Origin of the sequence: Butyrivibrio sp. AE3009, assembly GCF_000420845.1 — a bacterium.
GTDB lineage: Bacteria > Bacillota > Clostridia > Lachnospirales > Lachnospiraceae > Butyrivibrio.
Map to the genome: position 1 here is coordinate 1 of NZ_ATVS01000021.1, position 57,671 is coordinate 57,671.

Here is a 57,671-nt window from a genome sequence, read left to right on the forward strand (position 1 = left end):
CCGCTGGTGTATCAGCTGCATCGCCAGATGCATAAGGCTGGGTAGCCACGTCCGGAAGGGATAAACGCTGAAGGCATCTAAGCGTGAAGCCCCCCTCAAGATGAGATATCCCATGCGCAAGCAGTAAGACCCCTTAGAGAGTATGAGGTTAGATAGGCACAAGGTGTAAGCACGGTAACGTGTTCAGCTGATGTGTACTAATAGGTCGAGGGCTTATCCAACGAATAGTTGGTATAGGAACAAAGGGAAAATGGATTTAAGATAGTTCAGTGTTCGGTTTTGAAGGTACAAAACCACATAAACAAGCAAAATTAAACGAAATACTAAATATATAAAAAACTTATAAATGAAATCTTAAAAGACGGTCAAATGCCCGTCTTTTTTGTTTTTTTATATTTATTTTGACTAAAACGTGCTATACTTAAAAAGGAAATTTAAACAATTTTCAATCGGTTTTATGTTAATAATTTTTTCTTTTTAAGGCGCGAGGTGAACGAATGGAATCAAAAATCCTGCTTGAAAGTGGTAATAACGAACTTGAAGTCCTTGAATTTAAAATCGATGACCATTGCTATGGAATTAACGTAGCAAAGATTAAGGAAATTATTGTGTATCAGGAAGTAACACCGGTACCTAATGCTCATCCCAGCATAGAGGGAATATTTATGCCCCGTGATACGATGATCACAGCCATTGACCTTAGAAACTGCCTGCAGCGAGGCGCATCCAAGGCCGGTGGACTATTCATTATCACCAATTTCAATAAGCTTGATATTGCATTCCACGTTGACTCTGTTGTAGGTATTCACAGAGTATCCTGGGCAGATATCATCAAGCCCAATGCAACGATTTCCAAGGCTGAGGAGAGTATCTCAACAGGTATCATCAAGTTTGAGAATCAGCTGATCATCATTCTCGACTTTGAGAAAATCGTATCTGATATTAATCCCAATACGGGTCTTAATATGGATGCTCTTTCCGACATCGGACCCAGACCTCGTAATGAGGTTCCGATTGTTCTTGCAGAGGATTCACAGCTGCTTAATAAGCTCATTGTAGATTCTCTTAACAAGGCGGGCTATAATAATGTGAGACATTTTGAAAACGGTAAGCTTGCATACGATTACATCAAGGCTTGCAAGGACAGAAACGAGCTTGGCAATATCAAATGTATTATCACTGATATCGAGATGCCTATTATGGACGGCCACAGACTTACCAAACTGGTAAAGAGTGACGATGCCACCAAGGATATTCCTCTTATCATATTCTCATCACTTGTTAATGAGGAAATGAGAAGAAAAGGAGAATCTCTTGGAGCCGACAGACAGTTGTCCAAGCCGGAAATCGGAAATCTCGTATCTGTAATTGATGAACTTGTAAATGCTTCAAGTGCAGGCTAATACTAACTGACTGAAACTCCCTTTGTTGGCTCAGTTATGAAACGTGTTTTCAGTGACTGTCTCAATGAAGGGAGATTTTTAAATTAAGGAGTAGTGACAGCTATGGCACAGGCGCTTAAGGAAATGTTACAGGACTCAGACCTTTGCATTATAGGCATAGGTGATGAGTGGAATTGGGTAAAAAAGGGGATGAGATCCGATTCCAGATACAAAAAGATCTTAGAGTATTGTGATAATGAGGGTAATCAGTGGCTTCTACCTATCGTAGAATATGAATACGCCTATTACAATATCGATAATAAGGTAGCAGATGCTTACAGGGGACTTCGTAAGCTTGTTGGAGATAAGAAGCATTTTATCGTAAGCGACATTTTTCTTCAGGATGCACTTTTATTTGGTTTTGACTATGAAAGAGCAGTTTATCCTTGCGGTAATTTTATGTTCCTTCAGACCAATGATGAATCCGATGGACTTTTAAATGCAGAGAAGACTGAGGAATTCAGAGAAGTGGTAGATAAGATACATTCGATCATCACTGAGCATGACGGTTACTGGCAGGAAGGAATTACTTTTGCCAAAACTTTCAGAGATGGGAAAGAATGGTATCTTAATCAGAAAAGACCTGAATATAAAAAGATAAAATATAATGAAGCTCCCTATAAAGACGGCTGGGATAAGTATCTGAAGTATCTTACAGGAACCGTTAATGCAAAACTTCTTTTACTGGAATTGGGAGTAGGTCTTGATTATCCAACTGTTGTACGATGGCCCTTTGAAAAGGTCGTTTTTATGAATGAAAAAGCACATCTTGTGAGAGTTCACGAGAGGCTCTATCATCATACTCCGGAAATTGCAGACAGAACAGATTCGATAAAGATGAATTCGGTTGATTATATTTTGCAGGAGTGTAATGGACTATGACTAACGAAGAGTATCTTGATAGTCTGTTGAACAACGTGCAATCGAATAATAAAGATCCCAAATCTGCCCTTAATAGGATGTCTACTAAGGGGTCTTCTGATGCGCCGTCACAGGCTGCAGATGAGGAAATGGCAAGTCTGGTGCAAAACTCCAATGGCAATGAGGATCTGAATGAGATAGGAAGCCTTCTTAACAAGCTTGAAGATGGAGAGTTTGTTGATGGAAAGATGGCTGACCTTCTTGATGAGATTGAATCGCTGACAGATGTGGGTATTCCTAAATTTACTGTGGGCAACGAGCCTTCACACCTGGATGTAAGGGATCCCGAAGAGATAGCTCTTGATGAAGCAATAGCTGATGCTGAAAGAATGGACGCTGAGATACAGAGTGGCAAATTCGCAGATCAGTCTTTTTCTGATGCCGCTGAGAATGCTCCATCTGAGGGTGGAGAGACATCAATGGAGGATATTATACCTCCGGCGGCTAAACCTCTGGTTGATATTGAAGATGGCGACGACGCCCTTATGGAAATGGCTCCGGAAGTTATTATACCGGAAGATAACGCAGCATCCATAAGTAAAGATATTGATTCTGACGCCGGACAGACGCCGGAAGAGATCTTGACGGATCTTTTGGACGATATGCCGGGAGATAATCTCTCTGACCCTGAAATGGGACAGGCGCAGGATAGTTTAAGTGATGTTCTTGACAATATTCAGGACGAAGAGCCTATGTCGGGAGAGGAATCACTTGGAGATCTGGCTTCATTGGCGGATCTTGATATTAATGAATTAAGTCCCGAGTCTCTTGAACAGGCAATGGATGAAGGTATTATTCCTGAAGAAGAGGCTCCTGAGGCAGAGGTTCAAGAAGCACCGGCTGAGAGCATACCTGACGCGGATATGTCTATTACTGAGGAAGTTCCTGCTGAGGATACTCCTGTGCCCGATACGGTCGCTGATGATCAGGTAGAAAGCCTGGATGATATTATGGCGGGAATGGCTGAGCTTGGACTTGATATGGGAGAAGATGCTGCAAACGAGGCCGCTCCTGACGGAACAAGCGCTGAGGAAGGAGCTGTCCCTGATGCGGGAGAAGTATCCGATGAAGCTATTCTTGATGATATGGCGCTTGATGAGCTAACACTTGATGACATGTCAATGGATGATTTGGCTGAGGAACCTGCTGCTGATGCCGCGGGTGAAGAGGCACAGATTCCTTCTGAGGGAACTGAGGATGCCGGTCTTGGCGATGATATAGGATTTACCTTTGATGGCGGCGATCCTACTACTGAAAACGGCGGAGAGGCTGCGGAGGAAGATGATTTCAACCTGGAATCCATGGAGAAAGAGCTTAACGAGCTGGATGCAGGTACTTCCAAAGCAACAGATCCACCTGATGAAGGTTTGTCTTTGGATGATGTGTCAGCCGACTTTAATTTAAATGACCTGGAAGCAAGTCTCGATGATCTCCTTAGCGGAGAGGAAGGCAGCGGTTCTGCTGAAGGAGAAGTTGCTGAGGTTCAGGACGGAGAAACAGATAATACGCAGGCAGCCGAGGAGGGCTCCGGAGATACAGCAATGCCTGATCTGGACGCTCTTATGAACAGCCTTGCGAGCGATGATATTGAGGATCTTGAGAATGAAGCTGCGCGTGAGGGAGCATCTGACGCCGGGGATGGCCAGGAAGAAGATGTGCCCAAAGAAGATATTCTGGATGCACTGACAGAGGATGGCTTCGGAGATCTTGGAACCGAACCTTCCCTTGAGGATCTTGCAGCTATACCGGAATCGGCCGGAGGTACAGGCAAAGATGCTCCGGAAGATAAAAAAGGAAAGAAAAAGAAAAAAGGCGGTTTAAAAGCGCTTCTTGCAAGCATATTCACCGCTCTTACAAGAGAAGACGAGGAGATAGCTCCTAATGGAGAACTGGCCAGTCTTACCGATGAAAACCAGCAGGTTCTGAATGAACTTGGTGATGAGAAGCCTAAGAAAGAAAAAAAGAAAAAAGAAAAGAAGCCAAAGAAAGAAAAGCCAAAGAAGGAGCCAAAGCCCAAGAAGGAAAAGCCACCGAAGCCGAAGAAGGAGAAAAAGCCTAAACCTCCGAAGGATCCCAGCATTCCGGAAAAGGCAATATCTCCCAGAAAGGTTGCAATCTCATTCATTTTTGCAGCGAGTCTTGGAATACTGGTACTTATTCCTTCATTGGTTCTTCCCGAGAGGCTTGCTAAAGAGAGAGCTGAAAGTGCATATATTCATCAGGACTATGTAACAACCTACAAGGTTCTTCATGGAAAGGAACTGGATGAGAGGCAGACTCTTATGTATGAGCAGTCAAGGGTCCTGGCCTGGGGAGACAGATATCTGACGGCTCATGAAAACTTTGAAGCCATGAACATGAAGGAAGAGGCTCTTGATATTCTTCTTACGGCCATGAGAAACAAAGAGGATATTTTAGAAGAGGCGGCACAATTCAATGTTGAAATTCAGATTGAGAGTGTGTATTCTAAAATAGAATCGTTGCTTTTAGAGGAGTATGGCCTTACAGAAGAGGATGTGAAGTCTATCAATTCCATCAAGAAGGACTGGGATTATACGATCAAAGTTATGGAGATTGTCGGTACATTGAAACCGGTTCAGTAAAGGCGTCGATTACTAAATCAAGGGGGCCTTTGCCGAATGGTTGCAATTATCGATTATGATGCAGGCAATATTAAAAGCGTCGAAAAAGCATTTGAATATCTTGGCGCGTCTACAATAGTTACCAGAGACCCGAAGGAGATTTTTTCTGCCGACAGAGTGGTACTTCCCGGGGTTGGTGCTTTTGGCGATGCCATGAGAAGATTATCGGAATATGATCTGATACCTACAATTAAAGAGGTGGTATCCAAGGAACTTCCATTTATGGGAATATGCCTGGGCCAGCAGCTTTTATTCGATTCCAGCGAGGAGGCGGATGGAGTAAGCGGCCTGGGCATTTTGCGTGGTAAACTCTGCAGGATTCCTGAGACGGATTCTCAGGGTAATTCCTACAAGATTCCGCAGATAGGCTGGAATAGTCTTAAGTTCCCCAGACAGGGACGTCTGTTCAAGGGAATCGATCAGGATTCATATGTATATTTTGTTCATTCCTATTATCTACATGCAGAGGATAGGAATATCGTGACAGCTACCTGTGATTACAATGTTCAGGTAGATGCTTCCGTAGAGTCAGGCAATGTCTTTGCCTGTCAGTTCCATCCGGAAAAAAGCGCAGATGTTGGAATGCAGATACTTAAAAACTTCCTTGAAATCTAAGGACTACACCAGATATCGGAGAAAATTATGCTTACTAAGAGAATTATTCCCTGCCTTGATGTGAATAACGGCAGAGTAGTTAAGGGTATAAATTTTGTTAATCTTGTTGATGCCGGGGATCCGGTGCTTGTAGGTGAGGCCTATTCCAAGGCCGGAGCAGACGAGCTTGTGTTTCTGGATATTACAGCATCCAACGAGAGACGTGCAACCGTTGCCGACATGGTAAGGGAGGTTGCCAGAAAAGTGTTTATTCCTTTCACTGTTGGCGGCGGTATAAGAACCGTCGATGATGTGAGGGCTATTTTGAGAGAAGGGGCAGACAAGGTTGCTGTTAATTCAGCGGCTATTGAGAGACCGGAGCTAATTGCCGAAGCTGCAGACAAATTCGGAAGCCAGTGCGTTGTTCTTGCCATTGACGCCAAGAGGAGAGAGGATGGAAGCGGCTGGAATATCTTTAAGTTCGGCGGAAGAATAGATATGGGTATTGATGCAGTCAAGTGGGCCAAAACGGCTGTGGATCTTGGAGCGGGAGAAATACTTCTCACCAGCATGGACTGCGACGGGACCAAGGCAGGCTATGATATTGAGCTTACAAGAACCATCGCAGAGGCAGTTCCTGTGCCTGTTATTGCTTCAGGCGGAGCAGGAACCAAGGAGCATTTTTATGAGGCTCTTACTGATGGTAAGGCAGATGCGGCACTGGCTGCTTCACTTTTCCACTTCAAGGAACTTGAAATCTCAGAGGTCAAGGAGTATCTCAGAGACAGAAATGTTCCTGTCAGACTATAAACGAAGAAGGTAATTCAGTATGTCAATGATAACAGGAGACTGGTACGAGGCAGTAGGGGGAGAGTTCAAGAAACCCTATTATGCCCGGTTATATAAATTTGTGAAGGAGGAATACAGCAAAAACGTAATCTATCCCCCTTCAGATGATATTTTCAATGCACTTCACCTTACACCACTTAAGGATGTGAAGGTTCTTATCCTGGGACAGGATCCATACCATGAACCCGGACAGGCCCATGGCCTGTCTTTTTCAGTATTGCCCGGCAAGGCAGATACGCCTCCTTCTCTGGTAAATATTTATAAGGAGCTTCAGGAGGACCTTGGATGTAAGGTTCCCAACAACGGATATCTTAAAAAGTGGGCAGATCAGGGAGTACTTCTTTTGAATACAGTGCTCACAGTAAGGGCTCATGCTGCCAATTCTCACAAGGGAAAAGGATGGGAGCAGTTTACCGATGCAATTATCAGGGCTGTCAATGAACAGGACAGACCGGTGGTATATATGCTCTGGGGAAAGCCTGCTCAGATGAAAAAGAGCATGCTAAATAACCCCAAACATCTAATCCTGGAGGCACCTCATCCCAGTCCGTTGTCGGCTTACAGAGGCTTTTTTGGATGTAAACATTTCAGCAAGTGCAATGAGTTTCTTAAGGCTAACGGATTGGAGCCCATAGATTGGCAGATTGAGGATATTTGAGGATTTATACAATTTACACTAATAATTTCGGGACATTTGTGTTAGCATAGGCATATTGTCACTTGCGGTGTACCGCATTAACATGTTAAAGTGTATATTATTTATGTATAAGTATGCATTCAGGAGGCTATTATGAAGAAACCGTTTGTAACCAAGTCTCAGATAGAAGAGATTGTTAAGAAGTACCCCACACCCTTTCATATTTATGATGAGAAGGGGATTTTAGATAATGCCAAGGCAGTATATGATGCATTTTCCTGGAACAAGGGCTTTAGAGAGTATTTCGCTGTTAAGGCTACTCCCAATCCTATTCTTATGGAGCTGCTTAAGAATGCCGGCTGCGGTTTCGACTGCTCATCCAAGACAGAGCTTATGCTCAGTAGCGCAGTTGGAGCTTCCGGAGCGGACATAATGTTTTCTTCGAATGATACACCGGCAGAGGAGTTTGCTTATGCAGACAAACTTGGCGCCATTATCAATCTTGACGACTTTACACATATTGAATTCCTGGAGGAAACTATTGGCAAGATTCCCGAGACAATTTCCTGCCGTTACAATCCGGGCGGAGTCTTCAAGATGAGTAACGGAATCATGGATAATCCGGGCGATTCCAAGTACGGAATGACAAGGGATCAGCTCTTTGAGGCTTTCAAGATTCTTAAATCCAAGGGAGCCAAGCACTTCGGTATTCATGCTTTCCTTGCCAGCAATACCGTTACCAACGAGTATTATCCTACGCTTGCAGGTCAGCTCTTTGAACTTGCTGTTGAACTTGAGAAGGAAACGGGTGCGGATGTGGCCTTCATCAATCTTTCAGGCGGAGTTGGAATTCCTTATACACCTGATGCTGAGGGCAATGACATTGCTGCGATCGGTGCAGGAGTTAAGGAGCAGTATGAGAAAATCCTTGTTCCTGCAGGAATGGGAGATGTTGCCATTTATACCGAAATGGGCAGATTCATGATGGCACCTTATGGCGCACTTGTTACCAAGGCTATTCATGAGAAGCACATTTACAAGGAGTATATCGGTGTGGATGCCTGCGCTGTCAACCTTATGAGACCTGCAATGTATGGCGCATACCACCATATTACAGTTCTGGGCAAGGAGGATGCTCCTCTTGACCATGTATATGATGTAACCGGATCTCTTTGCGAGAACAACGACAAGTTTGCTATTGAGAGACAGCTTCCCAAGATTGATATGGGAGATTACCTCTTTATCCACGATACAGGTGCTCACGGCTTTGCTATGGGATATAACTATAACGGTAAGCTTAAGAGCGCAGAGCTGCTTCTTAAGGCTGACGGAAGCGTTGAACTTATAAGAAGAGCAGAGACTCCAAGGGATTATTTTTCTACCTTTGATTGCCTCTCTGTTTTTACCAAACTGTCCAAGATTATGGATGAAGAGCGTACATCGTAATGAAGGAATTTGCTAAAGAGAAGATAATTTACGGCCTGGCAGCATTTCTTAGCTGCTGGGCAATACAGCTGCTATCCGGGATTACTGTCAGAAACCCTCTGACAGTAGTCTTTTTTGTGCTGATTCTGTCGGAGTGGAAGAGGCTAAGTGAGAGGGACGCAGATATCTTTTCGGCGAAAAAGAGTGCTATTGCTGTTGGCGCAGGTGTTTCATTTCTTGCAGCCGGCGCAGCGCTTTATGTAAAAGGAGTCCGGTTGATCTCAAATTTTGACAGCGGATTGTTCAAGCTTCTTACACTGGCAATCGTATTTTGCGGTGTTTTCTGTATAGGTCTTCTGCTGGTCATGGAGATCAGATATAGGTGGAGCAAGTATTTTATAGGAGCTGTGGGAGCAGGGAAGAGTAAGGGGTATTTCTTAGATAAGTCTAAGGATATTCCGATTTCAGGCAGCATACATGGCGCTAAGCTGTTTATATTATCTGCGTTTCTTTGTTTAATCTGTTATTTTCCATATTTCCTGTATGAGTTTCCGGGAATTATGACTGCAGATTCATTGGTTCAGTATGAGCAGATCGTGGGAGTAAGACCCTGGTTCAATCATCATCCGGTGGTGCATACGTTTCTTATCAAGATATTCTATTCAATTGGAATGGCGATCACAGGTGATGCTGTAAGTGCGATTAGCTTCTATACACTGTTTCAGATGATATTTCTTGCACTTTGTTGTGCAAGAGGTGTGTGTCTTGTGGACAGGCTGGCGAGGCAATGCGCCAGATGGTGCAAATGGCTTGCTTTGGCCTTTTTTGCACTGATGCCCTTTAACTGTGTGTTCGCTGTTACGCTTTGGAAAGACATTCCTTTTGCAGGAATAGCGCTTCTTCTAATCTGCAGGTTTATAAGCATGACGCAGAAGAAGGAACTTACTTGGAAGGATTATGTCAGCTTTTCGGTTCTTGGCATACTTTTTTGTCTATTAAGATCCAATGCCTGGTATGCGTTCATTGTATGGGGGATTCTGGTAGTGGTCAGATTCAGGAAGAATCTGATGGGAATTCTGGTATCAGTGCTTGCTGTTTTTGCTGTGGTTATTATTGCAAAAGGTCCTGTATTTGGCAGGCTGGGTATTGATAGTCCTGATTTTACAGAGAATCTATCTGTCCCGCTTCAGCAGGTTGCGGCAGTACTTGTTAATGACAGAGATGTTGCCGATGGTGATATGAAGCTTATAAGGGATGTTATTGATACTACATATATTCATGAGCTCTACGCCCCTGACTTTGCAGATAACATCAAGGAGCTGGTGCGAGCAGGTCATCCTGAGGTTATAGAGAATAATAAGAGTACATATTTTACCCTATGGGTCAGACTGGGACTTAAGTATCCCGGGGACTATATCAAGGCCTGGTTCGACCTTACGGGAGGATATATATATCCGGATGTAGCCTACAAGGTAGGAGACATTGACGGAATAATGGGCAATGATCTGGGGCTGTATTGGAAGCCTTTGATCGGAGGTATAGCTGTTGTCAAGATTAAGGAAATCCTTATCAAGCTGTCGGATTTCATGCCTCTTTACGGTATGCTGTGGTGCATTGGTGCCTATACCTGGGCGCTTATCATATGTACTGTAGTTGGCATTGGTAAAAGAGCGGAAGTGCTTCCGATGGTTCTGCTGCTTCTTCTTACCGGAACGCTTCTTCTTGCGTCTCCTGTGGTGGATTTCAGATATGGCTACAGCCTTGTTTTGTCAGCGCCTGTTTGGCTTGCGCTGTGTTTTGGGAGGAGAGAAAATGCGGAGGCAGATTGATGAGTTTACAGATTATCTTAGGAACGTAAAAAAGACTTCTGAAAATACTCTTATTTCTTATAAGCGTGACCTTCTCAGAATGGCTGAGTTCATGGGAGAAAACGGAATTTCTGAGGCATCTGACGTAACGGTAGACAAATTATCGGCTTATGCGGCAAGCCTAAGGGAAGAGCATTTTGCCGCTTCATCCATAACTAGGCATTATACTTCCATTAAGACCTTTTTCAGATACCTTGTGGAGAACGGCAATATTAACGACAATCCATCCGAGACACTGAAAGCTCCCAGGATTGAGAAGAGTGAACCGAGGATATTATCAACTGTTGAGATAGAAGAGCTGTTTTCACAGAAGTTCAAGGATGATGCCAAGGGTAAAAGAGATAAGGCTATATTGGAACTATTGTATGCTACGGGGCTTAAGTCATCGGAGATTACAGACCTAAGGCTTGAGAATATTGATCTTAGCATCAGCTGCCTGAGACTTGGCGATGAGAACAGTTCAAGACTTATACCATACGGCAGAAAGGCCAAGGAGGCTCTTAGTGATTACCTCACCGGTGCAAGAAATGAGCTTCTGGGAGAAAATACAGATGATGATACTGTATTTCTTAACTGCAGCGGAACCCATATGAGCCGCCAGGGCTTGTGGAAGCTTATCAAAACGTATGTTAAGAAGGCAGGAATCAAGCAGGATATTACTCCTTTTTCTCTTCGACATTCCTTTGCGGTGCATCTTGTGGAGAATGGAGCGGACCTTGATTCGGTTCAGGAGATGATGGGATTTGCAGATGTTAATACTATCTCAAAGTATCTGTCCAAGAAGCATAAGAGCAAAGATCCGTTTGAATGGGCGAGACTTAGGAACTGATAGTACAAACTCATATTGTGATAGGATACAAAAAAGCCACTGTCTGATGAACAGTGGCTTTTAATATGCATGAATAAATCAATTGAAGATCAAACTAAATCTGCCATCTCAAGAAGGAGTCTCTCTGTGTCAGCCCAGCCAAGGCAGGGATCTGTGATGGACTTGCCATATACACCTTCGCCGATTTTCTGGGAGCCTTCCTCAATGTAGCTCTCTATCATAACACCCTTAACAAGCTTCTTGATATCGCTGTCGAGAGATCTTGAATGAAGAACTTCCTTGACGATACGGATCTGCTCCTTGAACTGCTTGTTGGAATTGTTGTGGTTGGCATCAATGATTGCAGCGGGATTGACGATATCGCGCTGATTGTACAGAGCAAGGAGAAGTCTTAAATCCTCGTAGTGATAGTTGGGAATAGACTGACCATGCTTGTTGCTGGAACCACGAAGAACGCAGTGAGCAAGAGGGTTACCGTTGGTTTTTACCTCATAGCCTCTGTAGATAAAGGAATGAGACTGCTGAGCTGCATAAACGGAATTGAGCATGACACTGAAGGTTCCGCTGGTGGGATTCTTCATTCCTGCAGGGGTGTCAAAGCCGCTGGCAGTCATTCTGTGCTCCTGATCCTCAACGGAACGGGCACCGATAGCCACATAGGAGAGGATATCGGATACATATCCCCAGTTCTCGGGATAGAGCATCTCATCAGCTGCTGTAAGACCGGTCTCCTGAATTGCCTTGAGCTGCATGTGTCTCATAGCAGCAAGGCCTGCACGGAAGTCGGTTTCGCCCTCGGGATCGGGCTGTGATGTAATTCCCTTGTAGCCTTCGCCTGTGGTTCTGGGCTTGTAGGTATAGATTCTGGGAATGATAAGGAGCTTGTCCTGCACTTTCTCCGCTACCTTACCAAGTCTGCAGACATAATCGATTACTGCGTTCTCATTGTCGGCAGAGCAGGGACCTACGATAACAAGGAACTTGTCACTCTTACCGGTGAAAACGTCGGATATCATGGCGTCGCGCTGTTTCTTTACCGCCTCAAGCTCCCTGGTTAATGGGAATTCTTCCTTGATCTCATCAGGTGTTGGGAGCTTCTGAATGTATTCAAAAGACATAAAAATATTACCTCCAAATATAAATCACTTTAATACTATAGCAAGTTGAACTGTAAAAGTATATTGTTTATTTTCACAAAAAATACGGCTATATTATATCAGTAATCATCAGAAATTACTTGTATTTCTTCGTTTTTTAGACCAAAAAGTGCCGCGACCTTGAGGTTTAGCTCCATAATACCCTCATTGGAATAGGTCAGAGCCTCAATCTCTTTCATAACATTGTCATCGCAGACCGGGATGGGAAGTGCCTCCAGCCTTGCCCTTAGAACCTTCATATTCCTGCAGGTGTTTCTGTAATAGAAACTGATACAGGAGCTGTTAAGAACTGCCATGATATAGCGGGCGGAATAGCCTTCCTTTCTCGGAATGAGAATGTTGGCGCTGTTCAGTGAGACATAACCCTTGTCATCGGGAGCAACTACCGGCTCCGGAGCAATGAATTTATAGAAAAGCTTATTCTTATCTCTGTAATATTGGACAGGTGCAACCTGTTGGAAGCTACCCGGATCAAACTGAACAAAGGAAGAGGGCTCTTTTAATCTGAACTTGTCTATATCTGTTCCTTTGATTATTCCTTCATATCCCTGCGAAGGAGTATCTAAGAGGCGCTGTTTGTTATTACCGGTTACAATTCCCAGGGCAAAATCCGCATTATCTTTAAGACAAAAGTGATCAGATTCCTGCATCTTCAGGATGATACGATACTTGGTGTCATCGCAGATGATCTGGAAAGAAGATGAAGAGAGCCTATTGGACGAGGCCAAAAAGCTACGTGATTCCTTCATCCTGTTTTTGCTTCTTTTATAGAAGGAAACTTCTATATTATTGCTATCATCCACAGCTCTTATAATGCTCAAAATAATGCAGGGACATTGGACCTTATCAAATATTTCTCCGAGGTAGGAGATTTTTTTGACTGAGCAGGTATCAAGGATCAGGTTTCTGATGTTTCTATGGGCATCTGATTCCAAAAAGGTCTCCGGAATCAGAAATGTTACTTCCTTTGCGACTGACAGTGCTTTTTCCGTAAAAAGAGAGAAGGACTCGGGCCTTCCTGTGGTGACAGCGCAGCGGTAGCTCTTCTTTAACCGGGCGATTTCCTTTGGGGAGTAGCTGTAGCCCCAGGGAGGATTACCTATGATAATGTCATAAGAACTCCTGCATTTTTCGGATAGAAAGTCAGCTACACGGATATTGTCACAGATTATCTTAAGCGACTTCTTATCATCTGCATGATATCTGATCGCAACATTTATTCTTGCAAGGGCAATTGCAATCGGATCGATATCGTAACCATGAATATTATCAAATGTAACGATCTTTGGAAGTCTGATAAGGAAGTTGCCGGTTCCGCAGGCAGGATCGCAGATGGTCTTATTATGTATATCAGCTCCTGCAAAGGCTGAGCGGCACAACAGGTCCACGGCGTAAAAAGGAGTGTAGTAGGAACCGGTTGCTTTTTTGGAACGAAGTCCCCGCAGAGATAAATACAACATTCCCAGGGTATCTTCTCCGGGAACGGGTATAAGTTCATATGAGAAAGCTTCATCATGCGTATAGGTCTTCGATCCAGTAATATCTGAAGAAATATCTGATATGAGCTGATTGATAGTGCTATCTGATAATCCGCTTTTTCTCATGAGCATAGCAGAATAGAAGGACAGAATATCCTCGGTATCTGCTTGTGACGTGCGGGTAGAATTGACTATATCAATTACAGCTCTGTAATTGCCGGATGAAGAATCTATATAAGATCTGGGGATAAAATTGGAATCGGAGAGCCTCTTGTTGCGGCGGCTGCGGAGAGTACTTCCGGTCTCCAGAGCCTTGGCGCAGGCTGTGACATCCTTATCTGACAGATAATAGTGATTGTTCCTTGAAGTCGCGGGAATCTTACCGAGTTTGATCCAGTTCTTAAGGGTTGCTGTGCAGATGCCAAGTATCTCGGATGCCTGTTTTACTGTAAGTATGCTGTTGTCTTCTGCATTTTTTAAAGCCACTGCAAATTCCCCTAAAATCAAGATAATACATTTATTATCATGACTTGAGTGGTAATTGTAAAGCACAAAAATCAGCAGGGCTTTTTGTGCATATCTCCTAAAATCGCTCCGAATTAAATAAATAATTGTCAAAGTTGCGCAATATCTGGGAAGTATTCCAAAACATCTGTGTAGTGAAATATCTGACCTATGGTTATTATTGATTCTAGACTATTTAATGTTGGAGGTTTTTTTAATGGATAAACTTATTTATGCAGTATATTTCATACTGCCGGTATTACTTTTGTTTGGGGCAAAGGTATACGGACGAAAGGAATGGAATGACGAGTTCCTTTCACTTGAGCAGAGCAAGGCACTGCAGGGATTTTTGGCAGTGTGCATCATGCTTCACCATGTAGGACAGAAGACCTGTGCTTCCTGGATCAATCCGCCTACAAGAATTCAGAAGGGACTGGGATTTTTTGTACCTCTTGGATTTATGTTCGTGGCAGTTTTCTTCTTCTTTAACGGATATGGCGTGTACAAGAGCTTCCACAGTAAGCCAAATTATCTCAAAGGCTTCTTTGGAAGAAGAATACTTCCTGTTATTCTTGCTCTTTATTCCACTACATTTATCTATTTTGCGGTAAGACTTATCGTTGGACAGAAGATGAAGGGGAACGATGTTCTTTTATATCTCACCAGCCTTAAGCTGTGTAACCCTTACACCTGGTACGTGATAGTGCTTCCTTTCTTCTATGCATTTTTCTATCTGTGCTTCAGATTCATCAAGAAGGATGGCATTGCCGTAGCTGTGACCACAGCACTTGTTGTTGCTTATATACTTTTCGGAACAACCATCAACCACAACGATCTGTGGATCAGAGGCGAGTGGTGGTACAACTGTGTTATTCTCTTCCCTGTTGGTATCCTTTTTGCCAAGTTTGAGAAAGCACTTGTTGCATTCTTCAAGAAGACCTATTTTGTAGTTATGCCTGTTACTGTACTGGCTGTATATCCTGTTTACCTCTGGTCAAGAGCTATGTGCAACATCTATGGCTACTACGGAGAGAACTGGGGCGCACCTGATACAATACTTCGCAGAAGAATAAGCGTTTGTGCTGAATCTGCTATCTGTATTGTATTTGTACTTGCAATCCTTCTTCTTGGAATGAAGGTTAAGATTGGTAACAAATTCCTCAAGTTCATGGGTAGCATCACTCTTGAGTTCTACCTGATCCATGGAATTTTCGTAGAGCTGTGTGCATACACCTTTGACGGCGGAGTTAAGTCTCCTTTCAGAATCAAGAACCTGCTTCTTTATGTGGCAGTTGTTTATGTTCTTGGCATTCCTTCAGCTCTTATTCTTAAGAAGATACATAGCCTTATTCTTCACAAGGAAAAAAAAGTGCAGGCTAAGGCCGCTTAAGATTACAATTTCGACCTACAAGGCAGAGCCGGTTGTTTCCTGACCGTGCTCTGTCTTTTTTATTTCCTGAAAATCCGTAAGTTCATGTAGTGCGCAGGGGTTTAATCTGTAGTATCATAAAAAGAGCTATGAAGAATGGGGAGTTATATGAGGGGAAACAGCATTTTTAATCAGAAAAAGAACAGTATTATTGCCTTATTGTTAATGCTGGTAATGACAGCTACAGGATGTGCAGCTACAGAGGTGGCGGAGGTTGCCGCACCTGAAGTGGTATTTGAACCTGCAAGTATAGAGGATCTTGACTTGGAGGAGCCTGAGCAGGAACCGGAGGTTACTGCTTCGGAGATTGTCAGGGGGATTCCCTCAGAGGTTGGAATACATGATGAATGTATCGCCCTTATTGAGGATATTATCGAAACTGATATTGAGTATGGCTTCACCAGTGCTCAGCTCTCTATAATCAAGGACGACAAGCTGGTGTATGAGAATGCATGGGGTAAGCTATGCAGCTACAATCAGGATGGCAGTGTCAAAGAGGACAGTCCCGCAGTTACAACAGACACGTTATACGATCTTGCTTCTGTAAGCAAGATGTTTGGTGTTAACTATGCTATTCAGAAGATGGTTACTGACGGTCAGATGGATATTTCAAGTAAACTGGTTGATGTTCTGGGACCCGAATTTGCTGAGGACACCATCGATATTCAATATGAGGGCGGCACAGGAGCGGACCTTGAAACTCAGAAGAACTGGAAGGCACAGCTTAAGATTTCGGATCTTCTAAAGCACCAGGGAGGTTTTCCCGCAGATCCAAGATATGGCAATCCCAATGTGGATCAGGTTACTCAGAAATATGATCCCTCCTATACCAATATCTTATTTTCATCTCATGAAGCTAACGAAGATGCCAAGGCACTAACCTACGAGTGCATATGTAAGACGCCGCTACTGTATGAGCCGGGTACCAAGACAGTCTACTCGGATGTTGATTATATGATCCTGGGCTTTGTAGTTGAGAAGATAGCGGGAGTAAATCTGGATACATATATCAAAGAGAACTTCTGCGAACCTCTGGGGCTTACTCATATTACGTATAATCCGCTTCAGAACGGCTTTTCCAAGGAGGATTGCGCGGCTACTGAGCTTAACGGCAATACCAGGGACGGATATATTTTCCATGATGGTATCAGAACAGAGACCATTCAGGGAGAGGTACATGATGAGAAGGCATATTATTGTATGGGAGGTGTTTCGGGACATGCGGGCCTTTTTTCCAATGCCACGGATATAGCAAGGCTGGCAAATGTGATGCTCACCGGCAAATGTGGGGATATTGAGTTCTTTTCCAAGGAAGTAATAGATGAATTCACAGCGCCTGTTTCTTCCGATAACAAGAAGTGGGGACTTGGCTGGTGGAGACAAGGGGATATGGAGAGAACCAAATATTTTGGCAGCAAGGCCGGCTCAGGAACCTTCGGACATCAGGGCTGGACCGGAACTTTGGTGATGATAGACCCTGAGAAGAAACTGGTGATTGCAATTCTTACCAACAAGGTCAATTCTCCTGTGACCAATAAAAAGAGCAATGCAAATAAGTTTAACGGAAACTGGTATACAACTGCTAATCTGGGGTTCGTTTCGGAGATACTTTACATCGGAATGGATGAGGACAGGAATGTGAAGGAAGAACTGATACAGTGCTGCGAGAGTATGAGAGACAGCGCTGAAGAAGCTATTAAGAAGAAAATGTCTGAGGATCACCCTGCCAGGAAGAACCTTGCAAGCAAGGAAGCTGTACTTGAACATCTTAAGGAAGGAAAATAATACTATGACAATAAGAAGAGCACAAAATAAGGATATTCCGGAGGTTCACGAGCTGTTGGCTCAGGTGGATATGGTTCATCACATGGGAAGACCGGATATTTTCAAGATTGGAAATAAATACAACGATGATGAGCTGATGGAGCTTATTAAGGATGATAACAGACCTATTTTTGTGGCTGTTGATGAAAATGATAAGACTCTCGGATATGCCTTTTGCATTTTCAAGCAGTTTGAAAATGACAATGTGCTTACGGACATCAAGACCCTCTATATCGATGATCTGTGCGTGTTTGAGAACTTGAGAGGCCAGCACATCGGAAGAGCATTGTATGAATATACCAAGGATTTTGCCAAAAAGAGTGATTGTTATAACCTTACACTTAATGTTTGGAGCTGCAACGAGAGTGCTCAGAGATTCTATGAATCCGTTGGGATGAAGCCGCAGAAGGTTGGAATGGAGACTATTCTCTGATGATTGACAAGATAAAAGAAAGTGCCAAAGAACGAAAAGAGAATAAGAAAAAAGCTAAGGCCAAAAAGAAGCCCTACGGCGGAATCAGCAATATTTCCAAGTATTTGCAGGAGCAGTATGGCCAAAAGGGAGTTCTTGTTAAGCGTGGCCGTGGCGTAGTCATGAATCAGCAGTCCATGGAACAGATAAGCGGCCGCAAAACCAGGAACTGTTCTGTTGTAGCGGTTACAAGGGTGCTGGATTATTATCGGAAAACAAGGAATATTCCGGGGATTCCTGAGGATATCCGTGAGACCTACAAGGTGGTGGAGGAGATAGCCGAGAGCTATGGATATACTGATAAAGTCGGTACGTTTCCTCTTTTTATCTCAGGAATATCCAAGGAAGCCTTCAAGACATATGGGGTTAAGGTTAGATGCAAAGGGGTCTATATCTGGAACTTTGAGAACCAGGTGGTAAAAGAGATATCTGCCGGAAGACCTGTTATTATGAACATTGCGAGGGGATATTATAAGGACCACACCATAGTCGTGGCAGGCTATAGCATCTGGAAAGTGGGAGATAAGCTGTATCCAATGATAAGAGTTATAGACGGTTGGAGCAGCGGATACCATTATATTGACTATGAGGCCTTTGCCAAGGACATCTCACAGTCAATATTCGGATCCTTCAATACCATTGAACTTATTAAATAGCGCCAAGCTGCATGCGATAATACTTCTCGTAGAGACCACCCTTGTTAATGAGTTCTTTGTGGGTGCCTCTTTCCTTGATGCCATCGCCGTCAAGAACGATGATCTCATCAGCACCAAGAATTGTGGACAGTCTGTGGGCGATGGTGATGGTGGTGCGACCTGCGGATAGTTTATCAAGGCTTTCCTGGATATATCGCTCGCTTTCATTGTCCAGGGCGCTGGTGGCTTCATCAAGGATAAGGATTGGCGGGTTCTTAAGAAAGACTCTGGCGATGGCTATTCTCTGTTTCTGTCCGCCTGAGAGTCTTGCGCCTCTTTCTCCAACCTCTGTTTCAAAGCCCTTGGGAAGGCTCTCAATAAATTCAAGAAGATCGGCACTTCTTGCCGCTTCAACGATTTCCTCCATGGTTGCTTCGGGCTTACCGTAAGCAATGTTTTCTCTGACGGTTCCGTTAAATAGATAGACATCCTGCTGAACTATTCCAATATAAGCACGTAGGGATTTCTGAGTTACAGTGCGGATATCTGTTCCGTCTATGCATACACAGCCGCCGGTGACATCGTAGAATCTAGGAAGGAGAGAGCACAGAGTTGTCTTTCCTCCGCCGGAAGGTCCGACAATTGCGATGGATTTACCGGCTTCAACATGGAGATTGATGTCATGTAATACGGTTTCCTCTTTCTCATATGAGAAAGAAACATTCTTATAATCTATAACACCCTTAACGTCAGACAGAGTGCCTGCGTTGGGACTATCTGTTATCTCGGGGAGTGTGTCCATAACTTCTGTAAAACGCTCAAATCCTGCAAGACCCTTCTGGAGCTGCTCTGTAAATTCCACTAGAACATTCACGGGACCAATAAAAATATTGATATACAATGCATATATTGCCAGATCTTCACCTGTGAGCTGGCCCTTGGCAATAAAATAGCCACCGGCGATAAGCACTGCAACATACATAAGACCGTCAAAGAGGTTGTTGCCGGAGAAAAACTTGGCCATTTGACGATAGTTGGCCTGCTTGGAATCAAGGAAGGCGAGGTTTGATCTGTCAAATTTCTGCTGTTCAATTTCCTCACCTGTGAAGGACTTGACGACTCTGATGCCTCCAAGGGTATCCTGAAGAGAAGAGTTGATGCCGGCAATCTTTTTTCTGTTGTCGGAGAAGGTGGCACGCATCTTACCGTTCTGGCGGATTGCGAATATTGCCATGCAAATTACAACTACTACGAGGCACAGTGTCATGGGGACGTTGATCCTCATAAGGAGGATGAAGGAGCCGATTATTTTGACTATTGAAATGAAGATATTTTCCGGGCCATGGTGGGCAAGCTCTGAGATGTCGAATAAATCGGAGATGAGCTTACTCATCATCTCGCCGGTGTTGTGGGTGTCGTAATAAGAAAAAGAAAAAGCTTCGAATCTTTCGAACAGTTCCCTTCTCATACCGGATTCCATCCGGGCTCCCATCATGTGTCCCTGATAGGTTACATAATATCTGCAGAGACTTCTGATGATATACATTATGATCAGAAGTGCGGCGATAACTCCAAGTCTGGAGAGAATAACCTGCGGTGTTTCAAGGAAAAGAGTACTTCTGAGTATTCGTAGGAACTGCGGAAATGCCAGGTCGATCACAGAAAGAATGGACGCACAGACCAGATCCAGCAGAAAAACACCGATATAGGGCTTGTAGTAGGGAATAAATTTTTTGATGAGTTTCATTATATGAGCTCCCTCTATGATTATTTTGATGCATAGATATGCATTTCCTATTGTACTTGAATGAGAATAATAATGCTATAATGTAAGCAGAGTTATTTTTTTTATTATGAGGGGAAAAAGTGAAAAAGTGAAAAAGAAAGTGATCTTGGCTGCGGTTATTCTGATAATAATCGGAGTTCTTATTTTCGTTATAAGTAAAACGATTTTAGTTCCGAAAAACACTTCCAGAAGAGACGGGGAACCTGTGCCCGGCGCCTACAATCAGGAAGAGGAGCTTCTTACAGCTGAGGGCGTTATCGGGCCTTCTGCTTCATCAGAGGAACAATCACATATTAAGACTGAACAGAATATTATAGATGTTGAGGAGATTACTTCAGATACCAATGAACCTGTTTCTGAAGAAGTTGAGCCTGTAAGCACCGTAGTTTTACAGGAAGCTCTCAGAATTGACGAAGGTGATATGGGGGATTTTTACAGTAACCCTGATTTTGAAGATGTTATTCCGGTTGACATTCGCTCTTTTTCCAAATCAGAGATTCCTGAAAGCTATGATTCCAGAGATGTGGGTGGCAGAAGATATGTAACAGAGGTACAGGATCAGGGCTATACCTATCTGTGCTGGGCCTATTCGGCTATTGCAGCGGTTGAGAGCGACATTTTGTCTCACCATAGCAGCTTGGATTACTCAGCTATTAATCTCTCCGAGAAGCACCTTGCATACTACAATATGCATAAAGCCGCAGGGGCAGAAGATAGCGCTATAGATGATGACTACAGAGAGCTTGTGAATGCGGATAATAAGGACGGTGCCTGGATATTTGATTATGGTACCAATTATATTTCCATGGGCGGAGTTACTAACTACTGCATTAGCCTTCTTACGGCCTGGAAGGGACCGGTAAATGATGAGGGAGATGATTCTTTTAACGCCGTTTATGGTCAGAGCTATGTATTTGAGGAAAACGGAAATGCTCCTTCGGATGCCTACGCTGCAGATTATCATGTTCAGGAAGTAGGGGAAATACTTGCATCTGAAGAGAACAGGGATCTGATCAAACAGATGATCATGGAACATGGCTGTGTGACGGCATCAGTTAATGCAGACGGAAAATACTGGTCCGGGCACTATAGTAACCTTTATTCGAATTTCCCCGGTGGGGAGGTTCCGACAGCCAATCATGAAATCATAATTCTGGGATGGGACGATAATTACAGCGCTGCCAATTTTGTCAAAAAACCAGAGGATGACGGGGCATGGCTTTGCCGCAACAGCTGGGGAACAGGTTCCGGAAATAAGGGGTTTTTCTACCTGTCCTACTATGATGAGACTACCTGCGACAATAATGTGGCCGCTTATTCTGTGGCTATGAAGGGAGAAAAAAACTGGTATGACAACAATTACCAGGTATGCGGATTCATCGACAATGTTGTAAGCGCTCTTGATGATTCCCAGAACTATGTTACTGCATACACTGCCTCGACCAATCCTTACGGTGTTATGTACACGGCTTCATCAGATGAAATGCTGAAGGCTGTAGGATTTATGAGCCTTGAGACATATCAGCAATATGAGATTAAGGTATTTCTTAATCCTGAAGGGGAAGGCAATGAAGATAATAAGTCAAATATCGTGGAATTTGCTAAGCTCCGAGAACCTGTCAGCAGTACAAAAGTGTCAAACATAAGCGGTGGTTATCATACCTATACACTTTCAGATCCGGTGGAACTTAATAAGGACGACAGATTTTTTATACTTGTGGAACCGGCTACCATGGCTCGCCTTCCTTATGAAAGAGCAGGAGATAATACCGGTACTGCCAATTATGATGAATGGAACAATCTAACCGGAAATGTCCACAACAGCTACGAAGCAAGCGGACTTAGCTATTATATTTCCGATGATGGTATAGGCATGGAAGCTCAGAAGGATAAAGACTTTTTGTTAAAAGCATATACTAATTCAAGATAATATTTGGTTATGCAAAATATAAAAACCCATAAAGCAAAAGAGACGTCTACGAAACGTCTCTTTTGCTTTTCACAAGATTTTTTGGGAGGAGGGCTGTATATTGGGGAGATACACAGCCCAGGTATGAAAAAAGTTTGTTGGGGGAGTGAGAATTTTATTCTCATTATTTATATCGGTGATGAGTGAAAATAATTAACAGTATTTAGATAATTATTTATAAAAATAATGCACGAAAAAACGTAAATCAAATTGTGCAAATATCTTAGAACAAGCGTTTGAAATTTATACGCTTTTGTGATATATTGTGTTTATCAACAAGAAAGGCACAATATATATGGGAAAGAACGATAAGGAACTCGAACAGATCAGTACAACAGATAAACTTAAGGCTTTTAAGACACTTAAGGATGCCGGCTTCAGAGTAGAATTTAACGGAAGCGGTGTTCCTACGGTTATCTGTCAGAAATCCGAAGATATAGACAAGGTGCTCAAGGATGTCCGCAAGGCTCTTAAGGAACTTCGCTACAGTGGCAGCTTTGGCGTAAGAGGTCCCAGGAAGACAGATATGATCACAACCGAAGAGTCTGAGAGCATGGAGCAGGCTAATGACGCCTGTGCAATCTCCGCATAACATAAAAAGAAGCACCTCATCGAGGTGCTTTAATTTTTGGGAGGAGGGGTCGACCAGTGGGGAGCCGATCGACCCGGTATGAAAAAAGTTTTGTTGGGGGAGTCAGAAGTTTTGTACTTCTGATATTGTATATATTAAAGGCTAAATTTGGACAAAATATGGACGATTTATAAAGAAAACATAAAGTAAGTCGAAATAATAAATAATCAAAATACGATATTTAGTTTATTTTTTTTAATTTATTTTGGAATCATACGAAATATTGTATAATATTATTGTGAGACAATTATACACAACTTAGGATGAATCATATATTTAGCCACTATGAGAGGGGCAATTATGAACGTGATGCCGGGTGTTTCGACAGTTACTAATCACAATATGGTACAAAGTCCGATTTCAACAGGTGACTGTGCGGCCGCTGCCGCAAAAGCCGCTGCTGCCAATTTGCTGTTTAGAATTGATACCGAATCGGTTACCGTTACCCACGAGAGAGGTAGCAGGAATATCTCAGTATTCAGGAATGATATGAATTGCAATGACGATTCATCGGAGTATTATGCGATCATGGAGGGCGGCATCGCTCCGGATATCAGAGACAGGGCCAGGATCGTCGTTAATGTTTCAAGAATAAAAGATCTTAGAAAATTAAACGAAAAAGCGCACATAGATATAAGATACAACAACCTCTTTATGCAGGGAGGTGAGGGCATAGGTACTGCAATGTCGCCTTTGCCGGATATAAATAGCGGAGATTATCTCATTGAAAAGAATCCGCGAATGCTGATATTTGATGCGGTTGCCGGAGTGGTTGATATTTCCGACGGAGCTCAGATTCTGATGATAACCATATCCTGCCCGGAGGGAATGATGATAGCTGCCAAACAGCCTATGGTTCAGTCGGGCTTTAGCGGTGGCATTACCATAATGGGAGATTACGGACAGGTATCAACGGTTCATCAAAGAGATATTACGGAATCGATAGATGCCCAGATAGGTAAGCAGATTGGTTTTGGTGTTAAGAGTATTCTGGTAAGTCCAGGCTCTTACTGTGCAGACAAGATCAGTTCTCAGCTTCATGTCAATCTTGACACTGCCATAAGATGTTACAATTTCCCGGGCTATACCATAGATAAGGCCGTTGAATCCGGCGTTGAGAACATGCTTCTTGTGGGAAATGTGGGCAAACTTGTTAAACTCGCCGCTGGTATCATGAATACCAGTTCCTATGCTTCGGATGGACGAAGAGAAATATTTGCTGCTCATACAGCACTTGTTGGAGGAACTGCGATTCAGGTCAGAACCGTAATGGGATGCATAACCTGCGATGAGATACTGGCACTTTTGGATAGCTGGGGGCTAAGAGACAGGGTTATGAACAGCATCATGATGGCTATAGCAAACTGCGTTAGAATGCGCTGTCAGGGGAAACTTCGGTTTGGCGTTGCACTTTTTTCGGAGGAGTATGGACTTCTTGGGCAGACAATGGATACAAAAAATGTGCTTGTAAAGGTTTCTCAGGAACAATTTGCATTGTCACTTAAGCTAAAATAATGTATTCTAATATAAGCATGTTTTTTTACATAAAAGAATGAATTGTTAGGAGAGAATTGGGGAAATGAGTAAGATAATTTTGACCGGAGACCGTCCTACCGGCAAACTTCACGTAGGACACTACGTTGGTTCACTTAAGAGAAGGGTGGAACTTCAGAATTCCGGTGGCTTTGATAAGATTTTTATTATGATCGCCGATGCGCAGGCTCTTACCGATAATGCGGACAACCCGGAGAAGGTAAGACAGAATATCATTGAGGTTGCTCTTGACTATTTGGCAGTGGGTCTTGATCCCGCAAAGTCTACATTATTCATCCAGTCACAGATTTCTGAGCTCACAGAGCTTTCATTTTATTATATGAATCTCGTTACTGTTTCCAGACTTCAGAGAAATCCTACCGTTAAGTCTGAGATCCAGATGAGAAATTTTGAGACCAGCATTCCTGTAGGATTCTTTACATATCCTATCAGCCAGGCTGCTGATATTACAGCATTCAAGGCTACCACCGTTCCCGTTGGTGAGGACCAGGAGCCTATGATCGAGCAGACAAGAGAGATTGTCAGAAAGTTTAACTCTGTTTATGGAGAAACACTTGTTGAGCCCGATATTCTTTTACCGGATAACGCTGCATGTCTTCGTCTTCCCGGCACAGACGGCAAGGCCAAGATGAGTAAGTCTCTTGGCAACTGCATCTACCTCTCCGAGGAGCCTGATGAGATCAAGAAGAAGGTTATGTCCATGTTCACGGATCCCAATCACTTAAGGGTTGAAGATCCCGGACAGGTTGAGGGCAATCCTGTATTCATTTATCTGGATGCCTTCGCAAGAGATGAGCATTTTGCTGAGTTTGCTCCTGATTATGCTAATCTCCAGGAGATGAAGGATCACTATTCAAGAGGCGGTCTCGGAGATGTTAAGGTTAAGAGATTCCTGAATGAAGTAATCCAGGCTGAGCTTGAGCCTATCCGTAAGAGAAGGAAGGAATTCCAGAAGGATATTCCTTATGTATATGAAGTACTAAGGAAAGGCAGCGAAGTAGCTGAGGCTGTGGCTGCACAGACTCTTTCAGATGTTAAGAATGCCATGAAGATCAACTACTTTGATGATAAAGAGCTTATTGCAATGCAATCTGCAAAGTACGAGGAGATGGAAGACTAATGAAAAACATTCTGTTTGTAGCTTCTGAAGGAGTACCTTTTATTAAGACCGGTGGACTTGCCGATGTTGTCGGCTCTCTTCCTAAGGACATTGATAAGAGATATTTCGATGTCCGAGTTATACTTCCGCTTTATAAATGTATCAACCAGAAAATGAAGGACAAGATGGAGTATGTAACCAACTTCTACATGGACTTTCATTGGAAGAACGAATACGTTGGTATATTTAAAGCAGAAATAGATGGAATCAAGTATTATTTCATTGATAATGAGTTCTATTTCAACGGAATGAAGCCCTACGGAGATGATGTGCTTTTTGAGATCGAGAAATTCGCTTATTTCTCAAAGGCAGCCCTTTCTGTGCTTCCGGTTCTGGATTTCAGACCTGATATTATTCACTGTCATGACTGGCAGACAGGTCTTATCCCTGTTTATCTTAAGGAGAGATTCCAGGGAAGCGAGTTCTATCGCGGAATCAAGGCTATTATGACAATTCACAATCTGAAGTTCCAGGGTAAATGGGACATCAGAGCGGTTCAGGATATCACAGGGCTTCCGGATTATTACTTTACACCGGATAAACTGGGACTTTTCAAGGATGCAGACCTTCTTAAGGGCGGTATCGTATTCTCGGATGCCATTACTACTGTAAGTAAGGCCTATGCAGAAGAGATTAAGACAGAATTTTACGGTGAGGAGCTTGACGGACTTCTTCGTGCAAGAGCCCACGATCTTAGAGGAATTGTTAACGGTATTGACTATGATGAGTTCAATCCTGAGACAGACAAATATATTCCTTACAAATACAATGCCATCAACTTCCGCAAGGAGAAGATCAAGAACAAGAGAGCTCTTCAGAAGGAGCTGGGCCTTAAGGAAGATGATAAGGTAATGATGATCGGTATCGTATCAAGGCTTACCGACCAGAAGGGCTTTGATCTTATTAACTATGTACTTGATGAGCTCTGCCAGGATGCAATTCAGCTGGTGGTTCTTGGTACAGGTGAAGAGCAGTACGAGAATTCCTTCCGTCATTTCGACTGGAAGTACAATGACAAGGTTTCTGCCAATATCTATTACTCAGAGCCTATGTCTCACAAGATATATGCTGCTTCCGATGTGTTCCTGATGCCTTCGCTGTTTGAGCCCTGCGGACTGTCACAGCTGATGGCCTTGAGATACGGCACAATTCCGATTGTAAGACAGACAGGCGGACTTATTGATACCGTTGAGCCTTACAACAAGTTCGAGAGCACCGGAACAGGCTTTGGTTTCCTTAATTACAATGCTCACGAGATGCTTGGTACCATCAGAGAGGCTGAGCATGTTTACTACGATCAGAAGCGTGAGTGGAATAAGATGATAGATAGAGCCATGGCAGTTGATTTCTCCTGGAAGGTTTCCGCTGAGAAGTATCAGGAGATGTATGACTGGCTCAAGCCATAACGAAATTTTGAATAATGATTATTGAAACGGTATAGGTGTCAGCTTTAGTTGACACCTATATTCTTTTATTGCAAAATGGGTATGGCTGTGTTTTTAACAGCTAAAAATTGGGAGAGTAATGAGCATAACGCTCTGAATAATAGATGAACAAAGATACTGATAATAAACAAAAGAAAGGCGGTTTATTTGTCCAGGCCGGTATTTTTGCAATAGCAGGAATCATCAGCAGGATAATAGGCGTTTTATATACCAGCCCGCTGGCAGCAATAATCGGAGATGAAGGTAACGGCTATTACAGCGCGGCTTATTCTGTTTACACCATTGTTCTTTTGGTTTCTTCTTACAGTATTCCATCCGCTATGTCCAAGATCATAGCAGGTAAACTTGCGGTAAAAGAGTATCGTAATGCCCACAGGATATTTAAATGTGCGCTATATTACGTGGCTACTGTTGGCATGATAGGAACTCTGATACTTTTATTTTTTGCTGACATTCTTGCAGCGGGAAGATCCGCTACTGTTCTTAGATTTTTCGCACCCACAATATTCATATTTGGATTCCTTGGCGTTCTGAGAGGCTATTTTCAGGCCCACAGAACTATGGTTCCAACTTCAATTTCCCAGCTTATAGAGCAGATCTTTAATGCTCTTGTAAGTGTGGGTGGTGCTCTGATACTTACAAAAATAGCAGGAGAAGAAGATCCTTCCAAGAGAGCGGTCTATGGTGCTATCGGTAGTTCCCTGGGAACCGGCACCGGAGTATTGGTGGCCCTTTTGTTCATGCTGTTTGTATATCACGTCAACGCTAAGGCATTTAAAAAGAGAATTGCCCGTGATACCAGTGAAGATATGTCAAACAGAGAGATATTCAGGCTTATCTTTATGATCGTAACGCCATTTATTCTTAGCACCTGTATTTATAATGCTTCAAGCTTCCTCAACTGGACGCTGTTTTCCAGAATACTTATGAATGTTAAGGGGATCGAAGAGACTTTGGTTGTTTCCCAGTACGGTATTTTTAACAGAAAGGCCATGCTGATAACAAACCTTCCCATAGCTCTTGCAAGTGCTGCAGCTGCGGCTATGATACCTGAGATCTCGACATCTTATGCCAGAGGTGACAAGGAAAGTGCAGCAGCAACTGTTTCCAAGGTTATTAGAGTAATTCTTATGATATCTATTCCAAGTAGCGTTGGACTTTTTGCTCTTGCAAGGCCTATTATGATGATTCTTTTCCCACAGAAGGCATCTCTTTCCGAAGCTTCAATGCTTCTGATGATCCTTGCGATCACGGTTGTTTTCTACTCGTTGTCAACTGTGACCAATGCAGTGCTTCAGGGAATCGGTAAAGTCAATGCGCCTGTTATTAATGCCTTTATTACTCTGGTGATTCAGGCTCTGCTCCTTACCGCACTTCTTATTTTTACCAATCTTGGCGATGCGGCGCTATGTATAGTTACTATCGTTTATTCGCTGCTTATGTGTGTGCTTAACAATATGGTCATGAAAAAGCGCATACCGATAAATAATGATTTCAAAAAGACATATCTTCTTCCTTCAATATCCGCCGTGGTAATGGGAATTGTGGCCTTTTTGGTACATTGGGGCTTTGATAGTCTGTTTAAGCTTTTTATTCCAAGAGAGTATTTTGCCAATATTCTGGCTACTCTGATAGCTGTTCTTGTTGCAGTATTTGTGTATTTTGCGGTTCTTATAAGGTCAGGCGGTGCCTCTGAGGAAGATATCAGAAGATTTCCTAAGGGTGCAAGTATAGCATTACTACTTAAAAAACTCAGGATTCTATAAATATGAACAAAGAAAGATCATTTGAAAAGAGCATAAGAAGACAATATATTCTCCTGGCCTTTACATTGGTATTTGTTGTGGGAACGCTTATTGTTGGTTCGCTTTTATTCAGATTCTATATGAAGAACTTCAGGACCAAGCAGGAGAGCAGCGAATACGGAAGATATTATGTGATGATAACCGATAATTATAAGTCTGATTTCTGGCAGTCGGTTTACAAGGGAGCGCTTGATGCAGCCAAAGAGCAGGGAATCTATGTGGAACTGCTGGGGCAGAACATCTCGGGAGAGTACTCCTGTGAGGAGCTGATGAGGATAGCTATAGCCTCAAGGGTGGACGGTATAATTGTCTATGCCAATGAGACCGATGAGATGACAGAGCTAATTGATGAGGCCACGCAGAAGGATATTCCGGTTGTTACACTGTACAATGACAATACCAAGTCCACCAGGATGAGCTTCGTGGGTGTTGGTAGCTACAATATCGGTCGTGAATACGGCAAGCAGATCAACAATATCGTCAAGGAGAAAAGAAGAGACAGTATCGAGTCTGACAATATCGGCCAGAGATCGCCTCTTAGGATTGCCGTTCTTGTTAATGCGGATGCGGGAGATTCAGGGCAGAATATCATAATATCAGCGATTCAGGATTCTCTTCGACAGGTAAATATAACTGATGCGGAGTATGCTATTTCTACAGTTGCAGTAGACAACACCAATGCTTTTGCAGTGGAAGAATCCATAAGAGATATTTTCCTTATGGAAAATATTCCCGATGTCATTCTGTGCCTCAATGAGCTTGATACGGTCTGCGCTTATCAGGCGGTGGTTGATTTTAACAAGGTAGGAGAGGTATATATTCTTGGTTACTATGACTCTGATTCTATAGTCAGTGCTGTGGACAGAGGTGTTTTGTACGCAACAATCTCTATTGATACCAAACAGCTGGGAGAGTACTCAGTCAAGGCTCTTGATGATTACTATGAATACGGCAATACCAGCCAGTATTATTCAGCTGATATTACACTTATAAGTCAGGACAATATTGCAGAATTCCTGAAAAAGGAGGAAGGCGATGAATAGATTCCTTAATAAGCCCCTCCAATTTAAAATCATCAGTGTCTGTATATTTACCAATGTCCTTATTTTCATCGTTAACCTTCTGCTGATGCTTGGTATGAATGCCATGGCTGTTGAGATGGAGAAGGTGTATGAAGGAAACAGATCCCTCAATGAGCTTGGAACCGCTTTGTCTGACGTTCAGGACTCCATGACCGTCTACCTTAGTTCCAAGACCAGTGATTCACTGGAGGAGTACTTTAGAAGTGCCCAGAGACTTCAGGATAAGGCCGGTACCCTTGATGACAGGGTAACTGATCATGCACTCACCAGAATGGAGAGAAACATCCGCAACATGACGGGAGATTACCTTGATGTCGTTGGCAAAACCGTTGAAGCCAAGCGCGGAAGAAATGTTGAGAAATACAGAAATTACTACGAAGAAGCTACTCAGCTCTACGGTTATATAAATGAATACCTTAGAAGTCTTAACCAGGAGCTGTTTGTATCAAACTCCGATAGCTATACAATTATGGCAAGAGGATTCAGAAGCTTTGAGTTTATAAGCTTTATCGTTATGACACTGGTTATGATAGGAAACGTTGTTATTGTAACAAGCTTTGTCAGAGCGTTGATGATTCCTTTGAAGAAACTGTCGGATTCAGCCAATGAGGTTGCTGATGGAAACTTTGACGTCACACTGCCGGAAGTGGCCTATCAGGACGAGATCGGAATTGTGAACAACGCCTTCAGTAAGATGCTTGTCAGCATCAAGCAGTATATTCAGCGTCTTACCGAGAGTATGGAGAAGGAAAGGGACATGCAGGAGAAGGAGCTTATGATGGAGTCCCATCTTAAGGACGCTCAGCTTAAGTACCTGCGGGCCCAGATCAATCCGCATTTTTTGTTTAATACTCTTAATGCCGGCGCTCAGCTGGCCATGATGGAAGGCGCCGACAGGACTTATGAATATGTTCAGACAGTGGCAGACTTTTTCAGATATAATATCAAGAATCAGCAGACTGAGGTTCGGATAAGAGATGAGGTTACGCTGGTGGATAATTATATCCAGATTTTGAACGTAAGATTCTCCGGAGACATAGGCTATGAGAAACAGGTGGATGAACGTCTTCTTGATATGGTGATGCCTGCCATGATCCTTCAGCCAATTGTTGAAAATGCAGTCAACCACGGCATCAGAGAAATGGGTAGTGAGGGAAAGATTACTCTCAGAGTGTATAGAGAGGATGACAACGTCTGCATAGGAATCGGTGATAACGGCAAAGGAATCAGCCGTGAGAACATCAGCCGGATACTAAGCGGTAACTGGCATAACGACGAGAATCAGTACGACAATAACGGAATCGGTATGGATAATGTGATATCAAGACTTCGTCTTTTTACCGGAAAAGAAGATGTAATAGAAATTAAGAGCGACGGACAGGGAATGGGAGCGGAAGTGCTTATAAGGATTCCCTTCAGCCGCGCTGCAGAATGATATATAGGGAATGATATAGGGGAAAAAATGTACAGAGTAATGATCGCTGATGATGAAGGTATTGTTATCGATTCAATGAAATTCATCATCGAAAAGGAATTTGGAAATCAGTGCGAGGTAGAATTCGCCAAGACCGGCAGGAGCGGAATAGAACTGGCTGAGAGATTCAGACCGGATATAGCGGTTATCGATATCCATATGCCCGGAATTAACGGCATAGATGCCATCCGTGAGATGAAGCAGTTTTGTCCCGGGACGATTTTTATTGTCATGTCTGCCTATGATAAATTTGATTATGCCAAGGAAGCAATCAAACTTGGGGTTATGGAATATATCATGAAACCCATGGACAGGTACAAGGTGGTCAAGGTTCTTAAGAAGGCCATGGAGCAGATTGATGAAGACAGGGAGAAGAGAAGCAACGAGCTGATGATAAAAGAAAAGCTCGAGACCATCGAACCCATTATCGAGAGCGGACTTATCTATGACATTCTCTTACAGGAGCATTTCGAGGAGGATGTGGAGAGCTACAGAAGCATTCTCGGCATCAAGGAGAACTACGGATATATGCTTGCAATCGTCTGTGGTGATGCTCAGGAAGGCAATCATATGACCAATGCGGTTGGAAGTTCAGTCAAGCTCTCAGGCAAATATAAGGAGATACGAGAGGGTGTCAAGGATTTCTTTTCCTGCAAAGTCGGAAGCGTAATGGCCAACAAGATTGCTGTGCTGGTTCCCTATGAGAGCGCAAAGATGGAATACGGCGAGAGAACAGAACTGATCGAGAGGGCCAGAGATCTTACCAGATATCTTAGGAAAAAGACTGACATAACCTTCAGAATAGGTGTGGGTGGCGTAAAGCCCTTGAAAGAACTGGGAGAATCTTACAGACAGGCTTTGAACGCACTTATTGCAACAACGGCTTCGGTTGCCCATGTAGACGATCTTACGATCAGCTGCAACTATGAGGACGACTATCCTATTCAGCTGGAGAAGCCTTTGTTTGATGCGGTAGCTAAGGGCGATCTCAACGGTATGAAGGTCATTGCTGACAAATACGCAGACTGGATGTGTGTAAGAGCCAATGACGGAGATATAATGTCAATGAGGCTTAAGGTCCTGGAATTCTCGCTTTACGCAGAGCATCTGGCATATCAGAACGGCGGTCAGACCTACAGATATTCCGGAAGAACGGATTATCTGCCGGAGATAATGGGGCTTTCAACCACAGAAGAACTTAGAGACTGGTTCATGGAAAAACTTACAAGTGCCTGCAGAAACGTTATCAACAAACGTGAAGAGAGGTCAAACGATATTATCAAGACCGCCAAGCAGTTTATTGAGGATAATTACAGCAAAGATATTTCGCTTGATGATGTATCTCGTAAGGTCAACATCTCACCTTACTATTTCAGCAAGATTTTTAAAGATGAGAGCGGACTTAACTTCATCGAATATCTTACCAATTTAAGGATTGATAACGCCAAGAAACTGTTGTCAGATACTGATATGTCAATTAAGGAAATCTGTCTTTCCTGCGGTTATACCGATCCTAACTATTTCAGCAGAAGCTTTAAGAAGAATGTGGGGATCACTCCTACGGAGTACAAGGATGGTAAGTTAGCCGAAAGCGTGTGACATAATAAAGGTATGCAAGAGGATTAGAAGGTATTTGGGGATGAAAAAAACAATACTTAAGAAAATGGCTGTTATGCTTGCCGGATTGCTTTCTTTTACATTTTTATTCGGATGTGCGCCGGAAAATACAAGCGGGCAGGGGCCATCCAAGTCTGAGGATGACAAACCACAGATTGGTATGTGCTTTGACTCTTTTGTAATCGAGAGATGGCAGAAGGACAGGGACATTTTTGTTTCCATGGCCAAAGAGCTGGGGGCAGAGGTTAATGTCCAGAATGCCAACGGAGATATTGAGCAGCAGAAAAAACAGATAGACTACTTCATCAAGCAGGGTATGGATGTTATTGTGATTATCTGTATTGATTCAGAAGCTCTCAAGGATTCTGTTAAAAAGGCCAAGGATGAAGGAATCAAGATCATAGCCTATGACAGACTGATAACCAATGCAGATGTGGATCTCTATATTTCTTTTGACAATGAGAAGGTCGGAGAACTGATGGGAGAGACTATAGTAAATAACAAGGCAGATGCCTGCAAAGTGGTCAAAATCTGCGGCTCTCCTTTAGACAGCAATGTTCACATGGTGGATGCAGGCTTTGACAAGATCATGGAGGAGAATGGCTGCGAGATTCTTGATACCTTTTATGCTGATGGCTGGAGAGCCGAGCTTGCAAGTGACTACGTATATGAGAATATGGATCTGATAATGGAAGCTGATGCAATAATGTGCGGTAATGATGATCTTGCAGGCAGAGTTGTTCATGTACTCTCCGAGAAGAGACTTGCAGGTAAAAAACTGGTTGTCGGACAGGATGCCGATCTGGAAGCGTGTCAGAGAATAGTAGAAGGAACTCAGTTATCCACTGTATACAAGCCTATTGAGAAGCTTGCTCAGCAGGCCGCTGTCTGTGCAGTCAAGCTTGCAGGGGGAGAGGAGCTGGATTCAGAGAATCTGTCGGTTTATTATGATGGCACCTATGAGGTTCCTTTTTTCAGAATTGATCCTGTAAATGTAACCGAGAAAAACATGAATGAGATAATTATCGGAAGCGGTTTCCATCTCAAGGAAGATGTATATCTGAATGTTCCAGGTAAAATGCCCGATTAATCGATAATTATTTGTTACAATAGCACATTTTTGAAAAAGTGCGGACATGATAGCAAAAAAATGCTAGCATGTCCGTTTTATTTTGCTGATTCATAGTAAAAAAGTGAAGAATGTCGTAAATCATTGCTATTTAAAATATGTTAACTTGGATAATGTAAAGAGCAGGACAAAAAGTTCTGCAAAAAAATAACAACTCAATAATTTGGGAGGGCAATTATGAAGAAAAAACTTTTAAGCGTATTTCTTTGTGCAGCTATGGCTGCATCTCTTCTTGTAGGTTGCGGCAATGCTGCTTCTACAGGTTCCGAGTCTACCGGATCAGCCGGTGGTTCAGGCGGCAAGGTTGGTGTTGCAATGCCTACTAAGGATCTCCAGAGATGGAATCAGGACGGTGCTAACATGGAGCAGCAGCTCAAGGCAGCCGGCTATGATGTAGACCTTCAGTATGCATCTAACGACATCGCTACACAGGTTTCTCAGATCGAGAATATGATCAGCTCAGGAGCTCAGGTTCTTGTAATCGCATCTATCGATGGTGATTCACTTGGAACAGTTCTTGCTCAGGCTAAGGAGCAGGGCATCAAGGTTATCGCTTATGACCGTCTTATCATGAACTCAGACGCTGTTACATATTATGCAACCTTCGATAACTACATGGTTGGAACAAAGCAGGGCGAGTACATCAGAGATCAGCTTGATCTTGACAACGCTGCAGGTCCTTTCAACCTTGAGTGCTTCACAGGTGACCCCGGTGACAACAATGCAAGATTCTTCTATGGCGGTGCTATGGACGTTCTTAAGCCTTACATCGATGCTGGCAAGCTCGTTGTTAAGTCAGGTCAGGTAGAGTTTGATCAGGTTGCTACAGCTAACTGGTCAACAGAGAATGCTCAGTCAAGAATGGATGCCATCATCTCAGCTAACTATGCTGACGGAACCAAGATTGACGCAGTTCTTTGCTCAAACGACTCAACAGCTCTTGGTGTTACAAACTCTCTTGAGGCTAACTACACAGCTGAGTGGCCTATTATCACAGGTCAGGACTGTGACGTTGCTAACGTTAAGAACATGATCGCAGGCAAGCAGTCAATGTCTATCTTCAAGGATACACGTACACTTGCTTCCAAGACCGTAGAGATGGTTGACGCTATCATGAAGGGCTCAGACGCTCCCGTTAACGATACTAAGACCTATGACAACGGCACAGGCATCATTCCTTCATACCTCTGCGAGCCTGTATTTGCAGACGCAAACAACTACAAGCAGCTTCTTATCGATTCCGGATACTACACAGAGGATCAGCTTAAGTAATTTAAGTAAACAGACAGCGAATGCTGTAAACATACTGCAGGCGGGTCATCGCACCCGCCTCAGTCTATGAAAAAGACAAAATTCACCAAATGAAAAAAGTTTAAATAATAATATGGGAAAAGGAGGGGTTAAATTGGCGAAGATATTATTGGAAATGAAGAATATCACCAAAACCTTCCCTGGTGTCAAGGCCTTGGATAATGTTAATCTCCAGGTTGAAGAGGGAGAAATACATGCGCTGGTAGGAGAGAACGGTGCCGGAAAATCAACACTTATGAACGTTCTCAGCGGTATCTATCCGTTTGGATCCTACGAAGGTGACATTGTATATGATTCCGAAGTTTGTAAATTCAATGATATCAAGGATAGTGAAGGTAAGGGGATTGTTATTATCCATCAGGAGCTTGCGCTTATTCCCTACATGACAATCGCAGAAAACATGTTCCTCGGAAATGAGAGAGGAAGCAAGTTCAGAATTAACTGGAACGAAACCTCCGGGCTGGCTCGTAAGTACCTGGATATAGTAGGACTTAAGGAGAGCACGGAAACACTGGTCAAGGACATTGGTGTTGGTAAACAGCAGCTGGTTGAGATCGCAAAGGCTCTTTCCAAGAATGCACGACTTCTTATTCTTGATGAGCCTACATCATCACTTAACGAGACTGATTCAAGAGCTCTTTTGGATCTTATGCTCAAACTCAAAAAAGAGCAGGGTCTCACATCCATCATTATTTCACATAAGCTTAATGAGGTATCCTATGTAGCCGACAAGATCACGGTTATCCGTGACGGTTCCACCATTGAGACCCTTACCAAGGGCGTGGACGACTTCTCTGAGGCAAGGATCATCAAGGGAATGGTAGGAAGAGAACTTTCAGACAGATTCCCCAAGAGAGAGCCTCATATCGGCGAAGTTATGATGGAGGTAAAGAACTGGAATGTTTACCATCCTTTATATAGTGAGAGAAAAATAGTCAACAACGTCAATCTGAACGTAAGAAAGGGCGAGGTTCTAGGTATATCCGGACTTATGGGAGCAGGCAGAACAGAACTTGCCATGAGTATTTTCGGTAAGAGCTATGGTGAGAATATTTCCGGACAGCTCTTTATCAACGGTAAAGAAGTTCACCTTAACAACGTTCAGCAGGCTATTAAACATAAACTTGCATACGTAACTGAGGATAGAAAAGGAAACGGTCTTATCCTTTCCAATCCCATTAAGATTAACACAACGCTGGCTAATCTTGATGAAGTAAGCAAAAACAATGTAATCGACAAAGACAAGGAATTTGCGGTAGCCGTTGATTACAAAGAAAAACTTAAAACAAAATGCCCTACTGTCGAGCAGAATGTAGGAAATCTTTCAGGTGGTAACCAGCAGAAAGTCCTTCTGGCAAAATGGATGTTTGCCGATCCTGATATCCTTATTCTCGACGAACCCACAAGAGGTATCGACGTAGGCGCTAAATACGAGATTTACTGCATTATCAACCAGCTGGTATCCGAAGGCAAATCTGTTATTATGATCTCCTCCGAGCTTCCGGAGATTCTGGGAATGTGTGACAGAATTTATGTTATGAATGAAGGCAGAATGGTTGGAGAACTGGATGGCAAAGATGCTACCCAGGAAAAGATTATGACTTATATCTTACAGTCATCCGGAAAAGGGGAGGAATAAATTATGAGTAAAGAACAGGTTTTGGGCTTTCTTAAGAAAAATACCATGGTACTGGTTCTTCTGGTGGTACTTGGTTTCTTTGCATGGCAGACAGGAGGAGCAATCCTTCTTCCCATGAACGTTAGTAACCTTATTTCACAGAACGCTTATGTGTTCGTTCTGGCAACCGGTATGCTTCTTTGCATACTGACTGGTGGTAACATCGATCTTTCAGTTGGATCTGTTGTATGTTTCGTTGGTGCGGTTGGAGCAACTTTGATGGTTAACTTAAATGTTCCCATCTGGCTCTCAATCATTATCATGATCCTCATCGGTACAGCAATCGGTGCTTTCCAGGGCTTCTGGATCGCATTCGTAAGAATTCCTCCTTTCATCGTAACACTGGCAGGAATGCTTGCATTCAGAGGACTTTCCAACGTAGTGCTCAACGGTCTTACCGTTTCTATCAAGGATAAGACAGCCTTCGTTAACCTTTTCGGTGGCGGTGCTGACTGCTATGTTCACGATATCTTCGGCGGAGCAGAGCTCAACCTTACATGTCTCTTTGGCGGTCTTGTTGCAGCAGGTATCTTCATTCTTATTGAGGTTACAGGTCGTGTTAAGAGAGTTAAAAAGAACTATGATGTAGAGCCTTTTGTTACATTCCTTATCAAGCTTATCGCAATTACAGCAGTTATTCTTATCTTTGCTTACAAGCTTGCACAGCACAAAGGTATTCCTACAGTTCTCATCTGGGTTATGGTTGTTGTCCTTGTGTATGGTTACATCACCAACAACACAACTGTTGGACGTTATTTCTACGCAGTTGGTGGTAATGAGAAGGCTACCAAGCTCTCAGGTATCAACACCAACAAGGTATACTTCCTTGCTTATACCAACATGGGATTCCTTGCAGCACTTGCAGGAATGATCACAATCGCAAGACTTACATCAGCTCAGCCTACATACGGTCAGAACTATGAGATGGACGCTATCGGATCCTGCTTCATCGGTGGAGCATCTGCTTACGGCGGAATCGGAACAGTTCCCGGAGTTATTGTCGGTGCGGTTCTCATGGGTGTTATCAACCTTGGTATGTCACTTATGGGCGTAGATGCCAACATGCAGAAAGTGGTTAAGGGCGTGGTTCTTCTTGCAGCTGTTATCTTTGATGTAGTATCAAAGAGAGGCGGTAAGCTCTTTGCCAAGAACTGATCTAATAATTTGAAAGGCCAATGCATCCCATATGCAATTCCCTTTAGGGGCCACAGCTTTTATGCTGTGGCCTCATTTTTATTGTTAATTATTGTGAAATAAGGTAAGATATTAGCCGTGACTGTTTAGATTTAAGAAGAAAGAGATATGTTATGAGTATTTTGAATGTTGAAAATTTAACCCATGGCTTTGGTGACAGAGCCATTTTTGAGGATGTATCCTTCAGACTCCTTAAGGGAGAGCATATCGGCCTTGTTGGAGCCAACGGAGAGGGTAAATCCACCTTTATGAATATAATCACAGGCAAGCTGATGCCTGATGCAGGTAAGATTGAGTGGTCCAAGAACGTCAAGGTGGGCTATCTTGATCAGCACGCAGTGTTAAAAGAGGGAATGACCATCAGAGACGTTCTTGCTTCAGCTTATGAGCCTCTTTTTGATATGGAGCGCAGAATGAATGAGATCTGTGATGCCATGGGAGAAGCGGACGAAACAACTCTTGAAGCATATATGGAGGAACTTGGAACTATTCAGGATCTTCTTACCAACAGAGATTTTTATCTTATTGATTCCAAAATTGAAGAAGTGTCCAGAGCGTTGGGATTCCTTGAGCTGGGACTTGACAGGGATGTAACCGAGCTGTCAGGAGGACAAAGGACCAAGATTCTTCTGGCAAAGCTCCTTTTGGAGAAGCCTGACATCCTTCTTCTTGACGAGCCTACGAATTATCTCGACGCTGAGCATATCGTATGGCTCACGAGATATCTTCAGGAATATGACAATGCTTTTATTCTGATATCCCATGATATTCCCTTCCTCAATAATGTGGTAAATATCATTTATCACATGGACGGACAATATCACAGCCTTGACAGATATGTTGGAGATTACGACAAGTTTATGGAAGTCTATGAGGCCAAAAAGGCACAGAGAGAGGCAGCCTACAATCGTCAGCAGCAGGAGATTGCCGAGCTCAAGGACTTCGTTGCAAGAAATAAGTCCAGAGTTGCCACAAGAAACATGGCAATGTCAAGACAGAAGAAACTTGATAACATGGATATCATTGAAAAAATCCAGGAGAAGCCGAAGCCTGAGTTTAACTTCAAGACTGCAAGAACTCCCGGCAAGATGATATTTGAGACCAAGGACCTTGTTATCGGATATGACAGTCCATTGTCCACACCTCTTAATATCTCAATGGAGAGAAATTCCAAGATTGTCCTTACCGGTGCCAACGGTATTGGTAAAACAACTCTTCTTAAGAGTATTCTGGGACTTATCCCTTCTCTGGGCGGAAGTGTGGAACTTGGAGAGAACGTAGAGATCGGATACTTCGAGCAGGAGATGGCTCCTGATATTGAGACCACCTGCATGCAGGAAATCTGGAATGAATTCCCGGGCTTTTCCCAGTATGAGGTTAGGTCAGCCCTTGCAAAATGCGGACTTACCACCAAGCATATCGAAAGCAAGTGTAAGGTTTTATCAGGTGGTGAGCAGGCCAAGGTCAGACTTTGCAAGCTTATTAACAGAGAGTCCAATGTTCTGGTTCTGGACGAGCCTACCAACCATCTTGATGTAGATGCCAAGGAAGAGCTTCACAGAGCGCTTAAGGAATACAAAGGCAGTATTCTGATGGTTTGCCATGAACCTGATTTCTATCAGGATTTCGCAACTGAGATCATGGACTGCTCCAAGTGGACAACAAGAGTGTGATAATTATTCTTTAAGATCTGCAAAATGGGGAATATAAATTTGCAGTTTTGGCAGTGAATTATTGCGATGTTAAGGAATATGCATGTTTATATATGTGCACCGGGAGGATTTATTATGAAAAAGAGTATTAATGGAATAATGTTGACGGCAGTTTCAACTATGATCGTATCAGGCCTTAGTGGATGTGGCAGTAGTGCTACCACAGATATACCTGATGCATATATGTCAGAGATTTCGGAGATAATAACATATGAATCTGATTCAAATATTTCTGGTGATGAGGCTTCAATAGATATATCGGAAGAGCCAGCTGCTACAGCTACTACTGATGAAGTTCAGGTTGAGAACCTGACAGAATCAGATGACGAATACTACAATAAACTTAAGGCAGAAGTTACAGACAGCATAGAGTACTATATTTGCGATGATTTTGACGGAGACGGCAGTAAAGAGGCCTTTGCTATAGTAGGCACAAGATATGAAGACTATGGTGAAGTTGACGTAGATGGTGCTGTATATTACGTTGATGATGATGAAGTAACCAATATCTCAGAGGATATCAATACTGCCTGGGGAGATCTTGAACTCATTATAAATGATCCAAATGAAGAATATGTCATCCGAACAGGTGTTAATGAGGTGTCCAAGGATCATCCGATGTTCTTTGCTCCTTCATACAGAGCGGCAGCTACTGCAGTTAACAATCTTGTATTCGGGGTAAAAGACGGTAAGGCCTACAAGCTTGGTATCTCCGAGATGGGAGCCTGTGCCGGACTTAGTGACGGAACGGCAATTGTAACACTTGATTGCTACGATGGATGCTCTGATGGCACAGGACATACCTGGAAGCCTTATTATTATTTTTACAATAAGGACAGTGGTGAATTCGAAGAGTATGAAGGCAGGGAAATAGCAGAAGAAGAACTCCTTGCTTATGAAGGAACAGAGAAGGTTGTGGAAGCAATAAAGGCTGATGGTAATACCATTGCAGGAATTATTCTAAGAGATAACGGTATTATTAATGTTAACTTTTATGACGGCAATCCTGAGGATTCCGACAGCCTTTCCTTTAATCATAATGCCACCTTCAGAATTACAGATGGAAGAGCAGTACTTCTAAAGGCGGCATATTCTCTTGATTATGAAGCCGTAGATTACAAGGAATCCGATTACGGCGGAGTTTATTTTGCCAAAAGAGGCGAATGATAATTAATCGCTGATCAGTTTTAGTCCGGAAATATCCGGTGAAATAGCCATTGAATAATTGGTGTAGTACACTACAAAGCCCGGTTTAGCCCCACCGGGCTTTTTTACGTCTTTGCGCCTTAGATAATCAATCTCGACTTTTTCCTGATTTTTACCCTTGGAGTAGAAAGCGGCCAGGGCGGCAGCTTCTTCGAAGGCTCTGTCAGGGACTTCTTTACCTCCGGTTAACAGAACAACGTGGGAGCCGGGGATCTTTTTGGCATGGAACCACCAGTCGCCGCCATTTGCGGTTTTGAAGGTGAGTTCATCGTTCTGAATATTATTTTTGCCTACATAGATATCAAATCCGTCGCTGGAGAGATAGTGGAAAGGTTTGGAGGTTATCTTTTCCTTGCGACCGTTCTTGCCCTGGGTATGAACTTTAACATAACCTGAAAGAGCAAGCTCCTGACGTATCTGGGCAAGGTCTGCTTCCTTCTGGGCGATGTCCAGAGAAGTAGCAATGGATTCAAGCTGTTCGATGGCCTGAGCTACTTCCTGCATCTGCTCTGTGAGGGCTTCCTGAGTTCTCTTTAGCTTGGTGTATTTGTCAAAATACTTCTTGGCGTTCTGACTTATGGAGAGAGTAGGATCCAGGGGAATCGTAACATCTTCTCCGGTGTTGTAGTCGTTGACGGTTATGTTCTTATCGCCTTCCTTGGCACTATAGCCATAGACAGTGAGGAGTTCTCCGTAGATTCTGTATTTGTCTTTTTTCTCGGAGTCCTGAAGCTGCCTGGTCTGAAGATCGTACTTTCTTACGTTTCTCTCAAGGGCGGTCTGAACGATCTTGCGAAGGTCCACAGACTTTTGTCTGATACGGGTTACAACGTTCTTTTCGGCGTAATATTGCTCGATGAGTGAGGAAATGCTGCTCATCTGAGTGGTATTAAAACCTGATTCATTTGAATTACCATTCTGATTGCCATAGATAGTAAGAGGAATGGAGCAATATTCCTTAGGTGCGCCTTTCTCATAAACGATAACAGGGGTAAAATTACCGGTTTTAACCAGCTCCATAACTTCATCAAAGGCTCTGTAGAGCTTGACTGATTCGGAAGGATCAAGGGCTGCTGCGGATTTGTCGGCATCAACACCTGCTCTGTAGCAGATCTCCTGAGATATGATGGGAGACAGGCCTGTGTAGCTTGAATAAATTGCTTTAAAAGCAGGCATTCCCTTACTGAGAACGCTGGAGGAGAATTCATCTGCTGTGGTTTCAAGAGGATTGATCTTATCCTGGGAAGGGATGAAATATTGTCTTCCGGGAAGAACTTCTCTTACCGAGCTGACAGAAGCGGGAATGTGCTTGATACTGTCGATGATCATGTCCTCTTCATCGGTGAAGATGATATTGCTGTATTTGCCCATGATCTCGATGAGAAGGACCTTGTGACGAAGGTCGCCCATCTCATCCAGGTGCTCAATCTCAAATCTGATAATTCTCTCAAGGCCTCCCGGCTGAGTGATGGAAATAATGCGCCCATTCTGGATGTGCTTACGAAGAAGCATACAGAAATTGGGGGCAGTCATGGGGGAGGGCTTGTTGTCATCGGTCATATAGACCAGCGGGAGAGAAGCGTCTGCGGACATGACTACTCTTGCCTGCTTGATCTGATATTTATCAATATTTTCATAGGAGAGCTTGACTGTGATAAGAAGTTCATCGCTCTCTGTCTGGGCTATTTTATAGATACGGCCTCCGGTCAGAAGGTCATTTAAATCCTTGGTTAAGTTTGCAACTGTAATTCCGTCAAAAGCCATTGTTTACTACCTTTCATGATTAAGAATAACTATAAATGCAGGCTATATTGTACCATGTATCACAGATTCAATCAAAGATACAAAATATTCATGCAACTACAACGTTATGTGGATTATTATGTGTCACTTTGCTTATTTTGCGGTACACATTGAAAAAGTTGCACAATTTGATTTTTTTGCGGTAAAAAGTACCTTTAAAAGCAATACATAGTAAACATGAAGCAATAAATGAGAAGTGCAACATGACAAGAAAAAATATAATAACCTCAAATTTGTATGTGCAATTCGCATAAAAACTGGGAGGATTTTATGGGGAAGAAATCTCAAACGAGTTCGGGAAACTCGAAATCTTTTGGCGTCTATATGAAGCGCTACTGGCAGTTATATGCAATGCTTTTCCTGCCGCTTCTTTATTTGACGATATTCAAGTATGCACCAATGGTCTATGTGCAGATCGCCTTCAAAAAGTACAGTCTTGTTAAGAGCATATGGGAGCTGCCACTGGCAGATAATCATGGTTTTGAATTCTTTATCAAAGCATTTAAGAACAATGACTTTAAATATGCTCTTAGAAACACGCTGACACTTAATCTGCTGGATCTTCTTTTTGGATTCCCGGCACCAATTATTTTTGCATTAATACTTAATGAACTGTGCTTCAAGCATTACAAGAAAGTGGTTCAGACGATTGCTTACATGCCTCACTTCCTGTCATGGGTCATTATTTACAGCTTGGCTCTGCAGCTTCTTGCTCCTACAGATGGTCTTGTAAATATGGTCATCAGCAAGATGGGTTTTGATCCTATTCCTTTCCTTAATGACGGAAAACACTGGATTGGAAGCTATATCGGATTTGGTATCTGGCAGAACTTTGGTTGGGGATCAATCGTATATCTGGCAGCAATAGCAGGTATCAACCCGGAGCTCTATGAAGCTGCTTCCGTTGACGGAGCCGGAAGATTTCGCAAGATGTGGCACATCACCCTTCCGGGAATCAAGCCTACGATTGTAGTTCTTCTTATCATGAGCCTTGGTAATATCCTCGGTGGCGGATTTGACCGTCCTTTTGCATTCCAGAACAATCTGGTAATGCGTGTGGCAGACGTTATCGCAACCTTCGTGTACAGAGTCGGTATCAAGGGTCTGCAGTTCTCACTTACTACAGCGGTTGGATTGTTCCAGTCTGTAGTGGGAATATTCTTCCTTCTTATGGCGAATTTCATTTCCCGTAAGCTTGGAGAGAGAGGAATCTGGTAAGGAGGTGCGAGCAAATGAAAATTAAATCCGATGCAGATAAAGCCTGGGACGTAGTATTTGTGCTTTTCTGCCTTGTAATAAGCCTGATGTGCGTAATACCTATGATTAACCTTCTTGCCAAGTCCCTTAGCGAGACAGACTATCTGGTAAGAAATGAGGTATATCTTTTACCCAAGGGCTTTAACTTAAATGCCTATGCAACGGTCCTTAAGGACCCCAAGTACATAAGAGCCTTCGTGTGGACAGTATTTCTTACGATTGTATGTACTGTACTTTCACTGACAATGACTACCTTATGTGCATTTCCGCTGATTTTCGAGAATCTTCGCGGAAGAAAAGCCATCAATATCTTCATAACAATAACAATGTTTTTTAACGCAGGAACAATTCCGAACTACCTGCTGATGCAGAAGCTGAACCTTCTGAGTAACCCTCTGGTTCTCATTATTCCGGGTGTCATGAGCGTTTATAACATGATCATCATGAGAAGCTTCTTCTATGGAATACCGGACAGCCTTCGTGAATCCGCTGAGATTGACGGAGCGACGTTCTTCGAGATCCTGACCAAGATCTACATACCGCTTTCCAAGCCGGTTATGGCTACACTCGCTCTGTTCTATGCGGTAGGAAGATGGAACGGATATTCAGATGCCCTGATGTACATGAGAGAGGCCAAGTACTACACATTGCAGCTCCTTTTGTACAACATCATCAACAATATCAATCAGGTTGAGGTTGCTACACAGGAAGGCTTCTCAACACCTGGATTGTCAGCTTCCCTAAAGGCAGCCATCGTAATGTTTTCAACCATTCCGATTCTCTGCATTTATCCTTTCCTGCAGAAGTACTTCATTCATGGCGTGACCATGGGTGCGGTCAAAGAATGAGCACTTAATGAGGTATTTTCGAATTTAGTGCGAATTCTTGTTATGGCGAGCACAACGTGCGAGATCAGAACTACCTTGAACTTAATCCTTATTGGATTAAATAAATATTAATTGACTCATTTGAAGGGAGGTCAATATGAAAAACAAAGTTTTATCAGTATTACTTGCATCTGCAATGGTTCTTTCTGTAGTTGCATGCGGATCTTCTGAAGGCGGCAGCGCACCTGCAGCTGAGACACCCGCAGCAGATACACAGGCACCTGCAGCAGAGGCACCCGCAGCAGAGACACCTGCTGAGCCTGCAGCTGAGGCAACATCATCTGAGCTTACAGATGGTAAGTTTGCAGAGACAAGACAGATCACAGTTGAGATCTACGACAGAGGAAATGACGGCGGCTCAGATCCTGAGAACAACATGTACACAGAGTACATCAAGAAGGGAATGCTCGAGGAGCACAACGTAGAAGTTACCTTCAAAAAGGTTCCCAGATGGACAGAGGTTGATGACATCAACAACCTTCTTGCAGCTCAGGAAGCTCCTGATATCTGCGTGACCTACAGCTATCCTACAGTTCTTACTTATGCTCAGATGGGCGGCGTTATCGATCTTAGCGAGATGATCGAGACCTATAAGGGCGATCTTACTAACCTTTGGACATGGCTTGGTGATACTAACATGCTTTGGGACAAGGATCCCAAGACCGGCACAGTATGGGCACTTGAAGGTAAGAGAGCAGAGCAGCAGAGAATCGTTACCTTCGTACGTAAAGACTGGCTCGACAAGCTTGGACTTTCTGTTCCTACAACAACTCAGGAATTCGAAGACATGCTTATCGCTTTCAGAGACAATGCTGATACACTTCTTGGCAGTGATGCTTCCAAGATGGTTCCTTTTTCAGCAAGCTATGATATCGGATGGAGAGCATCCAACATCATCACATCCTACATGGATCCTAACATCACAGACAAAGAGTACTACATCAATGGATTCGATGACAGAATGGTTACACAGGCTTCAACCAAGGAAGCTGTAAGACTTCTTAACAAGTGGTACAATGCAGGCCTTATGTGGAAGGATTTCGTTCTTTACGGAAGTGGCGACACAACTGAGGACGATATGATCAAAGCAGGCTATGTAGGCGCATTCCAGCACAACTGGGACTATGTATTCAGAAACGGTGAGGACAGCATCAATGCTAACCTCAAGAGAAACGTAGGCGAGGACGCTGTATTTATTCCTGTTGACTGCTTCAAGAACTCAGCAGGCAAGTATTCAAAGTGGCTCTACAGCTCAGCAGGCGACAGAAAGATCTTCTTCCCTACAACCAACGATGAGCCTTTAGCATCTCTTCTTTACCTTGACTTCATCTCTAAGCCTGAGACAATCAAATACCTCCAGGCAGGTGATGAGGGCGTTACACATGAAGTTCTCGACAGCGGCGCTATCCAGATCATTGCAGCAACAGGCGATGCAATCCAGAACTCAGGTAAGAACATTGACTACACAATCACATGTAACGGAACATACTTCGGCGATGAGGCTCTTGCAGCTCTTTCTCTTGCATATGGCTATGCTGAGGCAGATCCTGAGCTTGTAGATCAGGCTAACAAGATTGCTATGGCTGATGGACTTGAGCCCAAGAACGTTAACGTTGGTGAGATCACAGCAGAGGCAGGTGTAGGTGATACACTTTCTGCTAAGAGAGATCAGATCTATGATAACGCAGTAGTTGCTTCAGAAGCTGATTTCGATTCTGTTTGGGACAGCTATCTTGCAGATTATCTCTCAAGCGGCGGACAGGCAATCATCGACGAGCGTGCAGAGAAGTGGGCTGAGTACTTCGGGGATGCAGATATGCTTCCATAATTGGTGTGAGTTAGTATTTTTCAGATTTGGCGATGTATTAGATTAATAATTTTGTGTTAATAGCAGACTTAGAGAGGAGCTGATTTGGCTCCTCTCTTTTTGGGATAGGCAATATATCAAATTGTGAAACCGAGGGAGCAGATAAGGTAACTAAGACAATTACCTACGATGCCTGCGGTAATCCTAAAGAGTACCTTGGTAAGAATATGGTGTGGAATGCTGTCAATAACAGCCTTACATCCATCAGCTTTAAAGAGGGGAACAAGGATAAGAAATTAATCTTTGATTGTTTTGTGAAGGATCAAATACTAAGCTTATGAGGTTGAATAAAACCCATAAAAGGGCAACATTAAGAACGCACAGTTGTAACCACGTGGTGTGAATGGTTAATGTGCAGATTATTGGTCTGTGACAATCCCCAATAAGCTTAGTGTTTGAAAGATACTTATCATGCCGGATTATTTCCCGACACATTGGACGCGCCGGCCGCAGGATAAGTTACTCCTTGAAGAAGCAGATTTGAAATCTATTTCTCTCTCTTTGTACCTTTAGGATACAGCAAAGGAGCGGGTTTGTAAAGAAATCTAAACATTTCGTTAGAATTTTGCGGTATTGCGTAAGAACACCAAAAATCAGTCCTTGAAGTGACCTGAATGGGGCATGGTTGTCACGTTTCACATAGTAGACACAATCTTAAGAATTTAACGCTTTTGCGCAAAGAAGCCGCATTTCGTAAAAACGAATGCGGCTTCTTATAGGAAGATAATGAAAAATTGAATGAAAAAGCTTAATTATTAAAGGCAGCTGGCATATGCTTTCTCAGCACCTTCTGTGCGGATCATCTTCAGATCTGCAATTACTGCATCTGTAAGACCGGCAATCTTGTTGAGGTCCTGATCCCACATCTTCTCATTTCCAAGAACAGCCTTAACGAGGTCTTCCTCAGAATCGTTCTTGTGATCATAGAAGAACTCAAGAGCCCATCTGTCATCACTTACTGTATAAGTATTGCCTGCAGGTCTCTTGCAAACAAGGCCTGCCTCAGTAAGTTCCTGAACATCGTTTGAATAGAAAGCAATGTATGCTGCCAGTGACATAGTAAGGCAAACGGGAAGCTTGCCGTTCTTGTCGATATACTGAAGGAATGAAGGCATGTTTCTTGCCTTCCACTTACTTGTTGAGTTAAGAGAGATGCTCATAAGCTCGTGGTTAACGAAAGGATTGTTGAAACGATCCTTAACAGCAGCAGCGAACTCATTGAGATCATTCTCATCAAGGTGATCTACGAGAGTAGGAATAACTTCCTCATTGAGCATCTTGTTCATGAAGCCTGAAATAGCTTCGTTCTGCATGCAGTCACGAACGATATCCTGGCCTGAAAGGTAAGCGCCAAGTACGAAACCTGTATGAGCGCCGTTAAGGATACGAACCTTGCGGTGCTTGTAGGGCATTACATCGGGAACAACGTGAACATTAACGCCAGCTTTCTTGAAAGGAAGTCTTGTCTCAAGCTCAGCAGGTCCTTCGATGATCCATACTCCGAAGATCTCACCTACATCGATGAGCTCGTCGTGATATCCGTTAACTTCTTCAAGCGCTGCAACTTCTTTTGCATCACGGATTCTTCCGGGAACGATTCTGTCTACAAGGGTAGAGCAGAAGATGTTATCATTGTTAACCCAGGTCTTGAAGCCTTCTTCAAGCTGCCACTGATCAATGTACTGGTTGACACACTTAAGAAGCTCTTTGCCGTTGTTGTCGATAAGCTCGCAGGAGAGAACAACTACGCCCTTCTTACCTGCCTTGTATCTTCTGAATAGAACCTGTGTAAGCTTGCCGGGGAAGCTGGCAGCGGGAACATCCTCGAAATTGCAGGAAGGATCGTAAGCAATACCTGCCTCAGTTGTGTTGGATGCAATAATATCAAGGTCATCGCTCTCTGCGATAGCCATCATTTTGTCGTAGTCTGCCTTGTCATAAGGATTGAGACAGCAGTCAACTGCGGAGATAACTCTCTTGGCATCAACCTTCTGGCCGTTCTCACTTCCACGAAGGTATAATGTATAAAGACCCTCCTGCTTGTTGATAAGCTCTGTGAGACCCTGTGCAATAGGCTGAACAAGAGCAACCTTGCCGTTCCAGCCTGCCTTCTCATTGCTGATGTCGAAGAAGTAATCAACGAATGCACGCATGAAGTTACCTTCACCGAACTGAAGAACACGAACGGGTGCTTCCTTCTGAACAAAACCTTCATAGCCTGACTTGGCCAATACATCATAATTTAATAATTCCATAACCCTATTCCTCCTAAAATGTAAACGCTTACAAAACGCTTCATCTAAGTCTTAATCTATATAATGTTATAGCAAAATATGTAAGCGTTTACAATAGCAAATTATGACTTTTTTTATAAATGTGGTCGGAACGCAGCATTGACCTTGAAAAAGCGCTGTATTATAATGATTTATGTAAATTTTTGCCCTAAAATAAAGGAGATTCTACTTATGGTCTGCAGTATGACTGGTTTTGGCAGAAGTGAAGTTACAGAGGGACAGCGCAAATATATTGTTGAACTTAAGTCTGTTAATAATCGCTATCTTGATATCAACATCAAGATGCCCAAGAAATTCAATGCATTTGAATCCGCCATCAGAACCGAATTAAAGAACTATATGAAGCGCGGTAAGGTGGATGTATTTATCAGTTACGAGGATTTTTCAGAATCGGATTCCAGAGTAAAATACAATAAGGCTATAGCTGAGGAATATTTCACATATCTTAAACAGATGGCCAGTGATTTTGGTCTTGATAACGATATCAGGATCTCAGCTCTTTCCAAGTTCCCTGAAGTATTTACCATGGAAGAGGAAGAACTGGATGAAGAGGAGGTATGGAGCGGACTTAAGAAGGCCATTAATGAGGCCGGCAAGCAGTTCCTTGACTCCAGAATCAAAGAAGGAGAATTTTTATCCGCAGATCTTACACAAAAGCTTGACGGAATGTATGAAAATGTGGAATATATTACAGAGCGTTCCCCTGAGATCATACAGGAATATAAGCAGAAACTTCGTGAGAAGATCGCAGATCTGTTGGAAGACAAGCAGGTTGATGAGAACAGGCTTGCCATGGAAGTTACCATATTTGCCGACAAGGTATGTGTAGATGAGGAGCTTACAAGGCTTCGAAGCCATATTATGGCCACCAGGGAGACACTTCAGGTGGGTGATGACAAGGACGGTATCGGAAGAAAACTTGATTTCCTTGCACAGGAAATGAACAGAGAGGCCAATACTATTTTGTCCAAATCCACAGATCTTAAGATTTCCGACAGAGGAATTGCTCTTAAGACCGATATAGAAAAAGTAAGGGAGCAGATTCAGAACATTGAGTAATGAAGTATTGCACAACAAGCGCAAAGGTATTATAATCGTTGTCTCTGGTTTTTCGGGAGTAGGCAAGGGTACAATAATGAAGGAGCTTATTAAGAGATATGACAATTACGCTCTTTCAATCTCTGCAACAACAAGAGATCCCAGACCCGGCGAGGAGAATGGCAGAGAGTATTTCTTTGTTAGCAATGAAGAGTTTGAGAAGCTTATTAATGAAAACGGACTGATAGAGCATGCCGGATATGTCAATCATTATTACGGAACTCCCAGGAAATACGTTGAGGATAAGCTTGCTGAGGGAATAGATGTAATCCTTGAGATAGAAATTCAGGGTGCACTTCAGATCAAAAAGCAGTATAATGATGCGGTGCTTTTGTTCGTTATGCCCCCTTCAGCTGAGACTCTTAAGACCAGACTGTGCGGAAGAGGCACAGAAACAGAGGAAGTCATCAAAGGAAGACTTGAGAGAGCCAAAGAGGAATCCCTTGGCATAGAGAACTACGATTACATTGTTATAAATGATGATCTTGATAAGTGCGTTGAACAGGTGAACGACATTATAACCGCTGCACATTTTGACACATCAAGGAATCAGGAATTTATAGATACTATCAGAAATGAGCTTAATGAGTTATAATCATTTTAGCGGATATGCGGATTACCGCAGGAAAGGAATACAATATTATGATACATCCTTCATATGTTGATCTTATGAAAGTAGTTAACAAGGGAGTTGAAGAGGGTGAGGAGCCTGTAATCAGCTCAAGATATTCAGTAGTTATGGCTACTGCCAAGAGAGCAAGACAGCTTATCGCAGGTGATGAGCCTATGGTAAGAGTTAAGGATAAGCAGAAGCCTCTTTCAATCGCAGTAGACGAGATGAACCAGGATACTCTCAGAATCCTTACAGATGAGGAGAGAGAAACACTTGTTACTGAGAACGAAGACGTTACCGTAGAGGAATCAGTAGAAGAATAATTTATGAGAATATTATTTGTGTCACTGGGATGTGACAAAAACAGAGTAGATACCGAGGTAATGCTTGGAATGCTGGCAGACCGCGGCTACGAATTTACAGATGACGAGGAAGAAGCGGAAGCAGCAGTTGTTAACACCTGCTGCTTTATCAATGATGCGAAGGAAGAGAGCATCAATACAATTTTGGAACTCTCAGAGAGAAGGAAGGCAGGACAGCTTAAGGCACTCATCGTGACCGGTTGTCTTGCTCAGAGATACAAGGAAGAGATCCAGACTGAGATTCCCGAAGTGGATGAGATCCTTGGAATTTCATCTACTGATAAGATTCTTGAAGCACTTGATGAGACTATCAAGAGAGATGAGCTTTTTTCTCACAAGAATTATTTCGATGATATCAACAGGAAGCCTGTGGGAGGCCTTAAGAGAGTCATTACCACAGGAGGTCTATTTAATTATCTCAAGATTGCAGAAGGGTGTGACAAGCATTGCACCTATTGCATAATCCCCAAGGTTAGAGGCAATTACAGAAGTGTACCTATGGAGCAACTGCTGGAGGATGCTAGGAATCTGGCTGCTGAGGGAATTACCGAGCTTCTTATTGTGGCTCAGGAGACAACTTTATACGGAACAGACCTCTATGGGGAGAAAAAACTGCCGGAGCTTCTTCACAAGCTATGCGAGATAGAGGGCTTTAGATGGATTAGGATCTTATATTGCTACCCCGAGGAAATCAATGAGGAGCTGATCCAGACAATAAAGAATGAACCTAAGATTTGCAAGTACCTGGATATTCCCATTCAGTCAGGTTCTGACTGGGTGCTCAAAAAGATGGGAAGGCGCACTAACAACGCAGAGATCAGGGCTCTGGTTCAGCACCTGAGAGAAGAAATTCCCGATATCTGTATAAGGACCACACTTATCAGTGGATTCCCCGGGGAAACGGCAGAAGATCATAATCAGACCATGGAGCTTGTAAGGGACCTTAAGTTTGACAGACTGGGAGTATTTACTTATTCACAGGAGGAAGATACTCCGGCTGCTACAATGCCGAATCAGGTGTCTGAAAGGGTTAAAGTAACCCGCAGAAACAAGCTTATGAAGCTTCAGCAGAAGATTGCCTTTGAAGCTGCGGAGAAGATGGTGGGAAAAGTTGTTGATGCTGTCATAGAAGGCAGGATCATGGACACCGAATATGACGATGGGCTGTCCTATGTAGCAAGGACCTATAAGGATGCCCCGGATATCGATGGATATCTTTTTGTGAGTGGTGTTCAGAGAGAGCTTATGACAGGTGATTACGTGAAGGTTCGTATTACAGGATCTAACGAATATGATTTAATAGGGGAGATGGAAGAATGAATTTACCGAACAAGTTAACAGTAGCCAGAGTTATTATGATTCCGTTTTTTGTATTTTTTCTGTTATTCAGACCTGCGCAGGAGTCAACTGTAGAACTTTTTAAATGGATTGCCCTTGCAATTTTCATAATTGCCAGCCTCACAGATATGCTTGATGGCAAGATTGCAAGAAAATATAACCTTATCACTGATTTCGGTAAATTTATGGATCCTTTGGCAGACAAGCTACTTGTGTGCAGTGCTATGATCGCACTTATAGAGCTTGACCGCATTCCTGCCTGGATTGTTATCATCATTATCGCCAGAGAGTTCGTTATAAGCGGCTTCAGACTTATCGCCGCAGACAACGGAAGAGTAATAGCAGCAAGCTATTGGGGCAAGTTTAAGACAACCTTCCAGATGATCATGGTCATTCTTATGATTGCCAATCTGGGAATTCCCGCTGTGCAGATCCTTACCCAGGTTATCATGTGGATCGCTCTGGCTCTGACAGTTATCTCACTTGTTGATTACCTTATTAAAAACAAGGACGTCATGAGCGGAGAGATGTGAGCGATATGCGGATACGAAGTTTCAAGTACGAATGCTTGCATGCAGTAACTTGAAACCTCGTAGACGTAACGTACATGAGGAAGTAGCACGATAGTGCGGATTCCGAATGTACGTAGCGATTCGAGAGCGTAAGCGAAGAATCGCGTATATCGCGTAGTAAATTATAGTTATTGTTTTAGAAGTAAGAGAGTTTTATGAGTAAAGATTTAGAATTATTTGAAGAAGTAGAAGAAGTAAAAAAAGAAAGTAAGAAGAAAGAAGAAGCTAAGATAAGATATGACGAGTCCGGCCTTGATGAGAGAATCATCAGAGCTGTTACTGAGATGGGATTTGAATACATGTCACCCATCCAGAAGGCTGCTATTCCTGTTATGATGGAAGGCAAGGACCTTATAGGACAGGCCCAGACCGGAACCGGCAAGACGGCAGCATTTGGAATTCCGCTCCTTCAGAGCATAGATTCCGAGAATAAGCACCTGCAGGCGGTTGTACTTTGCCCTACAAGAGAGCTTGCAATGCAGGCAGCCGATGATATCAGAGATTTTGCAAAATATATGCATGGAATCAAAGTCCTGGCTGTATACGGCGGACAGGATATTTCAAGACAGATAAGAGCATTATCTGCCGGAGTTCAGATAGTTGTAGGAACTCCCGGACGTGTTATGGATCACATGAGACGTCACACAATGAAGATGAAGGATGTTAAGGTTCTTGTCCTTGATGAGGCGGATGAGATGCTTGACATGGGCTTTAGAGAAGATATCGAGACTATTCTTCAGGGAATGCCTGAAGAGAGACAGACTGCTCTTTTCTCAGCTACAATGCCCGAACCTATTCTTAAGATCACAAGAACCTATCAGAAGGATGCTGAATACATCAAGATGACTCCCAGGGAGATCACCGTTGCCGCCATCGAGCAGGCATATTACAGAGTTCCTCAGAAGATGAAGGAAGAGGTCCTCTGCAGACTTATGGATTATTATGATCCTGCAAGAAGCCTTATTTTCTGCAATACCAAGAAAATGGTAGACCAGCTCACAGAGAGCCTTAAGGGCAAGGGGTATCTTGCCGACGGACTCCACGGAGATCTGTCACAGAACCAGAGAGATACAGTTATGAATCTCTTCAGAAATGGCAGGATCAACATCCTTATCGCCACTGACGTAGCTGCAAGAGGTATTGATGTCAGCGGTGTTGAGGCAGTATTTAACTTCGATATCCCTGAGGATATTGAATATTATGTACACAGAATCGGAAGAACAGGACGTGCCGGCAGAAGCGGCAGATCCTTTACTCTGGTAGGCGGCAGAGAGATGTACAAGCTTCGCGACATCGAGAGAATCTGCCATACCAGGATTGAGGAGAGAAGAGTTCCTTCCGCTAAAGAGATTACAAGAGCCAAATCCCAGAAGGTATTTGCGGAAGTAATCGATATTATTGAGAATGACGATATCGCATCAACTCTTGAGTTCGTCAATCAGAAGATTGAAGAGGGCGAGTATACTGCAGAGCAGCTTGCTGCCGGATTCATGAAGCTCAAGATGGGCGCAGACCTTGAAGATCTTGTTCTGTTTGAAAAGAGCGACAGAAGAAGGAGAGATTCCAAGGACGGTGGCGATAGAAGAAACGGACGCCGCTCCGGTGACGGCCGCAAGAACTCAGATGGGCGCAGAAGCCGCGACGGACGTCGCTTTGAAGAGGGCCGCAAGAACCGAGATGGCAGGAAGCCCTCAGAGGATCGTGAAGGACGTAAGGGGCGCGATAGTCGTAAGAATTCTGAGGACCGCAAGGATCGCCGAAGCCGCAAGGACCAGGGGCAGCGCTTTGACAAAAAGAACGACAGATATCAGGAGAAGCAGGTAAGTTCTTCTGAGGAAGTATTCCAGAAACCTCGCAGAAAGCAAAAACCTGATGGATCACAGGCTGTAAATACAGGACTTGACGTCAGCCTTATTGAGAGCATCAAGGCTGACAGAAAGAAATCCGAGAGCAAGAACGGCAACAAATCTGAGAATCATGCAGATTATTCCAAGAAGAGCAGAGCTTCTCAGAACAAAAAAGCTGATGGCTTCGAGAACGTAGGAAGAATCAACATAAAAGGTGAGGGACAGACCAAGGCCTGGTATGTGGGTCAGGACTCCGACACCATGAATGTCAGCAAGGCCGAGAAGAAGGCCATTAAGCAGGAAAATAAAAAAAGAAGTCTTGATTATCTTCAGGATGTCAGCGATCTTGTAATGGAGAGCTTTGGCAGAAGAAAGAACAAGGAGAAATAATGACCAAATCAAAGGGGAATGATTCTGGGAAACACAAACTGTTTGTTATGAGTAAGGCTTTCAGAGCCAAGATTTTTAACATGGTTAGTGTGGGCGTCATTGATGAACCTATCAACAGGTTCTATGACGTTATCAGTATCATTGCCCTTTTGCTTAATCTTTTTTGCGCATTTGCGGTTACTTTTGACAATATGATGGAGCGGTATGGTAAGCTCCTTCTTGTTATTGAGGCAATTACCACCTTTTTCTTTGCAGTGGATTATGTACTGCGTCTCATCACAGCTAATGAACTGTATCCCAAGGAGACAGAAAAAGGTGCTATTGTCCGATATGTCTTTTCCTTTACCGGATTAATAGATCTGTTATCGTTTTTACCCTATTATCTACCGGTATTTTTCCCGGCGGGGACGGCAGTTTTCAGAATGTTCAGGATTGCCAGGATTCTTCGTCTTTTCAGAATCAATTCCTATTATGACCAAATGAATGTTATCACCGAGATCCTTAGCCGCAAAAAGCAGCAGCTCATGGCTTCGGTATTTATTATCCTCATACTTATGATGGGATCAAGCCTGTGTATGTATAGTGTTGAGCATGAGGCTCAGCCTGAGGTATTCCAAAATGCTTTTTCCGGAATCTGGTGGTCGGCATCGACACTATTAACTGTCGGATATGGAGATATTTATCCTGTGACAACCCTGGGTAAGATCCTCGGAATATTCATTGCATTTCTTGGAGTCGGCATGGTTGCCATACCTACAGGTATTATTTCTGCCGGCTTCGTTGAACAATATCAGAGACTTAAGTCCATTGGCGACTTCACAGAGGAAGAGAATATTCATTTTATCAGAGTCAAACTCTCGGCAGGAGACAGATGGACCGGTAAGAAGATTGTAGACCTGGGCCTTCCTAAGGACGTTATGATCGTAGCCATACAAAGAGGCAAAGAGACCATTATTCCCAGAGGAGATACGGTACTTAATCCCGGTGATCTCATAGTTATGTGTGCTGAGAAGACCAAGGATGTTCAGCCTGTGGAGATAAAAGAAATCGTGATAAATGAAGGCCATTCCTGGAATGGTACGGCGATAAGAGATATCGATATTTCCAGACAGAGCTTCATCTTCATGGTAAGAAGAAACGGCAAAGCGATGGTTCCAAAGGGAGGGCTAACGATCAAGGCCGGAGACACAGTCTTGCTATATGGCAAGCATGTACAAAACGAAAATGTATAGGAGCTACCTGATAAGTTATGGAAAAATACTTTGAAAACTCAACAAAAGAGGAAATCCTGGATCGAGCTGAGCTTTTCGTTCTTGATATGGACGGAACCTTTTATCTTGAAAATGACATTTTGGATGGCGCACTTGATTTCCTTGACAGTGTAGAAAAATCAGGTAAGAAATACATGTTTTTTACCAACAACTCATCCCAGTCATCGGCCGCTTATATTGATAAGCTGGCGAAGATGAACTGCCATATTTCAAAGGATATGATCATGACCTCCGGAGATGTGATGATCCGCTACCTTAATAGTTTTTATAAAGGGAAAAGTGTGTATCTTCTCGGGACACCGTCTCTGTATGAAACCTTCAGAGAAGGCGGGATCAATCTTTTTCAGCCAGAGGTAGATGAAAAGGATGGATTTGTTCCTGCGGATACCGCCAATATTCCGGATATAGTTGTGGTGGCTTTTGATAAGACACTTAATTACAACAGACTTACCAATGCTTGTACTTATATCAGAAATGGTGCTACTTTCCTTTCGACTCACCTGGATATTAATTGTCCAATGAAGGGCGGATTTATTATTGACTGCGGAGCGATTTGCGCAGCCATAGAGCTCTCCACCGGCAAGAAGCCCAAGTATGTGGGGAAGCCTTTTAAC

The 57,671-nt window shown here is 43.2% G+C and carries 44 protein-coding genes and 1 rRNA gene (1 of these 45 running past the window's edge); 40 read left to right on the forward strand and 5 right to left on the reverse strand.

What is annotated here, in order from left to right:
- From G588_RS0111525 to G588_RS0111570, 10 genes are all read left to right on the forward strand, one after another.
- Positions 1-221, forward strand: a 23S ribosomal RNA gene (locus tag G588_RS0111525); the annotation flags it as partial.
- A 276-nt stretch (positions 222-497) separates the two neighbouring features.
- Entirely contained in the window at positions 498-1,403 is a 906-nt protein-coding gene (locus tag G588_RS0111530; protein ID WP_022778894.1) for a chemotaxis protein, read from the forward strand.
- Between the two features lie 102 nt (positions 1,404-1,505).
- Entirely contained in the window at positions 1,506-2,324 is an 819-nt protein-coding gene (locus G588_RS21595) for a hypothetical protein (RefSeq protein ID WP_022778895.1), read from the forward strand.
- The gene (locus tag G588_RS0111540) at positions 2,321-4,966 is read left to right on the forward strand and encodes a hypothetical protein (RefSeq protein WP_022778896.1); all 2,646 of its coding nucleotides are present in this window, start codon (positions 2,321-2,323) and stop codon (positions 4,964-4,966) included. The genes G588_RS21595 and G588_RS0111540 overlap by 4 nt, the downstream gene beginning before the upstream one ends.
- Positions 4,967-5,002: 36 nt before the next feature.
- Positions 5,003-5,620, forward strand: a complete 618-nt coding sequence (hisH, locus tag G588_RS0111545) for an imidazole glycerol phosphate synthase subunit HisH (RefSeq protein WP_022778897.1) — start codon at positions 5,003-5,005, stop codon at positions 5,618-5,620.
- 27 nt (positions 5,621-5,647) lie between these two features.
- Entirely contained in the window at positions 5,648-6,409 is a 762-nt protein-coding gene (gene hisF, locus G588_RS0111550) for an imidazole glycerol phosphate synthase subunit HisF (RefSeq protein WP_022778898.1), read from the forward strand.
- Between the two features lie 19 nt (positions 6,410-6,428).
- The gene (locus tag G588_RS0111555) at positions 6,429-7,106 is read left to right on the forward strand and encodes a uracil-DNA glycosylase (RefSeq protein ID WP_022778899.1); all 678 of its coding nucleotides are present in this window, start codon (positions 6,429-6,431) and stop codon (positions 7,104-7,106) included.
- 129 nt (positions 7,107-7,235) lie between these two features.
- Positions 7,236-8,531, forward strand: coding sequence for a diaminopimelate decarboxylase (locus tag G588_RS0111560; RefSeq protein WP_026668742.1), 1,296 nt, complete (start codon positions 7,236-7,238; stop codon positions 8,529-8,531).
- Positions 8,531-10,339, forward strand: a complete 1,809-nt coding sequence (locus G588_RS0111565) for a DUF6020 family protein (protein ID WP_022778901.1) — start codon at positions 8,531-8,533, stop codon at positions 10,337-10,339. The genes G588_RS0111560 and G588_RS0111565 overlap by 1 nt, the downstream gene beginning before the upstream one ends.
- Positions 10,323-11,207 (forward strand): tyrosine-type recombinase/integrase, encoded by an 885-nt coding sequence (locus tag G588_RS0111570; protein WP_022778902.1) that lies wholly within the window; start codon positions 10,323-10,325, stop codon positions 11,205-11,207. Before G588_RS0111565 ends, G588_RS0111570 begins: the two co-directional genes overlap by 17 nt.
- Positions 11,208-11,296: 89 nt before the next feature.
- Here the strand turns inward: G588_RS0111570 and G588_RS0111575 are convergent, their stop codons facing one another.
- Together G588_RS0111575 and G588_RS0111580 are read right to left on the reverse strand one after the other, a co-directional pair.
- Positions 11,297-12,325: a 3-deoxy-7-phosphoheptulonate synthase gene (locus tag G588_RS0111575; protein ID WP_022778903.1), complete on the reverse strand. Its 1,029-nt coding sequence runs from the start codon at positions 12,323-12,325 to the stop codon at positions 11,297-11,299.
- A 98-nt stretch (positions 12,326-12,423) separates the two neighbouring features.
- Positions 12,424-14,328, reverse strand: a complete 1,905-nt coding sequence (locus G588_RS0111580) for a TaqI-like C-terminal specificity domain-containing protein (protein ID WP_022778904.1) — start codon at positions 14,326-14,328, stop codon at positions 12,424-12,426.
- A gap of 235 nt (positions 14,329-14,563) precedes the next feature.
- On the opposite strand from G588_RS0111580, the gene G588_RS0111585 reads away from it, so the two are divergent.
- The 4 genes from G588_RS0111585 to G588_RS21600 all read left to right on the forward strand — a co-directional run bounded on the left by G588_RS0111585 (position 14,564) and on the right by G588_RS21600 (position 18,727).
- Entirely contained in the window at positions 14,564-15,736 is a 1,173-nt protein-coding gene (locus G588_RS0111585; protein ID WP_022778905.1) for an acyltransferase family protein, read from the forward strand.
- Between the two features lie 135 nt (positions 15,737-15,871).
- Entirely contained in the window at positions 15,872-17,560 is a 1,689-nt protein-coding gene (pbp4b, locus tag G588_RS20050; RefSeq protein ID WP_081644332.1) for a penicillin binding protein PBP4B, read from the forward strand.
- A 4-nt stretch (positions 17,561-17,564) separates the two neighbouring features.
- On the forward strand, positions 17,565-18,032 hold the full coding sequence (locus G588_RS0111595) for a GNAT family N-acetyltransferase (RefSeq protein ID WP_022778907.1): 468 nt from the start codon (positions 17,565-17,567) through the stop codon (positions 18,030-18,032).
- Entirely contained in the window at positions 18,032-18,727 is a 696-nt protein-coding gene (locus tag G588_RS21600) for a C39 family peptidase (RefSeq protein WP_022778908.1), read from the forward strand. The genes G588_RS0111595 and G588_RS21600 overlap by 1 nt, the downstream gene beginning before the upstream one ends.
- Here G588_RS21600 and G588_RS0111605 read toward each other — a convergent pair.
- Positions 18,720-20,453 carry an ABC transporter ATP-binding protein gene (locus tag G588_RS0111605; RefSeq protein ID WP_022778909.1) on the reverse strand — a complete coding sequence of 578 codons (1,734 nt, stop codon included), beginning with the start codon at positions 20,451-20,453 and terminating at the stop codon, positions 18,720-18,722. The genes G588_RS21600 and G588_RS0111605 overlap by 8 nt on opposite strands.
- A gap of 127 nt (positions 20,454-20,580) precedes the next feature.
- On the opposite strand from G588_RS0111605, the gene G588_RS0111610 reads away from it, so the two are divergent.
- From G588_RS0111610 to G588_RS0111680, 15 genes are all read left to right on the forward strand, one after another.
- Positions 20,581-22,422 carry a C1 family peptidase gene (locus G588_RS0111610; RefSeq protein ID WP_022778910.1) on the forward strand — a complete coding sequence of 614 codons (1,842 nt, stop codon included), beginning with the start codon at positions 20,581-20,583 and terminating at the stop codon, positions 22,420-22,422.
- Positions 22,423-22,756: 334 nt separating this feature from the next.
- A complete protein-coding gene (locus G588_RS0111615; protein ID WP_155830788.1) occupies positions 22,757-23,053 on the forward strand; it encodes a hypothetical protein in 297 nt (98 codons plus the stop codon).
- 339 nt (positions 23,054-23,392) lie between these two features.
- A complete protein-coding gene (locus tag G588_RS0111620) occupies positions 23,393-24,607 on the forward strand; it encodes a cobalt-precorrin-5B (C(1))-methyltransferase (RefSeq protein ID WP_022778912.1) in 1,215 nt (404 codons plus the stop codon).
- Between the two features lie 64 nt (positions 24,608-24,671).
- On the forward strand, positions 24,672-25,766 hold the full coding sequence (gene trpS / locus G588_RS0111625) for a tryptophan--tRNA ligase (protein ID WP_022778913.1): 1,095 nt from the start codon (positions 24,672-24,674) through the stop codon (positions 25,764-25,766).
- Positions 25,766-27,211 carry a glycogen synthase GlgA gene (gene glgA / locus G588_RS0111630; protein ID WP_022778914.1) on the forward strand — a complete coding sequence of 482 codons (1,446 nt, stop codon included), beginning with the start codon at positions 25,766-25,768 and terminating at the stop codon, positions 27,209-27,211. Before trpS ends, glgA begins: the two co-directional genes overlap by 1 nt.
- 143 nt (positions 27,212-27,354) lie before the next feature.
- The gene (locus tag G588_RS0111635) at positions 27,355-29,016 is read left to right on the forward strand and encodes a putative polysaccharide biosynthesis protein (RefSeq protein ID WP_022778915.1); all 1,662 of its coding nucleotides are present in this window, start codon (positions 27,355-27,357) and stop codon (positions 29,014-29,016) included.
- 2 nt (positions 29,017-29,018) lie between these two features.
- The gene (locus G588_RS0111640) at positions 29,019-30,098 is read left to right on the forward strand and encodes a substrate-binding domain-containing protein (protein ID WP_026668743.1); all 1,080 of its coding nucleotides are present in this window, start codon (positions 29,019-29,021) and stop codon (positions 30,096-30,098) included.
- Positions 30,091-31,572 (forward strand): sensor histidine kinase, encoded by a 1,482-nt coding sequence (locus G588_RS0111645; protein ID WP_026668744.1) that lies wholly within the window; start codon positions 30,091-30,093, stop codon positions 31,570-31,572. The genes G588_RS0111640 and G588_RS0111645 overlap by 8 nt, the downstream gene beginning before the upstream one ends.
- A gap of 27 nt (positions 31,573-31,599) precedes the next feature.
- The gene (locus G588_RS0111650; RefSeq protein WP_026668745.1) at positions 31,600-33,210 is read left to right on the forward strand and encodes a response regulator transcription factor; all 1,611 of its coding nucleotides are present in this window, start codon (positions 31,600-31,602) and stop codon (positions 33,208-33,210) included.
- A gap of 40 nt (positions 33,211-33,250) precedes the next feature.
- Positions 33,251-34,318, forward strand: a complete 1,068-nt coding sequence (locus G588_RS0111655; protein ID WP_022778916.1) for a sugar ABC transporter substrate-binding protein — start codon at positions 33,251-33,253, stop codon at positions 34,316-34,318.
- A gap of 216 nt (positions 34,319-34,534) precedes the next feature.
- Positions 34,535-35,629, forward strand: a complete 1,095-nt coding sequence (gene chvE, locus G588_RS0111660; protein WP_022778917.1) for a multiple monosaccharide ABC transporter substrate-binding protein — start codon at positions 34,535-34,537, stop codon at positions 35,627-35,629.
- 133 nt (positions 35,630-35,762) lie between these two features.
- A complete protein-coding gene (gene mmsA / locus G588_RS0111665; RefSeq protein ID WP_026668747.1) occupies positions 35,763-37,307 on the forward strand; it encodes a multiple monosaccharide ABC transporter ATP-binding protein in 1,545 nt (514 codons plus the stop codon).
- A gap of 3 nt (positions 37,308-37,310) precedes the next feature.
- On the forward strand, positions 37,311-38,501 hold the full coding sequence (gene mmsB / locus G588_RS0111670) for a multiple monosaccharide ABC transporter permease (protein ID WP_022778919.1): 1,191 nt from the start codon (positions 37,311-37,313) through the stop codon (positions 38,499-38,501).
- A 152-nt stretch (positions 38,502-38,653) separates the two neighbouring features.
- Entirely contained in the window at positions 38,654-40,213 is a 1,560-nt protein-coding gene (locus G588_RS0111675) for an ABC-F family ATP-binding cassette domain-containing protein (protein WP_022778920.1), read from the forward strand.
- 114 nt (positions 40,214-40,327) lie between these two features.
- Entirely contained in the window at positions 40,328-41,419 is a 1,092-nt protein-coding gene (locus G588_RS0111680; RefSeq protein ID WP_022778921.1) for a hypothetical protein, read from the forward strand.
- Positions 41,420-41,422: 3 nt separating this feature from the next.
- Here G588_RS0111680 and G588_RS0111685 read toward each other — a convergent pair whose 3' ends face one another.
- The gene (locus tag G588_RS0111685) at positions 41,423-43,222 is read right to left on the reverse strand and encodes an Rqc2 family fibronectin-binding protein (RefSeq protein WP_022778922.1); all 1,800 of its coding nucleotides are present in this window, start codon (positions 43,220-43,222) and stop codon (positions 41,423-41,425) included.
- Between the two features lie 309 nt (positions 43,223-43,531).
- Between G588_RS0111685 and G588_RS0111690 the strand changes: the two genes are divergently transcribed.
- The 3 genes from G588_RS0111690 (at position 43,532) to G588_RS0111700 (ending at position 47,233) form a co-directional block, all read left to right on the forward strand.
- Complete coding sequence (locus G588_RS0111690; RefSeq protein WP_022778923.1) at positions 43,532-44,479, forward strand: ABC transporter permease; 948 nt, start codon at positions 43,532-43,534, stop codon at positions 44,477-44,479.
- Positions 44,480-44,493: 14 nt separating this feature from the next.
- The gene (locus tag G588_RS0111695; protein ID WP_022778924.1) at positions 44,494-45,366 is read left to right on the forward strand and encodes a carbohydrate ABC transporter permease; all 873 of its coding nucleotides are present in this window, start codon (positions 44,494-44,496) and stop codon (positions 45,364-45,366) included.
- A gap of 136 nt (positions 45,367-45,502) precedes the next feature.
- On the forward strand, positions 45,503-47,233 hold the full coding sequence (locus G588_RS0111700) for a sugar ABC transporter substrate-binding protein (protein ID WP_022778925.1): 1,731 nt from the start codon (positions 45,503-45,505) through the stop codon (positions 47,231-47,233).
- 794 nt (positions 47,234-48,027) lie between these two features.
- Here the strand turns inward: G588_RS0111700 and G588_RS0111705 are convergent.
- Positions 48,028-49,527, reverse strand: coding sequence for a tagaturonate reductase (locus tag G588_RS0111705; RefSeq protein ID WP_022778926.1), 1,500 nt, complete (start codon positions 49,525-49,527; stop codon positions 48,028-48,030).
- Between the two features lie 210 nt (positions 49,528-49,737).
- Here G588_RS0111705 and G588_RS0111710 point away from each other — a divergent pair, with 210 nt between their 5' ends.
- From G588_RS0111710 to G588_RS0111745, 8 genes are all read left to right on the forward strand, one after another.
- Positions 49,738-50,625: a YicC/YloC family endoribonuclease gene (locus tag G588_RS0111710; RefSeq protein ID WP_022778927.1), complete on the forward strand. Its 888-nt coding sequence runs from the start codon at positions 49,738-49,740 to the stop codon at positions 50,623-50,625.
- Positions 50,618-51,259: a guanylate kinase gene (gene gmk / locus G588_RS0111715; RefSeq protein ID WP_022778928.1), complete on the forward strand. Its 642-nt coding sequence runs from the start codon at positions 50,618-50,620 to the stop codon at positions 51,257-51,259. Before G588_RS0111710 ends, gmk begins: the two co-directional genes overlap by 8 nt.
- 47 nt (positions 51,260-51,306) lie before the next feature.
- A complete protein-coding gene (rpoZ, locus tag G588_RS20060) occupies positions 51,307-51,600 on the forward strand; it encodes a DNA-directed RNA polymerase subunit omega (protein ID WP_022778929.1) in 294 nt (97 codons plus the stop codon).
- A gap of 3 nt (positions 51,601-51,603) precedes the next feature.
- Positions 51,604-52,959, forward strand: coding sequence for a 30S ribosomal protein S12 methylthiotransferase RimO (gene rimO / locus G588_RS0111725; RefSeq protein ID WP_022778930.1), 1,356 nt, complete (start codon positions 51,604-51,606; stop codon positions 52,957-52,959).
- Entirely contained in the window at positions 52,956-53,510 is a 555-nt protein-coding gene (gene pgsA, locus G588_RS0111730) for a CDP-diacylglycerol--glycerol-3-phosphate 3-phosphatidyltransferase (RefSeq protein ID WP_022778931.1), read from the forward strand. The genes rimO and pgsA overlap by 4 nt, the downstream gene beginning before the upstream one ends.
- A gap of 194 nt (positions 53,511-53,704) precedes the next feature.
- A complete protein-coding gene (locus tag G588_RS23385) occupies positions 53,705-55,786 on the forward strand; it encodes a DEAD/DEAH box helicase (protein ID WP_022778932.1) in 2,082 nt (693 codons plus the stop codon).
- Between the two features lie 47 nt (positions 55,787-55,833).
- Positions 55,834-57,018 (forward strand): ion transporter, encoded by a 1,185-nt coding sequence (locus tag G588_RS23440; RefSeq protein WP_035788419.1) that lies wholly within the window; start codon positions 55,834-55,836, stop codon positions 57,016-57,018.
- Positions 57,019-57,035: 17 nt separating this feature from the next.
- Positions 57,036-57,671: the 5' portion of an HAD-IIA family hydrolase gene (locus G588_RS0111745; RefSeq protein ID WP_022778934.1), read on the forward strand. It continues 231 nt past the right edge of the window; 636 of the gene's 867 nt are visible here — the first part of the coding sequence; its start codon is at positions 57,036-57,038; its stop codon lies beyond the right edge, outside the window.

Excerpts from the sequence above, each read along its gene's own strand:
- G588_RS0111530 (WP_022778894.1), top strand. The coding sequence starts at position 498 with ATGGAATCAAAAATCCTGCTTGAAAGTGGTAATAACGAACTTGAAGTC.
- G588_RS21595 (WP_022778895.1), top strand. The coding sequence starts at position 1,506 with ATGGCACAGGCGCTTAAGGAAATGTTACAGGACTCAGACCTTTGCATT.
- G588_RS0111540 (WP_022778896.1), top strand. The coding sequence starts at position 2,321 with ATGACTAACGAAGAGTATCTTGATAGTCTGTTGAACAACGTGCAATCG.
- hisH (WP_022778897.1), top strand. The coding sequence starts at position 5,003 with ATGGTTGCAATTATCGATTATGATGCAGGCAATATTAAAAGCGTCGAA.
- hisF (WP_022778898.1), top strand. The coding sequence starts at position 5,648 with ATGCTTACTAAGAGAATTATTCCCTGCCTTGATGTGAATAACGGCAGA.
- G588_RS0111555 (WP_022778899.1), top strand. The coding sequence starts at position 6,429 with ATGTCAATGATAACAGGAGACTGGTACGAGGCAGTAGGGGGAGAGTTC.
- G588_RS0111565 (WP_022778901.1), top strand. The coding sequence starts at position 8,531 with ATGAAGGAATTTGCTAAAGAGAAGATAATTTACGGCCTGGCAGCATTT.
- G588_RS0111570 (WP_022778902.1), top strand. The coding sequence starts at position 10,323 with ATGCGGAGGCAGATTGATGAGTTTACAGATTATCTTAGGAACGTAAAA.
- G588_RS0111575 (WP_022778903.1), bottom strand. The coding sequence starts at position 12,325 with ATGTCTTTTGAATACATTCAGAAGCTCCCAACACCTGATGAGATCAAG.
- G588_RS0111585 (WP_022778905.1), top strand. The coding sequence starts at position 14,564 with ATGGATAAACTTATTTATGCAGTATATTTCATACTGCCGGTATTACTT.
- pbp4b (WP_081644332.1), top strand. The coding sequence starts at position 15,872 with ATGGGGAGTTATATGAGGGGAAACAGCATTTTTAATCAGAAAAAGAAC.
- G588_RS0111595 (WP_022778907.1), top strand. The coding sequence starts at position 17,565 with ATGACAATAAGAAGAGCACAAAATAAGGATATTCCGGAGGTTCACGAG.
- G588_RS21600 (WP_022778908.1), top strand. The coding sequence starts at position 18,032 with ATGATTGACAAGATAAAAGAAAGTGCCAAAGAACGAAAAGAGAATAAG.
- G588_RS0111605 (WP_022778909.1), bottom strand. The coding sequence starts at position 20,453 with ATGAAACTCATCAAAAAATTTATTCCCTACTACAAGCCCTATATCGGT.
- G588_RS0111615 (WP_155830788.1), top strand. The coding sequence starts at position 22,757 with ATGGGAAAGAACGATAAGGAACTCGAACAGATCAGTACAACAGATAAA.
- G588_RS0111620 (WP_022778912.1), top strand. The coding sequence starts at position 23,393 with ATGAACGTGATGCCGGGTGTTTCGACAGTTACTAATCACAATATGGTA.
- trpS (WP_022778913.1), top strand. The coding sequence starts at position 24,672 with ATGAGTAAGATAATTTTGACCGGAGACCGTCCTACCGGCAAACTTCAC.
- glgA (WP_022778914.1), top strand. The coding sequence starts at position 25,766 with ATGAAAAACATTCTGTTTGTAGCTTCTGAAGGAGTACCTTTTATTAAG.
- G588_RS0111635 (WP_022778915.1), top strand. The coding sequence starts at position 27,355 with ATGAACAAAGATACTGATAATAAACAAAAGAAAGGCGGTTTATTTGTC.
- G588_RS0111640 (WP_026668743.1), top strand. The coding sequence starts at position 29,019 with ATGAACAAAGAAAGATCATTTGAAAAGAGCATAAGAAGACAATATATT.
- G588_RS0111645 (WP_026668744.1), top strand. The coding sequence starts at position 30,091 with ATGAATAGATTCCTTAATAAGCCCCTCCAATTTAAAATCATCAGTGTC.
- G588_RS0111650 (WP_026668745.1), top strand. The coding sequence starts at position 31,600 with ATGTACAGAGTAATGATCGCTGATGATGAAGGTATTGTTATCGATTCA.
- G588_RS0111655 (WP_022778916.1), top strand. The coding sequence starts at position 33,251 with ATGAAAAAAACAATACTTAAGAAAATGGCTGTTATGCTTGCCGGATTG.
- chvE (WP_022778917.1), top strand. The coding sequence starts at position 34,535 with ATGAAGAAAAAACTTTTAAGCGTATTTCTTTGTGCAGCTATGGCTGCA.
- mmsB (WP_022778919.1), top strand. The coding sequence starts at position 37,311 with ATGAGTAAAGAACAGGTTTTGGGCTTTCTTAAGAAAAATACCATGGTA.
- G588_RS0111675 (WP_022778920.1), top strand. The coding sequence starts at position 38,654 with ATGAGTATTTTGAATGTTGAAAATTTAACCCATGGCTTTGGTGACAGA.
- G588_RS0111680 (WP_022778921.1), top strand. The coding sequence starts at position 40,328 with ATGAAAAAGAGTATTAATGGAATAATGTTGACGGCAGTTTCAACTATG.
- G588_RS0111685 (WP_022778922.1), bottom strand. The coding sequence starts at position 43,222 with ATGGCTTTTGACGGAATTACAGTTGCAAACTTAACCAAGGATTTAAAT.
- G588_RS0111690 (WP_022778923.1), top strand. The coding sequence starts at position 43,532 with ATGGGGAAGAAATCTCAAACGAGTTCGGGAAACTCGAAATCTTTTGGC.
- G588_RS0111695 (WP_022778924.1), top strand. The coding sequence starts at position 44,494 with ATGAAAATTAAATCCGATGCAGATAAAGCCTGGGACGTAGTATTTGTG.
- G588_RS0111700 (WP_022778925.1), top strand. The coding sequence starts at position 45,503 with ATGAAAAACAAAGTTTTATCAGTATTACTTGCATCTGCAATGGTTCTT.
- G588_RS0111705 (WP_022778926.1), bottom strand. The coding sequence starts at position 49,527 with ATGGAATTATTAAATTATGATGTATTGGCCAAGTCAGGCTATGAAGGT.
- G588_RS0111710 (WP_022778927.1), top strand. The coding sequence starts at position 49,738 with ATGGTCTGCAGTATGACTGGTTTTGGCAGAAGTGAAGTTACAGAGGGA.
- rpoZ (WP_022778929.1), top strand. The coding sequence starts at position 51,307 with ATGATACATCCTTCATATGTTGATCTTATGAAAGTAGTTAACAAGGGA.
- rimO (WP_022778930.1), top strand. The coding sequence starts at position 51,604 with ATGAGAATATTATTTGTGTCACTGGGATGTGACAAAAACAGAGTAGAT.
- pgsA (WP_022778931.1), top strand. The coding sequence starts at position 52,956 with ATGAATTTACCGAACAAGTTAACAGTAGCCAGAGTTATTATGATTCCG.
- G588_RS23385 (WP_022778932.1), top strand. The coding sequence starts at position 53,705 with ATGAGTAAAGATTTAGAATTATTTGAAGAAGTAGAAGAAGTAAAAAAA.
- G588_RS23440 (WP_035788419.1), top strand. The coding sequence starts at position 55,834 with ATGAGTAAGGCTTTCAGAGCCAAGATTTTTAACATGGTTAGTGTGGGC.